Source organism: Ottowia flava, from assembly GCF_008017535.1.
Taxonomy (GTDB): Bacteria; Pseudomonadota; Gammaproteobacteria; order Burkholderiales; family Burkholderiaceae_C; genus Ottowia; species Ottowia flava.
In genome coordinates this window covers 113,575-168,048 of record NZ_VRUA01000001.1, presented here as the reverse complement: position 1 = coordinate 168,048, position 54,474 = coordinate 113,575, and the positions used below count along the sequence as shown (strand labels likewise).

Annotated in this window: 57 protein-coding genes (2 of these 57 cut by a window edge); 31 read left to right on the top strand and 26 right to left on the bottom strand. The window is 66.4% G+C overall.

The genetic code is table 11. From position 1 onward, the window contains the following. The 3 genes from FVQ98_RS00745 to FVQ98_RS00735 form a co-directional block, all read right to left on the bottom strand. Window positions 1–421: the 5' portion of a DUF4194 domain-containing protein gene (locus FVQ98_RS00745; protein ID WP_147911504.1), read on the bottom strand. Its footprint begins 269 nt before the window's first position; 421 of the gene's 690 nt are visible here — the first part of the coding sequence; it begins with the start codon at window positions 419–421; its stop codon lies off the left edge, out of view. Between the two features lie 7 nt (window positions 422–428). Beyond that, the gene (locus tag FVQ98_RS00740) at window positions 429–1,889 is read right to left on the bottom strand and encodes a Wadjet anti-phage system protein JetA family protein (RefSeq protein WP_147911503.1); all 1,461 of its coding nucleotides are present in this window, start codon (window positions 1,887–1,889) and stop codon (window positions 429–431) included. Between the two features lie 186 nt (window positions 1,890–2,075). Beyond that, window positions 2,076–2,996 carry a YicC/YloC family endoribonuclease gene (locus FVQ98_RS00735; RefSeq protein WP_147911502.1) on the bottom strand — a complete coding sequence of 307 codons (921 nt, stop codon included), beginning with the start codon at window positions 2,994–2,996 and terminating at the stop codon, window positions 2,076–2,078. Between the two features lie 101 nt (window positions 2,997–3,097). On the opposite strand from FVQ98_RS00735, the gene FVQ98_RS00730 reads away from it, so the two are divergent. From FVQ98_RS00730 to FVQ98_RS00705, 6 genes are all read left to right on the top strand, one after another. Further along, complete coding sequence (locus FVQ98_RS00730) at window positions 3,098–4,105, top strand: serine/threonine protein kinase (RefSeq protein WP_147911501.1); 1,008 nt, start codon at window positions 3,098–3,100, stop codon at window positions 4,103–4,105. 16 nt (window positions 4,106–4,121) lie between these two features. Further along, complete coding sequence (locus FVQ98_RS00725; RefSeq protein ID WP_147911500.1) at window positions 4,122–5,030, top strand: PP2C family protein-serine/threonine phosphatase; 909 nt, start codon at window positions 4,122–4,124, stop codon at window positions 5,028–5,030. A gap of 72 nt (window positions 5,031–5,102) precedes the next feature. Further along, complete coding sequence (rph, locus tag FVQ98_RS00720; RefSeq protein ID WP_147911499.1) at window positions 5,103–5,837, top strand: ribonuclease PH; 735 nt, start codon at window positions 5,103–5,105, stop codon at window positions 5,835–5,837. 43 nt (window positions 5,838–5,880) lie between these two features. Further along, window positions 5,881–6,483 (top strand): RdgB/HAM1 family non-canonical purine NTP pyrophosphatase, encoded by a 603-nt coding sequence (rdgB, locus tag FVQ98_RS00715; protein WP_147911498.1) that lies wholly within the window; start codon window positions 5,881–5,883, stop codon window positions 6,481–6,483. Window positions 6,484–6,560: 77 nt separating this feature from the next. Beyond that, entirely contained in the window at window positions 6,561–7,790 is a 1,230-nt protein-coding gene (hemW, locus tag FVQ98_RS00710; protein ID WP_147911497.1) for a radical SAM family heme chaperone HemW, read from the top strand. Between the two features lie 134 nt (window positions 7,791–7,924). After that, complete coding sequence (locus FVQ98_RS00705; RefSeq protein WP_147911496.1) at window positions 7,925–8,137, top strand: CsbD family protein; 213 nt, start codon at window positions 7,925–7,927, stop codon at window positions 8,135–8,137. 131 nt (window positions 8,138–8,268) lie between these two features. Here the strand turns inward: FVQ98_RS00705 and FVQ98_RS00700 are convergent, their stop codons facing one another. From FVQ98_RS00700 to FVQ98_RS00675, 6 genes are all read right to left on the bottom strand, one after another. Continuing rightward, entirely contained in the window at window positions 8,269–8,856 is a 588-nt protein-coding gene (locus tag FVQ98_RS00700) for an LOG family protein (RefSeq protein ID WP_147911770.1), read from the bottom strand. Between the two features lie 14 nt (window positions 8,857–8,870). Then, window positions 8,871–9,275, bottom strand: coding sequence for a diacylglycerol kinase (locus FVQ98_RS00695; RefSeq protein ID WP_147911495.1), 405 nt, complete (start codon window positions 9,273–9,275; stop codon window positions 8,871–8,873). A 33-nt stretch (window positions 9,276–9,308) separates the two neighbouring features. After that, complete coding sequence (locus FVQ98_RS00690; protein WP_147911494.1) at window positions 9,309–9,857, bottom strand: RDD family protein; 549 nt, start codon at window positions 9,855–9,857, stop codon at window positions 9,309–9,311. Window positions 9,858–9,932: 75 nt separating this feature from the next. After that, the gene (locus tag FVQ98_RS00685) at window positions 9,933–10,541 is read right to left on the bottom strand and encodes a DUF3106 domain-containing protein (protein ID WP_147911493.1); all 609 of its coding nucleotides are present in this window, start codon (window positions 10,539–10,541) and stop codon (window positions 9,933–9,935) included. Between the two features lie 20 nt (window positions 10,542–10,561). Continuing rightward, window positions 10,562–11,026 carry a DUF3619 family protein gene (locus FVQ98_RS00680; protein WP_147911492.1) on the bottom strand — a complete coding sequence of 155 codons (465 nt, stop codon included), beginning with the start codon at window positions 11,024–11,026 and terminating at the stop codon, window positions 10,562–10,564. Further along, window positions 11,023–11,589 (bottom strand): RNA polymerase sigma factor, encoded by a 567-nt coding sequence (locus tag FVQ98_RS00675; protein ID WP_147911491.1) that lies wholly within the window; start codon window positions 11,587–11,589, stop codon window positions 11,023–11,025. The genes FVQ98_RS00680 and FVQ98_RS00675 overlap by 4 nt, the downstream gene beginning before the upstream one ends. 310 nt (window positions 11,590–11,899) lie before the next feature. Here FVQ98_RS00675 and FVQ98_RS00670 point away from each other — a divergent pair, with 310 nt between their 5' ends. From FVQ98_RS00670 to FVQ98_RS00640, 7 genes are all read left to right on the top strand, one after another. Beyond that, window positions 11,900–13,678, top strand: coding sequence for an acetolactate synthase 3 catalytic subunit (locus FVQ98_RS00670; protein ID WP_147911490.1), 1,779 nt, complete (start codon window positions 11,900–11,902; stop codon window positions 13,676–13,678). Window positions 13,679–13,810: 132 nt separating this feature from the next. Further along, window positions 13,811–14,302, top strand: a complete 492-nt coding sequence (gene ilvN, locus FVQ98_RS00665) for an acetolactate synthase small subunit (protein ID WP_147911489.1) — start codon at window positions 13,811–13,813, stop codon at window positions 14,300–14,302. Window positions 14,303–14,414: 112 nt separating this feature from the next. Then, window positions 14,415–15,428, top strand: a complete 1,014-nt coding sequence (ilvC, locus tag FVQ98_RS00660; protein WP_147911488.1) for a ketol-acid reductoisomerase — start codon at window positions 14,415–14,417, stop codon at window positions 15,426–15,428. A gap of 383 nt (window positions 15,429–15,811) precedes the next feature. After that, the gene (gene pssA / locus FVQ98_RS00655) at window positions 15,812–16,645 is read left to right on the top strand and encodes a CDP-diacylglycerol--serine O-phosphatidyltransferase (RefSeq protein WP_147911769.1); all 834 of its coding nucleotides are present in this window, start codon (window positions 15,812–15,814) and stop codon (window positions 16,643–16,645) included. 195 nt (window positions 16,646–16,840) lie between these two features. Next, window positions 16,841–18,556, top strand: coding sequence for a 2-isopropylmalate synthase (gene leuA, locus FVQ98_RS00650; RefSeq protein ID WP_147911487.1), 1,716 nt, complete (start codon window positions 16,841–16,843; stop codon window positions 18,554–18,556). A 59-nt stretch (window positions 18,557–18,615) separates the two neighbouring features. Next, window positions 18,616–20,154, top strand: a complete 1,539-nt coding sequence (locus tag FVQ98_RS00645) for a 2-isopropylmalate synthase (RefSeq protein ID WP_147911486.1) — start codon at window positions 18,616–18,618, stop codon at window positions 20,152–20,154. Between the two features lie 155 nt (window positions 20,155–20,309). Beyond that, the gene (locus FVQ98_RS00640; protein WP_147911768.1) at window positions 20,310–21,572 is read left to right on the top strand and encodes a serine hydrolase; all 1,263 of its coding nucleotides are present in this window, start codon (window positions 20,310–20,312) and stop codon (window positions 21,570–21,572) included. 155 nt (window positions 21,573–21,727) lie between these two features. Here FVQ98_RS00640 and FVQ98_RS00635 read toward each other — a convergent pair whose 3' ends face one another. Genes FVQ98_RS00635 through FVQ98_RS00620 form a run of 4 tightly spaced genes read right to left on the bottom strand, consistent with a single transcriptional unit; the run spans window position 21,728 to window position 24,604 of the window. Next, the gene (locus FVQ98_RS00635) at window positions 21,728–22,513 is read right to left on the bottom strand and encodes an IclR family transcriptional regulator (protein ID WP_147911485.1); all 786 of its coding nucleotides are present in this window, start codon (window positions 22,511–22,513) and stop codon (window positions 21,728–21,730) included. 8 nt (window positions 22,514–22,521) lie between these two features. Then, window positions 22,522–23,292 carry an arginyltransferase gene (locus FVQ98_RS00630; RefSeq protein ID WP_147911767.1) on the bottom strand — a complete coding sequence of 257 codons (771 nt, stop codon included), beginning with the start codon at window positions 23,290–23,292 and terminating at the stop codon, window positions 22,522–22,524. Beyond that, the gene (aat, locus tag FVQ98_RS00625) at window positions 23,289–24,041 is read right to left on the bottom strand and encodes a leucyl/phenylalanyl-tRNA--protein transferase (RefSeq protein WP_147911484.1); all 753 of its coding nucleotides are present in this window, start codon (window positions 24,039–24,041) and stop codon (window positions 23,289–23,291) included. The genes FVQ98_RS00630 and aat overlap by 4 nt, the downstream gene beginning before the upstream one ends. A 5-nt stretch (window positions 24,042–24,046) precedes the next feature. Further along, window positions 24,047–24,604: an NUDIX hydrolase gene (locus FVQ98_RS00620; protein WP_147911483.1), complete on the bottom strand. Its 558-nt coding sequence runs from the start codon at window positions 24,602–24,604 to the stop codon at window positions 24,047–24,049. 68 nt (window positions 24,605–24,672) lie between these two features. Between FVQ98_RS00620 and FVQ98_RS00615 the strand changes: the two genes are divergently transcribed. The 8 genes from FVQ98_RS00615 to phbB all read left to right on the top strand — a co-directional run bounded on the left by FVQ98_RS00615 (window position 24,673) and on the right by phbB (window position 32,022). Continuing rightward, window positions 24,673–25,128, top strand: coding sequence for a MarR family winged helix-turn-helix transcriptional regulator (locus FVQ98_RS00615; RefSeq protein ID WP_147911482.1), 456 nt, complete (start codon window positions 24,673–24,675; stop codon window positions 25,126–25,128). Between the two features lie 151 nt (window positions 25,129–25,279). Beyond that, window positions 25,280–25,978 carry an OmpA family protein gene (locus FVQ98_RS00610; RefSeq protein ID WP_187265579.1) on the top strand — a complete coding sequence of 233 codons (699 nt, stop codon included), beginning with the start codon at window positions 25,280–25,282 and terminating at the stop codon, window positions 25,976–25,978. 175 nt (window positions 25,979–26,153) lie between these two features. Beyond that, window positions 26,154–26,792, top strand: coding sequence for a maleylacetoacetate isomerase (gene maiA, locus FVQ98_RS00605; RefSeq protein WP_147911481.1), 639 nt, complete (start codon window positions 26,154–26,156; stop codon window positions 26,790–26,792). Window positions 26,793–26,797: 5 nt separating this feature from the next. Continuing rightward, a complete protein-coding gene (gene pgeF, locus FVQ98_RS00600; protein WP_147911765.1) occupies window positions 26,798–27,643 on the top strand; it encodes a peptidoglycan editing factor PgeF in 846 nt (281 codons plus the stop codon). A gap of 220 nt (window positions 27,644–27,863) precedes the next feature. After that, complete coding sequence (locus FVQ98_RS00595; protein WP_370512905.1) at window positions 27,864–29,585, top strand: PHA/PHB synthase family protein; 1,722 nt, start codon at window positions 27,864–27,866, stop codon at window positions 29,583–29,585. A gap of 76 nt (window positions 29,586–29,661) precedes the next feature. Then, window positions 29,662–30,843, top strand: a complete 1,182-nt coding sequence (locus FVQ98_RS00590) for an acetyl-CoA C-acetyltransferase (protein WP_147911480.1) — start codon at window positions 29,662–29,664, stop codon at window positions 30,841–30,843. Continuing rightward, window positions 30,843–31,208 (top strand): cupin domain-containing protein, encoded by a 366-nt coding sequence (locus FVQ98_RS00585; RefSeq protein WP_147911479.1) that lies wholly within the window; start codon window positions 30,843–30,845, stop codon window positions 31,206–31,208. Before FVQ98_RS00590 ends, FVQ98_RS00585 begins: the two co-directional genes overlap by 1 nt. Before the next feature lie 76 nt (window positions 31,209–31,284). Beyond that, a complete protein-coding gene (phbB, locus tag FVQ98_RS00580) occupies window positions 31,285–32,022 on the top strand; it encodes an acetoacetyl-CoA reductase (protein WP_147911478.1) in 738 nt (245 codons plus the stop codon). A 119-nt stretch (window positions 32,023–32,141) separates the two neighbouring features. Here phbB and FVQ98_RS00575 read toward each other — a convergent pair whose 3' ends face one another. The 5 genes from FVQ98_RS00575 to FVQ98_RS00555 form a co-directional block, all read right to left on the bottom strand. Next, complete coding sequence (locus FVQ98_RS00575; RefSeq protein WP_255507558.1) at window positions 32,142–32,381, bottom strand: Ada metal-binding domain-containing protein; 240 nt, start codon at window positions 32,379–32,381, stop codon at window positions 32,142–32,144. Between the two features lie 49 nt (window positions 32,382–32,430). Next, window positions 32,431–33,126, bottom strand: coding sequence for a 2OG-Fe(II) oxygenase (locus FVQ98_RS00570; protein ID WP_147911476.1), 696 nt, complete (start codon window positions 33,124–33,126; stop codon window positions 32,431–32,433). Continuing rightward, window positions 33,123–34,196 carry a bifunctional DNA-binding transcriptional regulator/O6-methylguanine-DNA methyltransferase Ada gene (gene ada, locus FVQ98_RS00565; RefSeq protein ID WP_147911475.1) on the bottom strand — a complete coding sequence of 358 codons (1,074 nt, stop codon included), beginning with the start codon at window positions 34,194–34,196 and terminating at the stop codon, window positions 33,123–33,125. Before ada ends, FVQ98_RS00570 begins: the two co-directional genes overlap by 4 nt. 145 nt (window positions 34,197–34,341) lie before the next feature. Beyond that, entirely contained in the window at window positions 34,342–34,863 is a 522-nt protein-coding gene (locus FVQ98_RS00560; protein WP_255507557.1) for a methylated-DNA--[protein]-cysteine S-methyltransferase, read from the bottom strand. A 34-nt stretch (window positions 34,864–34,897) separates the two neighbouring features. Then, window positions 34,898–35,617, bottom strand: coding sequence for a 2OG-Fe(II) oxygenase (locus tag FVQ98_RS00555; RefSeq protein ID WP_147911474.1), 720 nt, complete (start codon window positions 35,615–35,617; stop codon window positions 34,898–34,900). 162 nt (window positions 35,618–35,779) lie between these two features. Between FVQ98_RS00555 and dusA the strand changes: the two genes are divergently transcribed. The 3 genes from dusA (at window position 35,780) to FVQ98_RS00540 (ending at window position 38,062) form a co-directional block, all read left to right on the top strand. Continuing rightward, window positions 35,780–36,805 carry a tRNA dihydrouridine(20/20a) synthase DusA gene (gene dusA, locus FVQ98_RS00550; RefSeq protein ID WP_147911473.1) on the top strand — a complete coding sequence of 342 codons (1,026 nt, stop codon included), beginning with the start codon at window positions 35,780–35,782 and terminating at the stop codon, window positions 36,803–36,805. 193 nt (window positions 36,806–36,998) lie between these two features. After that, window positions 36,999–37,421 carry a hypothetical protein gene (locus FVQ98_RS00545; protein ID WP_147911472.1) on the top strand — a complete coding sequence of 141 codons (423 nt, stop codon included), beginning with the start codon at window positions 36,999–37,001 and terminating at the stop codon, window positions 37,419–37,421. Between the two features lie 203 nt (window positions 37,422–37,624). Beyond that, window positions 37,625–38,062: a hypothetical protein gene (locus tag FVQ98_RS00540; protein ID WP_147911471.1), complete on the top strand. Its 438-nt coding sequence runs from the start codon at window positions 37,625–37,627 to the stop codon at window positions 38,060–38,062. Window positions 38,063–38,270: 208 nt separating this feature from the next. On the opposite strand, the gene FVQ98_RS00535 is transcribed toward FVQ98_RS00540, so the two are convergent. Then, window positions 38,271–39,164: an EamA family transporter gene (locus tag FVQ98_RS00535; RefSeq protein ID WP_222707540.1), complete on the bottom strand. Its 894-nt coding sequence runs from the start codon at window positions 39,162–39,164 to the stop codon at window positions 38,271–38,273. A gap of 370 nt (window positions 39,165–39,534) precedes the next feature. Here FVQ98_RS00535 and FVQ98_RS00530 point away from each other — a divergent pair, with 370 nt between their 5' ends. After that, a complete protein-coding gene (locus FVQ98_RS00530) occupies window positions 39,535–40,467 on the top strand; it encodes a glutaminase (protein WP_147911469.1) in 933 nt (310 codons plus the stop codon). A gap of 74 nt (window positions 40,468–40,541) precedes the next feature. On the opposite strand, the gene FVQ98_RS00525 is transcribed toward FVQ98_RS00530, so the two are convergent. Further along, window positions 40,542–40,931 (bottom strand): hypothetical protein, encoded by a 390-nt coding sequence (locus tag FVQ98_RS00525; protein ID WP_147911468.1) that lies wholly within the window; start codon window positions 40,929–40,931, stop codon window positions 40,542–40,544. A gap of 235 nt (window positions 40,932–41,166) precedes the next feature. On the opposite strand from FVQ98_RS00525, the gene FVQ98_RS00520 reads away from it, so the two are divergent. Both FVQ98_RS00520 and FVQ98_RS19540 read left to right on the top strand, forming a co-directional pair. Then, window positions 41,167–42,084: a hypothetical protein gene (locus FVQ98_RS00520; protein ID WP_147911467.1), complete on the top strand. Its 918-nt coding sequence runs from the start codon at window positions 41,167–41,169 to the stop codon at window positions 42,082–42,084. Window positions 42,085–42,356: 272 nt separating this feature from the next. Further along, window positions 42,357–42,881, top strand: coding sequence for a hypothetical protein (locus tag FVQ98_RS19540; protein WP_255507556.1), 525 nt, complete (start codon window positions 42,357–42,359; stop codon window positions 42,879–42,881). Between the two features lie 41 nt (window positions 42,882–42,922). On the opposite strand, the gene FVQ98_RS00510 is transcribed toward FVQ98_RS19540, so the two are convergent. Together FVQ98_RS00510 and FVQ98_RS00505 are read right to left on the bottom strand one after the other, a co-directional pair. Beyond that, entirely contained in the window at window positions 42,923–43,543 is a 621-nt protein-coding gene (locus FVQ98_RS00510; RefSeq protein WP_147911466.1) for a LysE family translocator, read from the bottom strand. Between the two features lie 91 nt (window positions 43,544–43,634). Further along, window positions 43,635–44,846 carry a hypothetical protein gene (locus FVQ98_RS00505; protein ID WP_147911465.1) on the bottom strand — a complete coding sequence of 404 codons (1,212 nt, stop codon included), beginning with the start codon at window positions 44,844–44,846 and terminating at the stop codon, window positions 43,635–43,637. A 208-nt stretch (window positions 44,847–45,054) separates the two neighbouring features. On the opposite strand from FVQ98_RS00505, the gene pdxY reads away from it, so the two are divergent. Then, the gene (pdxY, locus tag FVQ98_RS00500; protein ID WP_147911464.1) at window positions 45,055–45,906 is read left to right on the top strand and encodes a pyridoxal kinase PdxY; all 852 of its coding nucleotides are present in this window, start codon (window positions 45,055–45,057) and stop codon (window positions 45,904–45,906) included. A 94-nt stretch (window positions 45,907–46,000) separates the two neighbouring features. On the opposite strand, the gene FVQ98_RS00495 is transcribed toward pdxY, so the two are convergent. Beyond that, a complete protein-coding gene (locus tag FVQ98_RS00495; protein ID WP_147911463.1) occupies window positions 46,001–46,489 on the bottom strand; it encodes a DUF2846 domain-containing protein in 489 nt (162 codons plus the stop codon). 142 nt (window positions 46,490–46,631) lie between these two features. After that, window positions 46,632–47,381: a uracil-DNA glycosylase family protein gene (locus FVQ98_RS00490; RefSeq protein ID WP_147911462.1), complete on the bottom strand. Its 750-nt coding sequence runs from the start codon at window positions 47,379–47,381 to the stop codon at window positions 46,632–46,634. 299 nt (window positions 47,382–47,680) lie between these two features. Between FVQ98_RS00490 and FVQ98_RS00485 the strand changes: the two genes are divergently transcribed. Both FVQ98_RS00485 and FVQ98_RS00480 read left to right on the top strand, forming a co-directional pair. Beyond that, window positions 47,681–49,546 carry a DUF4209 domain-containing protein gene (locus FVQ98_RS00485; protein ID WP_147911461.1) on the top strand — a complete coding sequence of 622 codons (1,866 nt, stop codon included), beginning with the start codon at window positions 47,681–47,683 and terminating at the stop codon, window positions 49,544–49,546. 230 nt (window positions 49,547–49,776) lie between these two features. Then, window positions 49,777–52,014 carry an ABC transporter permease/substrate-binding protein gene (locus tag FVQ98_RS00480; protein WP_187265578.1) on the top strand — a complete coding sequence of 746 codons (2,238 nt, stop codon included), beginning with the start codon at window positions 49,777–49,779 and terminating at the stop codon, window positions 52,012–52,014. A gap of 240 nt (window positions 52,015–52,254) precedes the next feature. On the opposite strand, the gene FVQ98_RS00475 is transcribed toward FVQ98_RS00480, so the two are convergent. Both FVQ98_RS00475 and FVQ98_RS00470 read right to left on the bottom strand, forming a co-directional pair. Further along, window positions 52,255–52,887: a restriction endonuclease gene (locus FVQ98_RS00475; protein ID WP_255507555.1), complete on the bottom strand. Its 633-nt coding sequence runs from the start codon at window positions 52,885–52,887 to the stop codon at window positions 52,255–52,257. 668 nt (window positions 52,888–53,555) lie between these two features. Further along, a complete protein-coding gene (locus FVQ98_RS00470) occupies window positions 53,556–53,969 on the bottom strand; it encodes an energy transducer TonB (protein ID WP_147911460.1) in 414 nt (137 codons plus the stop codon). Window positions 53,970–54,400: 431 nt separating this feature from the next. Here FVQ98_RS00470 and FVQ98_RS00465 point away from each other — a divergent pair, with 431 nt between their 5' ends. After that, a protein-coding gene (locus FVQ98_RS00465; protein WP_147911459.1) for a chorismate transformation enzyme, FkbO/Hyg5 family crosses the window boundary here: on the top strand, window positions 54,401–54,474 show its beginning. Its footprint extends 1,012 nt past the window's final position; the window shows 74 of its 1,086 coding nt (coding positions 1–74); the start codon lies at window positions 54,401–54,403; its stop codon lies off the right edge, out of view.

Genomic DNA, 54,474 nt, shown 5'->3' with positions numbered 1-54,474 from the left:
CTTCCAGGCTGATAGCCAGGCGTTCGTCCACCAGTGAGCGACGTCCGGTGAGCGCCTCCGTGTAGAGAAAACGCAGGGCGATCACGGCAGCCACGAAATCACGCGACAGTCGGGCGCGCAGGCGGCGCACTCCGTCTTCCTCGTCGTCGCCACCGCCTTCGCCGGGTGGGTATAGCCGCAGCAGGCGGGCATCGCTGTCGTGAGCCAGCACGAAGCCGATGCAGGCGAACCATTCGCGCAGCAACTGCTCGCATTGGATGGCGTCGTCGTACAGCGCAGCCTCCGGGCGGGAATGCTCGCGCCACACCACACCGCTCGCCAGCAGCCGCCCGGCTAATTCGGCGAAGCGTGCAGGTTTGACGTTGGCGGCGCCTTCGGTCGCCAGCCTCTGTTCGATGTACTGAGCCACGGATTGCAGCATGGTGTGTTCAATGCCTCCTATCGGCGCCACCGGCCCTGCTGGACGTCACGTCCATCCCATCCTGCAGTTCGACGCGCAACTCGTAGTCGTCGGCTTGGAAGTAGGTATTGCTTACCTGTCCTGTCATCTTGCGCGCCTGTATCAGGCGACGCCCTTCGGCAGTACGCGCCGCTCCCACGGCATGCAGCACGCGCACTGCGTCCTCAGCGGAGTCCACCGGCAATGCCGCCAGCGTGATGGGGCCGCCCTGCAGGTGGGGTAAGAGGCCTTGCAGAACCTGCTGATCGCTGAAGGCGAAAGCCTCTGCTTCAGCTCGGCGCAGCAGGGCATTCAAGCGGCTGGTTTCGTCCACGACCAACGGTGCCTGCGCTACAGCTTCAGATTCGCGATCGCGCACCGTCCAACGCAGCACACCGCCGGGAAGACGGATCTCGGCGGTGGCCAGGCGCCGGGCCAAAGCGTCGAGCAGTCCTTCGCGGGCGTGCTCTGGCTGCTCCTTCAGCCAGGCCATGGTGCGGCCTAGCGGGGACTCGGCACCATAGTCCAGGGACAGCGCCTGCCGCAGCAGGCTGGTGAATCGGCGCACATAGTTGTTCATCTCCGAGCGCAGCATGGGCAGCTTTAGGCTGCAGGCAGCATCGACCATGCTCCCGATGCGATCAGCGAGCCACAGCATGGGGCTGCGGCCTTGCGCCGTCTGCTCCAGCCACGGTGCGCGCTGCAGCAGGTGGGCGTCTAAGCCGGCGCGTTGATCGCCGTCGAGCGCGCGCACATCTTCCAATACTTCGTTGATCTGGCCGCGATGGCGCTCGGCCGAGTCCGCCACCAGGCGCACCGCGTACTCGCGTGCGAAGCGCTTCTCAATAAAATCATTGAACTCATTCCAGGCCACCTGCTGCGCCAGGGCCTCGCGCGTCAGACTCTGGATCAAGTGGCGGAAGTATTCGATGTCGTCCTGCAGGTCCTGCACGACGCGGCTGGCGAATTCGTGGGCGTCCAGCAGTTCGTCGGCATCCCGGGTGGCGATGAAGGCCACCAGCGCCTTGCGGGCCGAGCGCATATTGCGCTGGCGGGTCTTGGCGCGGGAGTCGTCGAGGTTGGCGAAGGTTTCGCTGAAGGCCTTGCCTGCGCGACTGAGCTTGAGGGTGGGCCGCAGGTCAATGGGGTCGCGGTAGTCCTCCAGCCAGCCATGGTCCTTGAGCTTGCGCAGCAGGTCGCTGGCGTAGGTACGCTCTTCCTCGGCGCGCACAGTCTGCCCGGCCTCAAAGGCCAAGCCGCGCAGCTCGGGGCTGGCTAGTACTTGCTGGATCGCCTCCATTACCAACTCGCGAGTCAGAACCTCGGCATAGTCAGCGTTGGCTCCGTGCACTCGTTCGTGCAATGCGCGGAGTACGGCGGCACACAGCTCTCGATTGTCATGCGTAAGGGGGCGGAAGAAGTGCTCACGCGGTGGGGCAAAGAACGTCATGTCGCCGAATAAATAGAGGCAGTCACTGATGACTGGAGTGCATCAGACGAATCGTTGCGCTCGATGCTCTTTGCGCCGCGAATCAGCCTCGGGAGAGGTTGTGTGTGTCAGTAGCCTCGTAGGTCGTGATGCTTCAGAGCTGCGTTGAACGTGGCGCCCTTGTAGAGGGTGCGCTGTCGAGAAATCTCACTCGATGTTCTGCACCTGCTCGCGCATCTGCTCGATCAACACCTTCATGTCGACCGAGATGCGCCTCATCTCCAGCGCGGCGGATTTGGAGCCGAGCGTGTTCGCCTCGCGGTGCAGTTCTTGAATCAAAAAGTCCAGCCGCTTGCCGATGTCGCCGCCTTTTTTCAGCACGCTTTCGATCTCGTCCAGGTGCGCGGCCAGGCGGCCGAGCTCTTCGGCCACGTCGATGCGGATGGCGAAGGCCGTGGCTTCAGCCAGGGCGCGTTCCTGCCCGGCTTCAGGGGTGACTTTGGCGTCGGCACCGGCCAGGGCTTCGTTCCAGCGCGTCAGAAAGCGCTCTTTCTGCGCCTGCACGACCTGGGGCACCAGCGGCTGGGCCTCGGCCGCCAGGCGGCGCAGCTCGGTCAGGCGCGCCAGCAGCAGCTCGGTCAGGCGGACGCCTTCGCGGGCGCGGGCGGCCATGAAGTCGGTCAGCACCTGCTGGGCCAGCGCCAGCAGGGTGTCACCCAGGCCTTCGGCGGTGTTGGACTGGCCGCCGCCGGACAGGCGCAGCACGTCGGCCACGCTCAAGGGACGGACGTCGGGCAGCCAGGCCATGACCTGGTCCTGCAGCGAGGCCATGCGTTGCAGAACACGCGGTGGTGGGTCGGCCAGAGCGCCTTCGTCACGGCCTTCGACGTAGGCGCGCAACTCGACCTTGCCACGCTTGAGCTGACGCGTCAGCAGCTCGCGCAAGGCCGGTTCGTGCGCGCGCAACTCGTCGGGCAGGCGAAAGGAGAGGTCCAGAAAGCGGCTGTTGACCGAGCGCAACTCGACCGCGATCCGGGGCGCTGCGCCCTTCCAGGGCGCGCCTTCGGTAGGGGCGGTGGCCACAGCCTGCTGACCGCTGGCAAAGCCCGTCATACTGTAAACTGACATTGTGTAACTTACCGGTGCTACGCGGCGTGGGTGAGCAGTTCGGCCTTCGCGCCGTGCGCGTTCCCGCAGGCCAGTCATAGACCGGGGCCGCGCCGCAAATTATGTCAAAGCTCAAACCCGCCCCCCTGCCACCCGATACGGTGATCGGTGGGTACCGCGTGGTGCGCCGCCTGTCGGCCGGGGGCTTCGGCGTGGTTTACCTGGCGGTGGACAAGGAAGGTCAGCAGGTCGCGGTCAAGGAATACCTGCCGTCGGCGCTGACCATGCGCGAACCTGGTGAACTGGTGCCACACGTCGCGCCCGAGAAGCTCTCGCTGTACCGATTGGGCCTGAAGAGTTTCTTCGAGGAAGGGCGCTCGCTCGCGCAGATTTCGCACCCCTCGGTGGTGAGCGTGCTCAACTTCTTCCGCCAGAACGAGACCGTGTACATGGTGATGAATTACCTGGAGGGCGCCAGCCTGCAGGATTTCATCGTGACCGCGCGCGACCTGAAGAAGCAGAAGGTGTTCCGCGAGTCGACCATCCGCTCGTTGTACGACGAGATTCTGCGTGGCCTGCGCATCGTGCACCAGCACAAGATGCTGCACCTGGACCTGAAGCCCGCCAACATCATGATCACCGACGACAACCGGGCGGTGATGCTGGATTTTGGCGCGGCGCGCGAGGTGCTGAACAAGGAAGGCAACTTCACCCGCCCGATGTACACGCCCGGTTTTGCCGCCCCCGAGATGTACCGGCGCGACTCCACGATGGGGCCGTGGACCGACATCTACGCCATCGGCGCCTGCATCTATTCGTGCATGCAGGGCTACCCGCCCAATGATGCGCCGCAGCGTCTGGAAAAGGATCGCCTGGCGCTGTCGCTGACTCGCCTGCGCGGCGTGTATTCGGACAACCTGATCGAGGTGGTCGAGTGGTGCATGTCGCTTGATCCGCTGTCGCGCCCCCAGTCGGTGTTTGCGCTGCAAAAAGAGCTCAGCCGCGAGGGCGAGCGCCAGTACACCAAGCTCACTGTGGGTGAGAAGGTGCGTCTGCAGTTCGACAACATGCTGAACGACACCAAGAAGAACCTGAAGCGCGCGACCCGCATGGGCACGCACCAGAAGTAGGCCAACGATCCGTTCGATGAAATTCTCGGTGTTTCAGCTGAGCCGCCGCGGCGGCCGTGAGAAGAACGAAGACCGCATGGGCTACAGCTACACGCGCGACGCGGTACTGTTCCTGCTGGCCGATGGCATGGGGGGCCACCCCGAGGGCGAGATGGCGGCGCAGATCGCACTGCAGACGCTCTCCAGCCTGTTCCAGCGCGACGCCAAGCCGGATTTGCCATCGGCGCAGAGCTTTCTGGCCAGCGGCGTGATGGCCGCGCACCACCAGATCATCCGCTACGCCAGCGAACGCGCCATGATGGACACGCCACGCACCACGCTGGTGGCCGGTCTGATCCAGGAAGGCGAGCTGCACTGGGCGCACTGCGGCGATTCGCGCCTGTACGTGGTGCGCGATGGCGAGTTGCTGTCGCGCACGCGCGACCATTCCTACATCGAGGCGCAAGCCAAAGCCGGCGCCGACATTGAAGGCGTCAACCGCAACGTGCTGTTTACCTGCCTGGGCTCCACTGTGCGGCCGATGTTCGACGTGGCGGGGCCGCTGAAGCTGCGCGAAGGCGACAAGCTGCTGCTGTGCTCCGACGGCCTGTGGGGCAGCGTGGAGGACGAGGACATCGTCAACACCTTGTCGTCGGTGCCGGTGGCGGACGCCGTGCCCGCGCTGGTCGAGCAGGCTTTGCTCACGGCGGGCGACCACTCCGACAACGTCACCGTCATCGCGCTGGAATGGGAAACGCCCGCCGAGTCGCAGTTCCAGCCCAGCGGCTTCACCGAAACCCAGATGATGGGCGACGAGGTGTTTGCGTCCACCATCCAGTCCGGTGGGCTCGACCCGCTGCTGGACGAGCTGGACGACGACGCCATCGAGCGCTCCATCGCCGAGATTAACGACGCCATCCAGCGCTCGGCTTCACGCAAGCGCTGACCGGTGGCCGCCGCCGCGCGCCCGGCCCAGCCGGGTCGCGGCGCTTTCTTTTTTTGCGAGCAGAATTTGCCTATGACCACCCACACCATTCCGTCCATCGCTACCCGCGCGCCCGACCAGCTGCGCACCGTGCGCATTCAGCGCGGCTTCACCATGCACGCCGAAGGCTCGGTGCTGATCTCGGTCGGCAACACCCAGGTGCTGTGCACCGCGTCCGTCGAAGAAAAGGTGCCGCCACACAAAAAGGGCAGCGGTGAAGGCTGGGTGACGGCCGAGTACGGCATGCTGCCGCGCGCCACCAACACCCGCGGCAGCCGCGAGGCGGCGCGCGGCAAGCAGACGGGGCGCACGCAGGAAATCCAGCGCCTGATCGGCCGCAGCCTGCGTGCCGTGTTCGATTTGAAGAAGCTGGGCGAGCGCACCATCCACCTCGACTGCGACGTGATCCAGGCCGACGGCGGCACGCGCTGCGCCAGCATTACGGGCGCCTACGTGGCGGCGCAGGACGCCGTCAGCTGGCTGCTGGCGCGCGGGCTGATCGCCGAATCGCCGGTGCTGCACCCGGTGGCGGCGGTGTCGGTCGGCATCGTGCAGGGTCTGCCGGTGCTGGACCTCGACTACGCGCAGGATTCGGCCTGCGACACCGACATGAACGTGGTGATGACCGGCGCGGGCCACTACGTCGAAGTGCAGGGCACGGCCGAGGGCGCGGCGTTTTCCCGCGCCGAGATGGACCGCCTGCTGGAACTGGCCGAAAAAGGTATTGGCGAGTTGATTGCCATGCAGAAACAATCGCTACTGATTTGATAGCTAGCTGCGCAGGTTGCTGTAGGGCTGGAGCCATATTTATATGAAAATCGTACTGGCGTCCAACAACGCGGGCAAGCTTGCCGAATTGCAGACGCTGTTGGCCCCTTTGGGCATGCAACTCGTGCGCCAGGGCGACCTGGCCATCGGCGAAGCGCCTGAGCCGTACCGCACCTTTGTCGAAAACGCGTTGACCAAGGCGCGCCACGCCGCGCGCGAAAGCGGCCTGCCCGCCATCGCCGACGACGCCGGCCTGTGCGTCGACGCGTTTGGTGGCTTGCCGGGCGTGGACACGGCGTACTACGCCACGCAGTTCGGCTACGACAAGGGCGACGCCAACAACGTGCGCGCGCTTCTGGAGCAGATGCAGGGCGTCGACCACCGCCGCGCCGCCATGGTCAGCACCCTGGTCGCGCTGCGCAGCGCCGACGACCCCGAGCCGCTGATCGCCGTCGGCCGTGTGGTGGGCGAAATCGCCCGCGCGCCAACGGGCGAAGGCGGCTTTGGCTTCGACCCCATCATGTTTCTGCCCGAACTCGGCAAGACCTTTGCCGAGCTGCCCCCGGACGTCAAACATGCCCACAGCCACCGCGGCCACGCCAGCCGCGCCATGATCACGCTGATGCGCGAGCGCTGGCTGGGCTGACTCCACCGGGCTGTGCGGCGCAGGGCTTTGCCTGCGGGCACGCGACCTCCGCGCGCCAAGCCACCGACAATCGCGCCATGCCCCACGATATTCAGCACTACATGCGGCCCGGCACGCTGCAGTTGCCGGCGCTGCCGCCGCTGTCGCTGTACGTGCACCTGCCCTGGTGCCTGCGCAAATGCCCGTACTGCGATTTCAATTCGCATGAGCGGCGGGAAGGCACGGACGCGAGGGCGCAGGAGCAACGCTACATCGCCGCCGTGCTGGCCGACTTGGAGGCCAGCCTGCCGCTGATTTGGGGCCGGCCGGTGCACAGCATCTTCATCGGCGGCGGCACGCCCAGCCTGTTTTCTCCCGATGCCATCGACCAGCTGATCGCCGGCCTGCGTGCGCGCCTGCCACTGACGCCCATCTGCGAGATCACGCTGGAGGCCAACCCCGGCACCTTCGAGCGCGAGCGCTTCGCCGCCTTCCGCGCTGCGGGCGTCACGCGCCTGTCGATTGGGGTGCAGAGCTTCAACGACGCGCATTTGAAGGCCCTCGGCCGCGTGCACGACGGCGCGCAGGCGCGCGCTGCCGTGGAAGAAGCGGCGCGCAGCTTCGACACCTTCAACCTCGACCTGATGTACGCGCTGCCCGGCCAGACGCTGGATGAGCTGAAGGCCGATGTCGACACCGCGCTGGCCTTTGCGCCGCCACACCTGTCGCTCTACCACCTGACGATCGAGCCGAACACGGTGTTCGCCAAGTTCCCACCCAAGGTGCCCGACGACGACACGGCCTGGGACATGCTGGACCACCTGATCGCGCGCACCGCCGACGCGGGCATGGAGCGCTACGAAGTGTCGGCCTACGCGCGCGCCGGCCACCGCTGCGTGCACAACCTGAATTACTGGCAGTTCGGCGACTATCTGGGCATTGGCGCCGGCGCGCACGGCAAGATCAGCTTTGCCCACCGCGTGGTGCGCCAGGTGCGCCACCGCCAGCCCGATCTGTACATGGACAAGGCTTTGACGGGCGACGCGGTGGCGCAGGAACACGAGGTGACACGGCGCGACCTGCCGTTTGAATACATGGTCAACGCGCTGCGCCTGCGCGACGGCTTCACGGTGCAGGATTTCACTGAAAAGACCGGTTTGCCCCCGAGCAGCGTGCGCAGTCAGCTATCAGAAGCAGAGCAAAACGGCTGGCTGGAGCAGGACGGCGCCTGGTGGCGGCCGACCGCGCGCGGCTTCGATTTCCTGAGCGACGTGCAGCAATTGTTCCTGCCCGACAACGCAAATTCACAAACTCCCATGGGTAGGTAATCGCTGACATTCTGCAGGCGCCTGGGCTGACGTCGTGGACGCAAAGCGGCCCCTAAAGTCATGCCATCGCAGGCAGCGCTGGCTTTCGCGAATGGGTCGCGAAGGGGTGCTTGCAGGCGTCAGGAGACCACCGCATGAACGAGAACACCGTCAAAGGCAACTGGATGCAATTCAAGGGCAAGGTCAAGGAGCAGTGGGGCAAGCTGACCGATGACGATCTGGACGTGATCGCGGGCAAGCGCGACCAGATGGTCGGCAAGCTGCAGGAGCGCATGGGCATCGCCCAGGAAGAGGCCGAAAAGCAGGTCAAGGACTGGGAAACCCGCGAAAGCTACCGCTGGGATTGAGCCTTTTGGGCTGAGGGCCGCGCGATGAGCGCACGGCCCTGATATAAAATACGCCGCCTTGGCTGTCGCCAGGCGGCGTATTTTATGGGCCCGCGCGTGCGGCGTATCCGCGCGTCCGGCCTCGCCGAGCCTCAGATTTCGTCCAGGCTCGTTGGCGCTGGAAAGCCCGCCGCCGTGACCAGACGCTGCAGCAGGGGCAGGGCATCGCGGTCGGTGTCGATCAGCCGCCACTGGTGCTCGTCCATCAGCCCTGAGGCGATGCTGTGACGCACGAAGGTGAGCAGGTGGTCGTAATAGCCGCCCTGGTTCAGCAGGCCGAGCGGCTTGTCGTGGTAGCCGAGCTGGTGCCAGGTCCAGGTTTCGAACAGCTCCTCGAAGGTGCCGATGCCGCCGGGCAGCGCCAGAAAGGCGTCGGCGTGCTCGGCCATCAGGCGTTTGCGCTCGTGCATGGTTTCCACGATGTGCAACTCGGTGCAGCCTCGGTGGGCGTGTTCGCGCTCGACCAGCGTGCGGGGAATCACGCCGATCACGCGTCCGCCCGCAGCCAGCGTGGCGTCGGCCACTTCGCCCATCAGGCCAGCGCGGCCGCCGCCATAGACCAGTTGCCCGCCCTGCGCGCCGATCCAGCGGCCGACCGCCCGGGCGGTTTCCGCAAACTCAGGAGAACGGCCCGGTCGCGAGCCGCAATACACGCAGACAGAGAAGGCCGGTTCGGCCACGGAAGCAGCGTTGGTCATGGCGGTGCGAAATGGGTGTACAGCGCCGCGAGCCAGACGCCGCCGGCCAGCAATAGGCTGAGCAGGACGGCTGCCGACCCCATGTCTTTGGCGCGCTTGGACAGCGCATGCCACTCGGGGCCAATGCGGTCAACCACAGTCTCGATGCCGGTGTTGAGCAACTCGACGATCATGACCAGGAGAAGCGAACCGGAGAGCATCGCCACTTCCACCCAGGTGCGGCCCAGCCAGAACGATAGAGGGATCAGCACGATGGCCAGAATGGCTTCCTGCCGGAAGGCAGGTTCACGCCAGCCGGCGCGCAGCCCGGCCAGCGAGTAAAGGCCAGCGTGCCAGACGCGCGACAGACCAGTTCGCGCTTTCTGCGGGTTGACGAGGTCAGCGGAAGACTCAGGCGGCATGACGACAGGCGGATAGGGCTGCTGGAGTTTGAATCACGTGCGTCGTCGGGCCAGATCGGGCTGAATATCGATCAGGCGGGTGCCGGCCAAAATGTCGTGCCAGAACTGCTGTTCGCGGTTGAACCGGCTGAGCAGCGCCCAGACCGCCACCCAGCCCAACAACAGCACGGATACCTCCAGTGCACTCAACTGCCAGGGACCCATCGCGGCCAAGGGCGGCAGGAACCAGACCCAGCTGAGCACATAGCGCAGCAGCGCGCGGCCACCACCAAGGCGCTGACCGTGCTTGTCGACGACCTGGATGTGCCATGTTTTCATGGCCAGGGTCTGGCCGCGTGTCCAGAACCAGACGAAGTAGAGCGCGGAGACGGCGAACAGGAAGGCCTGGAGAGCGTGCCGGTTGTCCAGCGCATGGCGGGTTTGGGTGCTGGCGCTGAACACGTAGCCGGCCACGAACACCACGCCGAACATCAGCATGCCTTCGTACATCCAGCAGGCCATACGTCGGCGCAGCGAGGGGGCGCGCCGCACGCTCGGTCCCGATGGTGACGGGGGCAGGGTGCCAGCATCGGGCAAAGTCATGTCCGGTAGGGGCGCTTGCGCCGCGCTAGAAGAGATCAAGGGGTGAGGGTGGAGGCGCCGCCCCGCCCAAGCGGATCAGCGCGACGACTTAACCGCCGAAGCTGGCGGCTGAGGCAGGAGTGTATTGCGATTCACATTCGCCGGTGCACGCAGCGTCGCGGGCGACTTGGCCGGGCCTTGTGCCGTAGCTTCGCCAGGACGCAGGATACGGTTGCGCGGCGCAGGCCGCAGCGCCGGTGCAACTCCGGCAGGAGGCTTGGGTCGGTCGCCGGCCAGGCGTTCGCGCTCTTCCGGCGGCAGGGCCTGATATTCCTCCCATTTGGCACGCTTTTCGTCGGCCGGCACCCGGCGCACTTCGTAGAAATTCATGCGCGCCTGCGTGCGCTGCGCGGGCGTGAGTTGTGCCCACTCGCTCATGCGACCCTGAAGCGTCTCTTGTTCCTCACCCGTCATGCGGTTGAAGTTGTGGGTAACGGCGATCCATTTGCGCTGGTGGTCAGCGCCCAGCGAGCGCCACTGGCTCGCGAGCGGCTTGAGTGCGCTTTTCTGTTCGGCAGAGAGGCTGCTCCATGGCAGGCTGCCGGCAACAGGAAGCGCGCCGGAATCTGGCTGCGTCGATTGGGCCAGCACCGGCGGAGAGGCCAAAAGAGTGAGCAGCAGGAAAAACGGCAGCGCAAGGCGCATCGGGATCGGAAAACCTGGGGTCAACGGCCAGAGGCCGAGGAACGGTTGGCGCTGGTCTTCAGATACTGCACGAATCCAGGGTCGGAATAAGCTTCGGGTGGCAAGTCGTCCGTCAGGAGCGTGGCATCCAAATCGGCGACTTCCATGGTGCGATCATCGTCCTGAACGACGTTGACGGCAACCAAGCCGACCACCAACGCGCAAACAAGCGCCAGGGAAGTCAGGCGACCCCAGAACCCGAGCACGTCGTCGCCCAAGCCCAGCGCCGCAGCGCGGCCATTGCTCAGAATGCTGGGCGCCGTACGCAGACGGGTTTCAACCGCTGGCTGCTTGCGACGCGCCAGCGCCTGCTCGCGCGCGGCGCGCAAGCGTTCCTGCAAATCGTGCGGCATCGCGTCGGCGCCGGCCGATAGGCGCGCGGCAACGCGCAGACCGAACCGGTTCTGCGCGACTTCTGCATGATGCGGGGGGTAAGGTCTGGTCATGGCGTAATTCCCTTGGCGCGCAGGGCTTTGGCGAGCGCCTGGACCGCACGCGAACAGTGTGTCTTGACACTGCCTTCAGAGCAACCCATGGCGGCCGCGGTCTCCGCAACGTCCATCTCCTCCCAGTAACGCATCAAAAACGCCTCTCGTTGACGCGTGGGCAGGGCTTGAATTTGTAACTCGATCGCGGCCAGGATTTCGTGACGGCGTGTGGAGTCCTCTGCGCTTTCGATCTGCTCGGTGTTGGACGCGCCCGCAAACGCCTCCAGCAGGTCGAAATCGCCATCACCATCGGGCGATTCGAAATCGCTCATGTTCGAAAACACGGCACGGCGCGTCTTCTGGCGCCGAAACCAGTCCAGCGTGCTGTTCGACAGGATGCGCTGGAACAGCATGGGCAATTCGCCCGGCGGCTTGTCGCCATAGTGCTCGGCCAGCTTCATCATGCTGTCCTGCACGATGTCGAGCGCCGCATCCTCGTCCCGCACGTGGTACATCGAGCGCTTGAAGGCCCGTTTTTCCACGCTTTTGAGAAAGTCGGAGAGTTCTTGTTCGGTGGCCAAGACGGTCGATCAGCGAAGGGCGCTGGGCACGGCGAAAGAGGGCGTTGGAGCGGATGGACACCGGCCCGAGTCGGGCCGGCGCCGGATTATGGCACCCCTTCGCCGGAACAAATTCCCCGGCGATGTGCGACACGGCTGCTGCAGTGCGATAATGTGCAATTGCAGTCAAAAAGGCAAACGGGTTACCGTCCGGCGACCGAAATAGGTCGTCAATGGCGTGTGGCCTCAAGTCCTGAAGCGGCCTCACAAGGGCTGGCAAGGGGCACCCAAGGTTTTTCGTCAGAGAAATTCTCGAAAGGTTCATCTCATCATGGAAATCTCCAAAGCCGAAATCAAGTCGGCCGCTGCTGCTGCAGCGCGCAGCGACTCCGAAGAACTCCGCGGCGCCGAAATTCTCGTCAAGGCCTTGCAGGCCGAAGATGTCAAATACGTCTGGGGCTACCCGGGCGGCGCGGTGTTGCACATCTACGACGCGTTCTACAAGCAGGACACCATCCAGCACGTGCTGGTGCGCCACGAACAGGCCGCCGTGCACGCCGCCGATGGCTATGCCCGTGCCACGGGTGACGTCGGCGTGGCGCTGGTCACCTCCGGCCCCGGGCTGACCAACGCCGTCACGGGCATAGCCACGGCCTACATGGATTCGATCCCGATGGTGATCATCTCCGGCCAGGTGCCCACCGCCGCCATCGGCCTGGACGCCTTCCAGGAATGCGACACCGTCGGCATCACCCGCCCCATCGTCAAGCACAACTTCCTGGTCAAGGATGCGCGCGACATGGCCGACGTGATGAAAAAGGCCTTCCACATCGCGCGCACCGGCCGCCCCGGCCCGGTGGTGGTGGACGTGCCCAAGGACGTGTCCTTCAACAAGGCCGCCTACAAGGGTTACCCCGAGAGCGTCGAGATGCGCTCGTACAACCCGGTCAAGAAGGGCCACGGCGGCCAGATCCGCAAGGCGCTGCAGCTGCTGCTGAACGCCAAGCGCCCCTACATCTACACCGGCGGTGGTGTGCTGTTGTCCAACGCCAGTCCCGAGCTGCGCCAGCTCGTGGACATGCTGAACTACCCGGTCACCAACACGCTGATGGGGCTGGGCGCCTTTCCGGCCAGCGACCGGCGCTTTTTGGGCATGCTCGGCATGCACGGCACCTGGGAAGCCAACAACGCCATGCAGAACTGCGACGTGCTGCTGGCCGTCGGTGCGCGTTTTGACGACCGCGTCATCGGCAACCCCAAGCACTTCGCGTCGGTTGACCGCAAGATCATCCACATCGACATCGACCCGTCGTCGATTTCCAAGCGCGTCAAGGTCGACGTGCCGATCGTCGGCGACGTCAAGGACGTGCTGACCGAGCTGATCGCCATGGTCCGCGAGGCCAACCAGAAGCCCGACCAGGCGGCGCTGGACGCCTGGTGGCAGCAGATCGAAGGCTGGCGCGCGCGCGACTGTATGAAGTACGACCGCGACAACACCGAAGTCATCAAGCCGCAGAAGGTCATCGAGACCCTGTGGGGCATGACCAAGGACGCGGACGCCTACATCACCTCCGACGTGGGCCAACACCAGATGTGGGCCGCGCAGTACTACCACTTTGACGAGCCGCGCCGCTGGATCAACTCCGGCGGCCTGGGCACCATGGGCGTGGGCATCCCCTACGCCATGGGCATCAAGCTGGCCAAGCCCGAATCGGAAGTGTTCTGCGTCACCGGTGAAGGTTCGGTGCAGATGTGCATCCAGGAGCTGTCGACCTGCCTGCAGTACAACACGCCGATCAAGATCCTGTCGCTCAACAACCGTTACCTGGGCATGGTGCGTCAGTGGCAGGAGATCGAATACTCTGGCCGCTACAGCCACAGCTACATGGACGCGCTGCCCAACTTCGTGAAGCTGGCCGAGGCCTATGGCCACGTCGGCATGCTGATTGAGCGGCCGCAGGACGTCGAGCCCGCACTGCGCGAGGCGCGCAAGCTCAAGGACCGCACGGTCTTCATGGACTTCCGCACCGACCCGACGGAGAACGTGTTCCCGATGGTCCAGGCCGGCAAGGGCATCACCGAGATGCTGCTGGGTTCTGAAGACCTTTAAGCCAAATCGGCTGCTAGCCATAGAGCAATCTGCGCGGGCAGCTACTTTTTAGATAGCAAGACGATTCTATCGTGCGCCAAGCCTGCCACTTACCGGTGGCGGGGGAGGGCGGCGAAAAGAGGGCTCTGACACATGAAACACATCATCGCTGTTCTGATTGAAAACGAAGCGGGCGCCCTGTCCCGCGTGGTGGGCCTGTTCTCGGCCCGTGGCTACAACATCGAATCGCTGATCGTCGCGCCGACCGAGGACGAAAGCCTCTCGCGCATGACCATCCAGACGCGCGGCTCGGAAGACACCATCGAGCAGATCACCAAGCACCTGAACCGCCTGATCGAGGTGGTGAAGGTGGTCGACCTGACCGAAGGCAGCTACATCGAGCGCGAGCACATGATGGTCAAGGTGCGCGCCGTCGGCAAGGAGCGCGAGGAGATCAAGCGCACCTGCGACATCTTCCGCGGCCGCATCATCGACGTCACCGACAAGAGCTACACGGTCGAGCTGACGGGCGACCAAAGCAAGCACGACGCCTTCCTCAATTCGATCGACAAGTCCGCCATTCTCGAGACCGTGCGCACCGGCGCCAGCGGCATCGGGCGGGGCGAACGTCTGTTGCGCGTTTAAGCATCCAATCGGGCGCTGGCGCTACAGCCATCTGCGCAGCCAGCTCCTGTTTGAATAGCATCCGTTTTCTGGTTTTCTTCTCATCCCTAGCCTTCATCCAAGGAGATACGACGTGAAAGTGTTCTACGACAAAGACTGCGACCTGAGCCTGATCAAGGGCAAGACCGTCGCCATCATCGGCTACGGCTCGCAGGGCCATGCGCACGCGCAGAACCTGAACGACAGCGGCGTGAAGGTCGTGGTCGGCCTGCGCAAGGGCGGCGCTTCGTGGGACAAGGTCGGCAAGGCCGGCCTGAAAGTGGCCGAGGTGAACGACGCCGTCGCTTCCGCCGACGTGGTCATGATCCTGCTGCCCGACGAGAACATCGCCGCCGTCTACAAAGAGATCGAGCCGCACATGAAGAAGGGCGCTTCCCTGGCTTTCGCCCACGGCTTCAACGTGCACTACAACCAGGTTGTGCCGCGTGACGACCTGGACGTGTGGATGGTGGCCCCCAAGGCGCCCGGCCACACGGTGCGCAACACGTACACCCAAGGTGGCGGCGTGCCCCACCTGGTCGCAGTGCACCAGGACAAGAGCGGCAAGGCGCGTGATCTGGCGCTGTCCTACGCCATGGCCAACGGTGGCGGCAAGGCCGGCATCATCGAGACCAACTTCAAGGAAGAGACCGAGACCGACCTGTTCGGCGAGCAGGCCGTGCTGTGCGGTGGCGCGGTCGAGCTGGTGAAGATGGGCTACGAGACGCTGGTGGAAGCCGGCTACGCGCCCGAGATGGCGTACTTCGAGTGCCTGCACGAGCTGAAGCTGATCGTCGACCTGATGTACGAAGGCGGCATCGCCAACATGAACTACTCGATCTCCAACAACGCGGAGTACGGCGAGTACGTGACCGGCCCCGAGGTGATCAACGAAGAGTCGCGCGTGGCCATGCGCAACGCCCTGAAGCGGATCCAGAACGGCGACTACGCCAAGATGTTCATCCAGGAAGGCCGCCTGAACTACCCGAGCATGACGGCCCGCCGTCGCAACACGGCCGAGCACAGCATCGAAGTGGTGGGCAGCAAGCTGCGCGCCATGATGCCGTGGATCGCCAAGAACAAGCTGGTCGACCAGACCCGCAACTGATCGGCGCGACCCAGCGACAGGCGCTGGCCTGTCGCCTCAAGCGACAAGGGCCACCGGCAGGTGGCCCTTTTGCATTTCACATGGCTCTCCAGCCCTGTGACAGGCGGAATGCAGAGTGCGTGCCTGCGCCTTCGCGCGGGTCCTGGGCGGAGCCGGCAGCCGCTCATGGATTTCCCGAGCGCGTGCGAATGATCGCGCCGCAGCGGCGGCGCCCCGTACACTTCAGGGCGTGTCGGTCGGCACATTGCGACCTGCCATGCGCGCCGATGCGCTTTGATTTTGATAGCTGCTTGCGCAGATGGTTGTAGCGCTGGCGACCCGTTTGACCTATGAACCCACCCGATCCGCATTCCGAGCCGCGCCACCCCGCCTGGGGCCACGACATGTCGCAGCGCGTGCGTCGCAAGGGCATCTACGTGCTGCCCAACCTGTTCACGCTGGCGGCGCTGTTCGGCGGGTTCTACGGCATCGTCATGGCGATGAACGGTCGGTTTGACCTGGCCACCACCGGCATTTTCGCGGCGATGGTGCTCGACAGCCTGGACGGTCGAGTGGCGCGCATGACGGGCACGCAAAGCGCGTTCGGCGAACAGATGGATTCGCTGTCCGACATGGTCAGCTTTGGCGCCGCGCCTGCGCTGCTGGCGTACGAATGGGCGCTGCGCCCGCTGGGTCGCTGGGGCTGGATTGCCGCGTTCGTGTACTGCGCCTGCGCGGCACTGCGCCTGGCGCGCTTCAACGTCAACACCGCCGTGGTGGACAAGCGCTACTTCCAGGGCCTGCCTTCGCCCGCGGCCGCGGCGCTGGTGGCGGGGCTGATCTGGCTGACCAGCGCCATGCTGACGTCGCACCGCGAAGTGCCGATCTTCCGTGCGGTGATCTCGCTGTTCGGCGGCGAGCCGATCGTGCGGGCCGACCTGGCCTGGATCACCTTCGCCGTGACGCTGTTCGCGGGTCTGACCATGGTCACCAACGTGCCGTACTACAGCTTCAAGGACTTTGGTGGGCGCCGCAGCGTGCCCTTCATCGTGCTGGTGCTGATCGCGCTCTTGATCGCCATCGTCAGCATCGAGCCGGCGACCATCCTTTTCATTTTCTTTGTCGCCTATGCGCTGTCGGGCTACGTGATCTACGTCTGGCGGCGCGCGCGTGGCGAGCACGCGAGCATCGTCAGCACCTCGACGGACGAGCCCGACGAGCGCGGCTTGCATGACTGACGGGTTGTCTTATGCTAGAGTGCGCTTTCTCATGGCACGCTTTGCTCTCAACCTACTAGCCATCCCCTTCGGGCGGAGACGGTAGCGCGCGCACTCAAAAAGCAAAGCACCCATCACGGCCCGTTCGCACCAGCAACGGGCCGTTGTGTTTTTGGGAGGTTGCTGGTCGATTCCACATTTTACCGAAAGATCGACATGCTCAAGCAACCGCAGACCAAGTACCGTCCCTTCGCCCCGATCGGCCTCGCCGACCGCCGCTGGCCCGACACGCAACTGACCAAGGCGCCGGTGTGGCTGTCGACCGACCTGCGCGACGGCAACCAGGCCTTGATCGAGCCCATGGACGCGGCGCGCAAGCTGCGCATGTTCGACCTGCTGGTGCAGGTGGGCTTCAAGGAGATCGAGGTCGGCTTTCCGGCTGCGTCGCAGACCGACTTCGACTTCGTGCGCCAGCTGATCGAGGAAGACCGTGTGCCCGACGACGTGACCATCCAGGTCATGACGCCCGCACGCGAAGAGCTGATCGAACGCACCGTCGAATCGCTGGCCGGCGCACGCCGCGCCATCGTTCACGTCTACAACGCCGTCGCACCGGTGTGGCGCCGCGTCGTGTTCGGCCTGGAAGTGCCGCAGGTGATGGAACTGGTGCGCCACCACGTCGACATGGTGCGCCGCTTGACCGATGCGCAGCCCGAGACGGAGTGGGTGCTGCAGTACTCGCCCGAAACCTTCTCGCTGGCCGAATTGTCGGTGTCGCTGGAAGCGTGCGAAACGGCTGTCCACGCTTGGGGTGCCGGTCGGCCGATCATCCTCAACCTGCCGACCACCGTGGAAAACGCCACGCCCAACATCTTTGCCGACCAGATCGAATGGATGGTGCGGCGCTTTGCTGACCGGCCCGAAGTGGTGGTATCCCTGCACCCGCACAACGACCGCGGCACCGGCGTCGCGGCAGCAGAGCTGGCCTTGATGGCGGGCGCGCACCGCGTTGAGGGCTGTTTGTTCGGCAACGGCGAGCGCACGGGCAACCTCGACATCGTCAACGTCGCGCTCAACCTCTACACGCAGGGCGTCGACCCTGAGCTGGACTTCTCCGACATTGATGCGGTGCGCCGCACGGTCGAGCACTGCAACCAGCTGCCGGTGCACCCGCGCCACCCGTACGCGGGCGAGTTGGTCTACACCTCGTTTTCGGGCTCACACCAGGACGCGATCAAGAAGGCCTTCGCCGCGCGTCAGGACGGCGATGTCTGGGAGATCCCGTATTTGCCGATCGACCCGAAGGACCTGGGCCGCAGCTACGAAGCCGTGATCCGCGTCAACAGCCAGTCGGGCAAGGGCGGCATGAGCTACCTGCTGGAAAGCGAATACGGCGTGACGATGCCGCGCCGTCTGCAAATCGAGTTCAGCCAGGTGGTGCAGCGCGTCATGGACCGTGACGGCAAGGAGCTGACGGCGGCGGACCTCTGGCAGTTGTTCCGCGCCGAATACGGTCTGGGCGAATCCGCCGCGGTGGAGCATCGGGTCTGGGAAGCCACGCAGGCCGACGGCGCCCGCCATGTCCGGCTGAGCGCAAAGGTGCAGTGGGCCGGCCAATCGCACACGGTGCAAGGGCAGGGCAATGGCCCCATCGACGCCTTCGCGGCAGCCGTGGGCGCGCTGGTTGGGCAACCGGTGCGCGTGGTCGACTACCACCAGCACGCCATCGACGAAGGGGCCGACGCGCGCGCCATGGCCTACGTGGAGCTGCGCCTGCGCGATTCGCCGGCTTTCTTCGGCGTCGGCATGGACAGCGATACCTCTGCAGCGGCCATGCAGGCCTTGCTTTCGGGGCTGAATCGCGCCCGGGCGGCGGGCTGGGCGTCAGAATCGGCGCCCCAGGCCGCACAATCGGCGGTTGCCATCGCCTGACGCCATAAGCTCGGCGCGCACCAGAACAACACCCACGCTATTCAGGAGCATTTTTTTCTATGACCGACAAGCTGATCATTTTCGACACGACCCTGCGCGACGGCGAGCAATCGCCCGGCGCCAGCATGACCAAGGACGAGAAGCTGCGCATTGCGCGCCAGTTGGAGCGCCTGAAGGTCGACGTGATCGAGGCCGGCTTTGCCGCCAGCTCCAACGGCGACTTCGAGTGCGTGCAGGCGATCGCCAACGCGATCAAGGAGTCGACCGTGTGCTCGCTCTCGCGCGCCAACGACCGCGATATTGCACGCGCGGCCGAGGCGCTCAAGGGGGCGGCGCGCGGGCGCATCCACACCTTCATCGCCACCAGCCCGCTGCACATGGAAAAAAAGCTGCGCATGACGCCCGACGAGGTGTTCGAGCAGTCCAAGCTGGCCGTGCGTTTCGCACGCAACCTGATGGACGACATCGAATACAGCGCCGAAGACGGCTACCGCAGCGACATCGACTTCCTGGCCCGCGTGTGCGAGGCGGTCATCAAGGAAGGCGCGCGCACCATCAACATCCCCGACACGGTGGGCTACGCGATTCCCGAGCTGTACGGCAACTTCATCAAGACGCTGCGCGAGAAGGTGCCCAACAGCGACCAGGCCGTCTGGTCCGTGCATTGTCACAACGACCTCGGCATGGCGGTGGCCAACAGCCTCGCCGGTGTGCAGTTGGGCGGCGCGCGCCAGATCGAATGCACCATCAACGGCCTGGGCGAGCGCGCGGGCAACTGCTCGCTGGAAGAGGTGGTCATGGCCGTGAAAACGCGGCGCGACTACTTTGGCCTGGACGTGGGCATCGACGCCTCGCAGATCGTGCAGGCCAGCCGCATGGTCAGCCAGACCACCGGCTTTGTGGTGCAGCCCAACAAGGCGGTCGTGGGCGCCAACGCGTTCGCGCACGCCAGCGGCATCCACCAGGACGGCGTGCTGAAGGCGCGCGACACCTACGAGATCATGCGCGCCGAAGACGTGGGCTGGTCGGCCAACAAGATCGTGCTGGGCAAGCTGTCGGGCCGCAACGCGTTCAAGCAGCGCCTGCAGGAGTTGGGCGTGGTGCTCGAATCGGAAAGCGAAATCATGGCCGCGTTTGCCAAGTTCAAGGAATTGGCCGACCGCAAGAGCGAGATCTTCGACGAGGACATCCTGGCGCTGGTGAGTGACGAAAGCGTCACCGCCGAAAAGGAGCAGTACGGCTTCATCTCGCTTTCACAGCACAGCGAAACCGGTGAAATGCCTCATGCCGACATCGTCTTCACCGTTGACGGAGCGGAAGTGCACGGGTCGTCCGCCGGCAACGGGCCGGTGGACGCGTCGCTCAAGGCGATCGAATCGCATGTAAAAAGTGGCGCAGAAATGGTGCTGTATTCGGTCAATGCCATCAGCGGATCGACCGAAAGCCAGGGCGAAGTCACCGTTCGGCTGCAAAATTCGGGTCGTGTCGTCAACGGCGTGGGCGCCGACCCCGATATCGTGGTCGCGTCGGCCAAGGCTTATCTGAGTGCCCTCAACAAGTTACACAGCAAAGCTGATCGGGTGGCGGCACAAGGCTAGGGTTAACCCGTATAACTCTGGAAACAAATGAGGAAAGGGGCGCAAGTCTTTGTTATTGCGCCCCTTTTTCTGTTTTAGTACACTTGCGCCCTATTCGTGGTACGGGCTGGGGTGAAGAAATGGCAATGGCTGCATGGGGAAACCGGTGGACTCGGATGTGGCGTGGTGGTCTGGGTGCTGTTTCAATCGGTATTGCACTGACCGCATTGCCTTGGGCGCACGCCCAGGCGGGCCCCAAGAAACCCGCCAAGGCGGCGGCTGCCAGCAAGGCTGCAGCGCCCAAGGCCGCTGCCAAGTCCGGTAGCGCCAAGACCTCCAGCGCCAAGGCTGGCAAGGCCGGCTCGGCCACCAAAGCCGATGTGCGCCGGGAACCGCCTCGCGGCAAGCGCGCGATCGCGGAGAACAAGCGTGACGCCAAGGTCGCCAGCGCCAAAGACAGCAAGAAGGGCGGCAAGGCGGACCGCGTGAGGGCCACCGTCGTCGCCAAGGGCGCCAAAGGCAAGAGCCGTGCGCAGGAGCGCGCTGAACGCCTGGCCGCACGCGAGACCCGCGTCACCCTGCGCCACGCCGTTCACACGCCGCGGGAAGCGCCGGCGCCGCGCCTGTCCATCGCGCAGGCCGCTGGCTTGCACCACGCGGGCGACGCGCTGGACCTGAAGTCCAGCGTGGCCCTGGTGCTCGACCAAGATACGCATGAGGTGCTGTTCAGCAAGAACGACCACGCCGTGCTGCCGATCGCGTCGCTGACCAAGCTGATGACCGGCCTGCTGGTGTCGGAAGCGCGTCTGCCGCTGGACGAGTTGATCACCATCACCGACGAGGACGTCGATTACGAGAAGGGCAGCAGCTCGCGCCTGGCTGTGGGCACCACGCTGACGCGCGGCGAGCTGATGCACCTGGCCCTGATGTCCAGCGAAAACCGCGCCGCGCACGCGTTGGGCCGCACCTACCCGGGCGGCCTGCAGCGCTTTGTCGGCCTGATGAACAACCGCGCCGCGGCGCTGGGCATGAAGGACACGCGCTACGTCGAGCCGACGGGCCTGTCCAGCTCCAACCGCGCCAGCGCGATCGACCTGGCCACACTGGTGGGCTTTGCCTCGCAAGACCCGCTGCTGCGCCAGCTGACCACATCGCAAGGCTACGAGGTGGCGGTGGGCAGCCGCGTGCTGACCTACAACAACACCAACCGTCTGGTGCACAAGCCGGATTGGCAGATCGGTCTGCAGAAGACCGGTTACATCTCCGAAGCCGGGCAGTGCCTGGTGATGCAGGCGCGCGTGGCGGGCCGCAAGGTGATCATGGTCTTCCTGGATTCGAACGGCAAGTACAGCCGCCTGGCCGACGCCGAGCGCGTGCGCCGCTGGGTCGAGAACGAGCGCCCGTCGTCCACCTTTGCGGGCAACGGCTACGCGGGCTGACCGGCCGCAGCAGGCTGTTTCTTGCGGCTTGTAGTTGCTATGGTTTAAATAGCTGCTTGCGCAGATGGTTGTAGGGCTACAAGCCAGTTTCACTCGAAAATTAAAAAGGCGCCAATCGGCGCCTTTTTTGCATCTGCCCCAGGCGTCCCCGGCCGTCAGCGGGCCGAACCGGTGTGGCCCAGCGCGGCCGAGATTTCCTGCGCCGTGTGCTGCAGCTTGGGCAGCCAGCTGTCGTCCAGTCGGTCGGCAGGGGCCGAGATCGACAGGCCCGCCACCAGCTTGCCCTGGTCGTCGTAGATGCCGGCGGCCATGCAGCGCACGCCCATCTCCAGCTCTTCGTTGTCGTGCGCCACGCCGGACTGGCGCGCGCGGATCAACTCGCGCTCCAGCGTGGGCAGTTGCGTGATGCTGTTGCGCGTGTGGCCGGCCAGGCCCGTGCGCGTGGCGTAGGCGCGCACGCGCGGCAGTTCGTCGTAGGCCAGAAACAGCTTGCCGGTGGACGTCAGATGCAGTGGCGCCCGTCCGCCGATGGCGCGCACCACCTGCATCCCGGACCGTTCGCTGTAGGTGCGCTCGATGTAGACGATTTCGTCGCCCTGGCGCACGCTCAGGTTGACCGGCTGCTGGATCAGGCGGTGCAGGTCGCGCATCGGCGCCAGCGCCGCATCGCGCACGTCGAGCCGGCCCTTGACCAGGTTGCCCAACTCCAGCAGGCGCATGCCCAGCCGGTAGCTGCCGGGCTCCGGTCGGTCGACGAAGCGGCCCACGGTCAGGTCATTCAGGATGCGGTGGGTGGTGGAGGGGTGCAAGCCGGTCTGCTCGCTGATCTCCTTGAGCGAGATCGGCTCGTCGCGCGAGGCCAGCACGTCGATCAGCGAAAACATGCGCTCGATCACCTGGATGGTCGGCGTCTGGTGGGCGTCGGGTTTGGGGCGTCGCATGGCAGTGTTCAGGTGAGGGCGCTGTTCAGCGCCGAGGCGTTGTCGTCTCGCAGCCATTGGCCGCCGATGCGCCGCTCGGACGGGCGAAACCGTGCCTTGTACGCCATCTTGGCGCTGCCGTCGATCCAGTAGCCGAGGTAGACATACGGCAAACCCAGCGCTCGGGCCTGCTCGATCTGCCAGAGGATGCTGTAAGTGCCCAGGCTGGCGCGGGCGTCGCCCGGGTCGTAGAAGGTGTAGACCGCCGACAGCCCGTCGTTCAGCACGTCGACGATGGACACGATGCGCAGGGCGCCAGCGCCGCCGTCCGGCGCTGGCTCGCGGAATTCAACCAGGCGCGAATTCACGTTGCTCTGCAGCAGGAACTGGGTGTACTGGTCCACGCTGTCCTGGTCCATGCCGCCGCCGGTGTGACGGCCGGCCTGGTAGCGCAGGTAGAGCTGGTAGTGTTCCGGCACGTAGCACAGCTTCATCACCCGCACCTGCAGGCCGCCGTGGCGTGCCTGTGCGCGGCGCTGGCTGCGGTCAGGCTTGAAGCGCTCGACACACACGCGCATCGGCACGCACGCGTGGCAGCCGTCGCAATACGGCCGGTACGTGAACATCCCGCTGCGGCGAAAGCCGCTTTGCACCAGTTCGGAATAGGCTTCGTTGTTGACCAGGTGGCTCGGCGTGGCGACCTGCGAGCGCGCCTGCCGCCCCGGCAGGTAGCTGCATGGGTAGGGCGCTGTCGCGTAGAACTGCAGCGCCTGAAAAGGAAGGTCCTTGAGGTGGGTCAACGAGCAGCCGAACGTGGAGGCAACAACACATTCCAGTATACGGGGTCGAATTTCCATGGCGGTGATGGTCGGCCCGCGAGTTCCGACACCGCTGCGGCGAATTCAGCGCGCGGCACCTCCCCCGCGCCCATGAAGGCGAGGTGCGGGGTGTTCTGCTGGCAATCGATCTGCGGCACCCCGTGGTGGATGCACCACGCCACCAGGGCAGCCAGCGCGATCTTCGACCCGTCAGGGACGCGCGTGAACATCGACTCGCCAAACACCGCGTGCCCGATGCCAACGCCATACAGGCCAGCCACCAACTCGCCGCCCACCCAGGCTTCCACGCTGTGTGCGTAGCCGGCGCGGTGCAACTCGCCGTAGGCGCGCCGCATGTCCGGCCCGATCCAGGTTCCTTCCTGGCCCGGCCGTGCGGCTGCAGAGCAGGCGCCGACCACCGCATCGAATGCGGTGTCGAAGCGGATCTCGCACGCCGGATCGGCACGAAACCTCTCGATGGCCTTGCGCAGAGAGCGGTGCAGCCGGAAAGCGTTCACGCGCAGCACCATGCGCGGATCGGGGCTCCACCAGAGGATGGGTTCGCCTTCGCTGAACCACGGGAAGACGGTGGCCGAATAGGCGGCGCGCAACGTGGCCACATCCAGTTCGCCGCCTGCGGCAACGAGCCCCGGTGCGCTCGTCTCAGGGCCCCAAGCCTGCGCTACGGGCGGAAAGGCGTCGCCCGCGCGCAGCACGGTCAACGCCGGCATGGGCCTCATCGCGGTGGCCAGGGAATATCGATGTCGTGCACGCCGTAGCTGCCGCGCCGGTGGTCGTCGAAGAAGCGCTTCAGCGTTTCGCGCACCGTCATGAAAGCCAATTCGTCCCAGGGAATCTCGGCTTCGGTGAAAAGCCGCGCTTCCAGCGTTTCCTGACCCGGGTGAAAGACATCGCTTTGCAGTTGAGCAAGGTAGAACACGTGCACCTGGCCAACGCGGGGAATGCTCAGCGTGCTGAACAGCCTACCCATGGAGATCTGCGCGCCGGCTTCCTCATCGGTCTCGCGGGCGGCGCCTTCGGCCATGGTCTCGTCCATCTCCATGAACCCTGCGGGCAAGGTCCACTTGCCCCAGCGCGGTTCAATGGCACGTTTGCACAGCAGCACGCTCTCGCCCAGATAGGGTACGGTGCCCACCACCAGGAGCGGATTGACGTAATGGACAGTGCCGCAGGACGGACACACGGCGCGCTCGCGCGTGTCTCCGTCGTCGGGAATGCGGTAGTCCACGGCGGTTCCGCACTCGCGGCAGTGCTGGATAGTTCGACGCTGCATAGACGCCACAGTGTACGTGCGGTGCCGAGCCCGCTTCGCGCCGACCGGCGCCGCCTACACTTGGCGGTATGCCAGCAGACTCCGATGTCTTTTCGTTCGAACAAGCGCCCGGCCATTTGATTCGCCGTGCGCACCAGATCTCCGTCGCCGTGTTCAGCGAGGAGACGGCTGCTTTCGGCGTCACGCCCGTGCAGTTCGCGATCCTCAGCGTGTTGGCCCAGGCGCCCGACATTGACCAGATCACGCTGGCGCAACGGGTGGCGTTCGACCAGGCGACAATCGGCTCGGTGGTCGCGCGTCTCATCGGCAAGGGCTGGCTGCACCGCGAGCCGGCCGAGCAGGATCGCCGGCGCAAGCTGCTGCGCCTGACCCCTGAAGGTCTTGCCGCCTTGCATGGCATGACGGCCCACATGCCCTCAGTGCAGACCCGGATCGTTGATGGCCTGAGCCTGTCAGAACGCACCCAATTCATGGGGCTGCTTGCCAAATTGGTCGCACATCACGAGCGCGAAACGCCGGCCTGACGGCCCCATGCGCGCGTGTCCTACAGCGTCGCGCGCGGGCCGAGCGTTAGATTCGCAGGCGCCGCGGGACTCCCGCCCGCCCTTGTGAACTGCCACCGGTACACGCCGGTCTCGCAGTTGCTGCGATAACTCAATGAAAGGAAACATCCCGATGCAAACACGTGAAATTGGCCGTGGCCTGCTGGTGGCCACCACGGCGGCAGCCGTCTTCATGACCGGCTGCGCCAACATGACGGAAACTCAGCGCAATACTGCTATTGGTGCAGGTGTGGGCGCAGCTGCCGGTGGCCTGATCGGTGACGGCAAGGGGGCGGCCATCGGCGCCGGTGTGGGCGCTCTGGGCGGGTACGCCTGGTCGCGCTACATGGAGAACAAGAAGCAGCAGATGCAGGCGGCCACGGCGGGCACCGGCGTGCAGGTCACCCAGACGCCAGACAACCAGCTCAAGCTGAACATTCCCGAGGACATTTCCTTCGCCACCGGCCGTGCCGACATCCAGCCGCGCCTGCGCCCCATCCTCGACCAGTTCGGTCAAGGTCTGGGCCAGCAGCCGAGCCTGGAGGTGACCATCATCGGCCACACCGATTCGACCGGCACCGATGCGATCAACAACCCGCTGTCCGTGGCACGCGCCAACAGCGTGCGCGACTACCTGGCCACGCGCGGCGTGGACACGCGCCGCATCCGTACCGATGGCCGCGGTTCGCGCGAGCCTATCGCCGACAACCGCACCGACGCGGGCCGCGCTCAGAACCGCCGCGTGGAGATCTTCCTGGCCGACCGCGCACCGGTCGCCGCTGCGCCTGCACCCACGTACAACACGCCGATTGGTGGTCAGCCGGTACGCTGATGGATGGATTGGCATGAGGCGAGCGCCTGAATCACGGCCGCGGCCTCGGCCCCCTGAAACCCTCGCGCCACCGGACACGGTGGCGTTTTTTTTGTGCGTGCAGCGCCAGCTATTGGCGTCCGCCCGGCATGTCTGCACACAGCGCGAGCCCACGCAGCCGGGCTACACTTTTCGCATGAAGCTCTACAACTACTTCCGATCCTCGGCGTCGTTTCGTGTGCGCATCGCACTCAACCTCAAGGGACTCTCCTACGAGTACCTGCCGGTACATCTGGCCAAGGGTGAACATCGGCGCGCCGAGTTCACATCGCTCAGTTCGGAAGGTCTGGTGCCGCTGCTGGAGCTGGACAACGGCCAGCGCATCACGCAGTCCATGGCCATCATCGAGTACCTGGAAGAGACCCATCCGCAGTCCGCGCTGCTGCCCGCCGACGCCATCGGCCGTGCACGCGTTCGCGCGCTCGCGCAGCTGATCGCGTGCGAGGTGCATCCGCTCAACAACCTGCGGGTGCTCAAGTACCTGACGCACGAACTCGCGCAGAACGAAGCGGCCAAGAACAGCTGGTACCGGCATTGGGTGGCGCTGGGCCTGCAGGCCTTCGAAGCCCGCCTGGCCGAGGCGCCCGCCACCTTCAGTCATGGCGAAACACCGACACTGGCCGACTGCTGTCTGGTGCCGCAAATCTTCAATGCACAGCGTTTCGATTGCGACCTGTCTGCGTACCCGCGCACCATGGCCGTGTTCGAGGCATGCATGAAGCTCGACGCCTTCCAGAAGGCACAGCCTTCCGCCTGCCCCGACGCTGAAAAGTGAACCGCATGGTCGACGCGCGCTGGTTTGTACCCGACTGGCCGGCACCCACGCGGGTGCGGGCGCTGTTCACCACGCGCGGTTCGTCGCCTGCCGATGGCGCTTCACCCGCGCCTTATCAGTATTTCAACCTAGGCGATCACGTGGGCGATGCCGCTGATGCCGTGGCTGCCAACCGCGCGTTGCTGGCGCAGGCGCTGGGGGCTGCGCGGCCCGTGTTTCTGCATCAGGTGCATGGCACGGGCGTGTGCGCGCTCTCACCGGATCTTGCCGATGGCACCACGGCGGATGCGGCGTTCAGCACTCGAAGCGACGTCGCCTGCACGGTGATGGTGGCCGACTGCCTTCCCGTGTTGCTGACCACCGCCAGCGGCAGCGCCGTGGCCGCTGCGCATGCGGGCTGGCGCGGGCTCGCATCGGGTGTGCTCCAGGCGACTTTGGAGCAGTTTCGGCCTGCAGGGCAGGCGGGACGGGCGCAGCCAGCTATCGATAATGAAGCGAATCAAGGCGCTGATCCGATCATCGCCTGGCTGGGCCCCTGCATTGGACCACGTGCCTTCGAGGTGGGCGCTGAGGTGCGGGAGGCGTTCCTCGCGCAGGACGCTGGCGCAGACCCGGCCTTTGCGCCGCACACGCCCGGCAAGTTCCTGGCGGATCTGCCCGCGCTTGCGCGGCGCGTGCTGCTCACGAACGGCGTCACGGCGGTGTACGGTAACGACGGCAGCGACGCTTGGTGCACCGTGGCGCGGCCGGATCGCTACTTCTCGTTCCGGCGCGACCAGTCGGCGCTGGGCGGCACCGGCCGCATGGCCGCCTGCATCTGGATCGACGAGGTTGGCGCGCCCTCCGCGTAAGCCCTGACAGGGATTGACCGGGGAGGCGCCCGCCCGGAAGCCCGCAGAAGTCGGCGTATATTGGCAGCGTGTCAGTGTGCCGTTACCGAGCTCGGGGATACTGGGCTCAGCAGCGGTCAAGGCGCGGCGACGGCTCCTCCCACCGCTGCGCGGACCCGTCAACACAACGATTTCAGGAGACACCATGACGCCGAACCAGGCTTCCTCGCTTTGGCAGGACATGATGAGCAAGTTGCCCCAGGGCATGGGTTTTCCCATGGATCAGGGGCTCATCGAAGGCTGGAAGAACGCGTTCGCGCAGTTCCAGAACATGGATCTCGGCGGCATGAGCCCGCTCGGGCGCGGCCCCACCCCGGTCGATCTTCCCAGCCTGACGTTCCCGCCCGAGAAGATGCTCGAGCTGCAGCAGAACTACGTGCGCGAAGCCAGCGAGCTGTGGAACCAGACGCTGCAGGCCAACCCGACACTCAAGGACCGGCGTTTCAAGGGCGAGGCCTGGACCAGCAATCCGCTGTCGTCCTTCACCGCCGCGGTCTACCTGCTCAACGCCCGCACGCTGATGGCCATGGCCGAAGCGGCCGAGGGCGACGAAAAGAGCCGCCAGCGCGTGCGCTTTGCCGTCGAGCAGTGGGTGGCCGCGGCGTCGCCCAGCAACTTCCTGGCGCTGAACGCCGACGCGCAGCAAAAAGCCATCGAGACGCAGGGCGAAAGCCTGGCCAAGGGCCTGGCCAACATCCTGCACGACATGCGCCTGGGGCACGTGTCGATGACCGACGAAAGCGTGTTCGAGGTCGGCAAGAACGTTGCCACCACCGAGGGCGCCGTGGTGTTCGAGAACGAGCTGTTCCAGCTGATCGAATACAAGCCGCTGACCGCCAAGGTGTACGAAAAACCTTTTCTGCTGGTGCCGCCCTGCATCAACAAGTTCTACATCCTCGACCTGCAGCCTGAAAACTCCTTCATTCGCTACGCCGTCAGCCAGGGCCACCGCACCTTCGTGGTGAGCTGGCGCAACCCCGACGCGTCAATGGAGAAGTACTCCTGGGACGACTACATCCAGAACGCTGCCATCAAGGCCATCGAAACGGTGCAGGACGTCACCGGCGCCAAGCAGATCAACGCCCTGGGCTTCTGCGTGGGCGGCACCATCCTGACCACGGCGCTGGCCGTGCTGGCTGCACGCGGTGAAAAGCCCGTGTCGGCGCTGACCCTGCTGACCACGCTGATCGACTTCCGCGACACCGGCATCCTGGATGTCTTCATCGACGAGAACATGGTGCGTTTTCGCGAGATGCAGATGGGCGCGGGCGGCATGCTCAAGGGCAACGACCTGGCCAGCACCTTCAGCTTTCTGCGGCCCAACGACCTGGTGTGGAACTACGTGGTGGGCAACTACCTCAAGGGCGAAACGCCGCCCGCGTTTGACCTGCTGTACTGGAACAGCGACTCCACCAACCTGCCGGGCCCGTTCTACGCTTGGTACCTGCGCAACACCTACCTTGAAAACAACCTCGTCAAGCCCGGCAAGGCCACGGTTTGCGGCGAGAAGATCGACCTGCGCAAGCTCGATATCCCGGTCTACATCTACGGCTCGCGCGAAGACCACATCGTGCCGATCGGCGGCGCCTACGCCTCCACGCAGGTGCTGCCGGGCAAGAAGCGCTTCATGATGGGCGCGTCCGGCCACATCGCCGGCGTGATCAACCCGCCCGCCGCCAAGAAGCGCAGCCACTGGGTGCGCGACGACGGCAAGTTTCCGGCCGATGTGAACGAATGGATCGCCGGCGCCACCGAAACGCCCGGCAGCTGGTGGCCCGACTGGTCCGACTGGCTGGGCGACCACGGCGGCAAGCAGGTGGCCGCGCCCAAGCGCTACGGCCGCGGCACCGCGTACGAGGCGATCGAGCCCGCACCCGGCAGCTACGTCAAGGCCAAGGCCTGATTTTCAGATTCAGCATCAAAACAGCGGCTAGCGCTACAGGGACAAGCGCGAGCAGCTATCGAAAGGAGAGCGTTCCATGGAAGACATCGTCATCGTTTCCGCCGCACGCACGGGCGTGGGCAAGTTCGGCGGCGCGCTGGCCAAGGTGCCGGCGACCGAGCTGGGCAGCATCGTGATCAAGGCCGCACTGGAGCGCGCCAAGGTCGGGATGGACCAGGTCGGTGAAGTGATCATGGGCCAGGTGCTGACCGCCGGCAGCGGACAGAACCCGGCGCGCCAGGCCCTGATGAAGGCCGGTGTGGCCAAGGAAACGCCGGGCCTGACGATCAACGCCGTGTGCGGCTCGGGCCTGAAGGCCGTGATGCTGGCGCACCAGGCGGTGGTCACCGGCGACAGCGAGATCGTCGTCGCCGGCGGCCAGGAAAACATGAGCGCCAGCCCGCACGTGCTGCTGGGCAGCCGCGACGGCCAGCGCATGGGCGACTGGAAGATGACCGACACCATGATCGTCGATGGCCTGTGGGACGTCTACAACCAGTACCACATGGGCATCACCGCCGAGAACGTGGCCAAGCAGGAAGGCATCACGCGCGAAATGCAGGACGAGCTGGCGCTGGCCAGCCAGAAAAAGGCCGCCGCAGCCCAGGCCGCAGGCAAGTTCAAGGACGAGATCGTCCCGGTCAGCATCCCGCAGCGCAAGGGCGACCCGGTGGTGTTCGACACCGACGAGTACATCAACACCAAGACCAACGCCGAGGCGCTGGCTGGCCTGCGCCCGGCGTTCGACAAGTCGGGCACGGTGACGGCTGGCAACGCCAGCGGCATCAACGACGGCGCCGCCGCCGTGGTGGTGATGACCGCCACCAAAGCCGCCGCCCTCGGCCTGAAGCCGCTGGCGCGCATCGTCAGCTACGCCACCAGCGGGCTGGACCCCGCCACCATGGGCCTGGGCCCGGTGCCGGCGTCGCAAAAGGCCCTCAAGCGCGCCGGCTGGAGCGTGGGCGATGTCGACGTGTTCGAGCTGAACGAAGCCTTCGCCGCGCAGGCCTGCGCCGTCAACAAGCTGCTGGGCGCCGACCCGGCCAAGGTCAACGTCAACGGCGGCGCCATCGCCATCGGCCACCCGATCGGGGCGTCCGGCTGCCGCATCCTGGTGTCGCTGCTGTACGAAATGCAGCGCAGCGGTGCCAACAAGGGCCTGGCCGGCCTGTGCATTGGCGGTGGCATGGGCGTGGCGATGGCGCTGGAGCGCTTCTGATGGCTGCGGCAGCGATCAACCTGCAGGACAAGCTCGGCCGCTTTGCCGAGCACTGGTCGCCGCGGGTGATCGCCGAGATGAACGACTACCAGTTCAAGCTCGTCAAGATCCAAGGCGAATTCGTGTGGCACAGCCACGCGGACACCGACGAGGTGTTCATCGTCGTCGACGGCGCGCTGGAACTGCAGTTTCGCGACCGGACCGTTCCGCTCGCGCAGGGCGAGCTGTGCGTGGTGCCCAAGGGCGTTGAGCACCGGCCCGTGGCGGCGCAGGAATGCGCGGTGATGCTGGTCGAGCCGCGTGGCGTGGTGAACACCGGGGCCGCTGGCGGCGCCTACACCGCGCCGAACGACGTCTGGGTTTGAGCAGGGGTTTGCACGGGAGGGTCGGCGTGCCTAAATTTCCGACAGTTTTTTTCGCAGTCCATTGAGGAGACAGTAAATGAGTCAGAAAGTAGCGTACGTGACCGGCGGCATGGGTGGCATCGGCACCGCGATCTGCCAGCGCCTGCACAAGGAAGGTTTCAAAGTCATCGCTGGCTGCGGCCCGACGCGCGACTTCCAGAAGTGGCTGGACGAGCAGAAGGCGCTGGGCTACACGTTCTACGCAAGCGTGGGCAACGTGAGCGACTGGCAGTCCACCGCCGACGCCTTCGCCAAGGCCAAGGCCGACCACGGCCCGATCGACGTGCTGGTCAACAACGCCGGCATCACGCGCGACCGCATGTTCCTGAAGATGACCCGCGAAGACTGGGACGCGGTGATCGACACCAACCTGACCAGCATGTTCAACGTGACCAAGCAGGTCGTGCCCGATATGGCCGAGCGCGGTTTTGGCCGCATCATCCAGATCAGTTCGGTCAACGGTGAAAAAGGCCAGGCCGGGCAGACCAACTACTCGGCCGCCAAGGCCGGCATGCACGGTTTTGCCATGGCGCTGGCGCAGGAGCTGGCCGGCAAGGGCGTTACCGTGAACACGGTCAGCCCCGGCTACATCGGCACCGACATGGTCAAGGCCATCCGTCCCGACGTGCTGGAAAAGATCGTCGGCACCATCCCGGTCAAGCGCCTGGGCACCCCAGACGAAATCGGCTCTATCGTCGCCTGGCTGGCCGGCGACGACGCGGGTTTCACCACCGGCGCCAACTTCTCCTGCAACGGCGGCCTGCACATGGGCTGATCGCGCCGGAGTCGGACGCACCAAACCCCGCTTCGGCGGGGTTTTTTTGTGGGTGGGCCCTGGTGATTTGCTCCCGATTTGCGGCGGCTTCGGATGGTGGGCAGTGCACGCCAGCGGATTCACGGGTGCTTTGCCTGCCAATTCGCATAGGCCTGCGGCATGCACACGGCGCAAGGCCGGTACCCCGCCGCAATGGCCGTGGCCTCATCGGCAAAGAACACACGCTGCGGGACGTAGCCGCCGCGCACGATCGCCTGCAAGGCCGATCGGCAGTTGAGCTGCCCGTAGATGCGCCCACGCCGGTGGCCGCCCAGGGCGCCGGGCGTCGCACTGGCGTACGACTGCCCGTCGGGGCCCATCAGGGTCCAAGTGCGCGTGCCAAAAAGGGTCGGCCCTGACGGATCTGCACTACACGGCGCCATGAAACGACAGCGAGAGCCCCACACGCTGCCCGCTGCGCACGCGCGCGATCGCGTGGCGGACGTTCACGCGGTAGATGCCCTGGCGGCCGCGCACGGGGCGCGGGCCGGTGCAGATGATGGCGGCGTCGCCAAACTGCAGCGGCACCACGCTCGGGCGCGACTGCATCCGCGGTCGTTGCTCCACCAGAACGAAAGCGCCGCCGGTGAAGTCCGCATCGGGTGCCGACAGGAGGCCGACGACCTGCAGCGGAAACACGAGCGTGCCCGCTGTGTCCTGGCGCAGCGCAACCTCGGCCCCGGCGTTCAGCCGACTGACCAGGCTGAGCGGGGTGTTCTGACCCGCCGCCCGATTGAGCGTGTCGAAGTCGGTCAGCTCTGGCGGGAAATGCGCCGGCTCGCCCAAGGCCTGGGCCCACCGGTTGGCAATGGGCGCCAGGCGGCGGTACAAGGCGTGGCGCCACATGGCGAAGGCCGGTGGCAGCGGGCCGTTGGGTAGATCGTTCGATTCGTGGGCGGCTTGCCAAGGGGCCACAGCCGACCCGAACAGACCTGGCAACAGCGCGTACCCGTTCTGGCTCAACTGAGCATCGATGGCCGCCGCATCCCAGGCGCCCGGCGCCGCGCGGTGCGAGGCCACGGTGTTGGCGTCGATTCGGGTCGAGGTATCCCCAGCCGCGCTCATGCCGTCGCCTCGCGCCGCAGCAGTTCGCGCTTGCGCGCCACGCCCCAGCGATAGCCCGAGATGTCGCCGTCGCGCCGCACCACGCGGTGACAGGGGATGGCGACCGCCAGCGCGTTGGCGCCGCAAGCCTGCGCCACCGCGCGCACCGCCTTGGGCGCGCCGATGCGCTCAGCGATCTCGGCGTAGCTGGCGGTGCTGCCGGGCGGGATGCTGCCCAGCGCCTGCCACACGCGCTGCTGGAAGGCCGTGCCGCGCACGTCCAGCGGCAGGTTGAGCCCCAGGTGCGGCGCTTCGATGAAACCGACCACCTGCGCCACCAGCTTCTCGAACTCGGCGTTGCCGCCGACCAGCTCGGCTTTGGGGAACTGGTCCTGCAGATCGCGCAGCAGCTGGTCCGGCTCGTCGCCCAGCAGGATGGCGCACAGGCCCAGCTGGCTTTGCGCCACCAGGATCGCGCCCAGCGCACAATCGCCCAGCGCGAACCGGATCACCGCGCCCGCACCGCCGGCTTGGTAAGCGCGCGGCAGCATGCCCAGCATCTGGTCGGCACCGGCGTAAAAGCGGCTGTTGGAGCCAAAGCCCGCACCGTAGATCGCGTCCGTCACCGTGCCTGCGCACTGTTGCAAAGCGTCGCGCAGGCGCTGCGCGCGCTGCGCTGCGGCGTAGGCCTTGGGGGTCATCCCCGTCTCGGCCTTGAACACGCGGTGAAAGTGGTGGGGGCTCATGCCGGCGTGGGTGGCGAGGGCGTCCAACGTGGGCGCCGTCTCCGCGCTGTTGATCTGGCGGCAAGCCTCGGCCACCAGGGCGGCGCGCTCGCTGGCCGCGGCGGTGCGGTCGGCGCAGGCGCGGCGGCTGGCGCGGTAGCCCGCGGCTTCGGCGGCGGCCGGCGTGTCAAAAAACTCGACGTTGTCGCGCCTTGGCAAACGGCCGTTGGCGCTGGGGCGGCAGTACACGCCGGTGGTGCGCACGGCGTAGACAAAGGCGCCGTCGGCGGCGGCATCGCGCGTGGCGATGGCCTGCCAGCGGGCGTCGTCGCTGCGGTAAGGCGTTGAGGTGGTGGACGAGGTCATGGTGAGGCTCGCAAGCGGAGAAGAATCGAATGAGGTGTTCAGCGTAAGACGAAATTCAATCGCAAGCATTCCGTTTCTTGCGATTGAATCAAATTGGCGCCCGCGCGGGCGGGATCGGTCGGTCAAAACCCCGGCAGCGTGGCGGTCAGCGGCGCCTCCGCCAAAGCGTGTTCGTGCGCCAGCAACCAGCGTTTGCGCACCAGGCTCCAGGCGTAGCCGCGCAGGCTGCCGTCGCTGCAACCACCCGATGGCAGGGGATGATCAGCGCGATCGGGTTGGCCGCGTTGGCGGCGCCCACGTCGATGGCGGCGCGCGGATCTTGCAGGCCGAGCGAGCGCGCCAGTTGCCCGTACGACACCGTGCGCCCAGCGGGGATGCGCCGCAGCGCCGCCCAGACCTGCTCCTGCAGCGCGTCGCCTTGGGTGCGCACCGGTAGGGCGTCCAGCGCAGCCCAGTCGCCGTCAAAGTAGCGGGCGAGCGCGTCGGACACCGATGCGGGCGCAGGCCCCGCACGCAGGCCGCCTTGCGCCGCGCCAAAACCCATGCGCCGGCGCGCGGGCGACAGACCTTCGGTGAAGTCCAGTGCGTGCACGCGGCCTTGGGCGTCGATCACCAGGCGCAGCGGGCCCTGGGGCGAATCCAATTGGCTGAGGATGAGGGTGTTCATGGTTGGCTCCTTGAAGCAAAGCTGGGGCGCGCCATCAGCGCGCGTCGTGAAAGATCACGCCGACGGTGTGGCGCTGCCCTTGTCGCACCGCGCTGACGCCGTGGCGCATCTGCGCCCGCCGCCAGCCACCGCGCCGGCTGGGCACGGGCCGTTCGTTGACGGTGAAGACCACGCCGTCGCCTTGGCGCAGCGGCACCACGTCGGCGCGTTGGCCGTCGCTGGTGCGTTCGGTCATGACGAATTCGCCACCGCTGAAGTCGCGCCCGGGCGCCGACAGCAGGATGGCCAGTTGCAGCGGAAAGACGTGTTCGCCATACAAGTCCTGGTGCAGGCAGTTGTGGTCGCCCGCGCTGTAGCGCAGCAGCAGCGGCGTCGGCCGCGTTTGCCCGGCCCCATGGCAGCGCGCCAGGAATTCGGGCAACTCGGCCGGGTAGCGCGTGGGTGAGCCCAGGCGCGCCTGCCACGCGTTGGCGATGCGCGCCAACGGCGGGTACAGCGCGTGGCGCAGCCCTTCGATCAACGGCGGCAGCGGGTAGGCGAAGTACTGGTATTCGCCGCGCCCGAAGCCGTGCCGCGCCATCACGATGCGGCTGCGAAAGTGACGTGGCGCGTCGTACAGGCCGGCCAGGGTGGCGCAGTCGCAGGGCGGCAGCAGGCCGGGCAGGGTGGCCCAGCCTTCGGCGTCCAGGGTTTCAGCCAGGCGACATTCGTCCCAGACGGGGGCGGTTTTCTCAAGTGGGGGTGCGGTCGGCATGGGAGGTCAGCGGTGGGTTGAAGGCCATGACCGCACTCTAGGCACCGATCCCCGCCGGCGCATCCTCATCCTTGCGATTGAATTCGACCCACGCGATCACCAGCGCCAAGGCTTCCGGCTGCACGTCAGGCGCCTGTCGGACCCCCGCGGGATAATCGCGCCATGTCCCCCACGCCCGGTTCGACCGCCACCGCGTCCGATGTCAGCCCCTGGCGCCTGTCTGTCGCGCCGATGCTCGACTGGACCGATCGCCACTGCCGTTACTTCCACCGCCTGTTGACGCGCCGCACGCTGCTGTACACCGAGATGGTGAACGCCGGCGGCATCTTGTACGGTGGGACCGAGCGGCACCTGCGCTTCAACGCCGAAGAGCACCCGGTTGCGCTGCAGCTGGGCGGCAGCGAGCCCGATCGGCTGGCCGCGGCCGCGCGCCTGGCCGAAGAGTGGGGATACGACGAGGTCAACCTGAACTGCGGCTGTCCCAGCGAGCGGGTGCAGCGCGGCGCATTCGGCGCCTGCCTGATGGCCGAGCCGCAGCTGGTGGCCGATGGCGTCAAGGCCATGCTGGACGTGGTCAGCGTGCCCGTCACCGTCAAGCACCGCATCGGCATCGACAAGGAAGAAAGCTACGGCTTCGTGCGCGACTTCGTTGGCGCCGTGGCCGACGCGGGCTGCCAAGTCTTCATCGTCCACGCCCGCAACGCCTGGCTGAAAGGCCTGAGCCCCAAGGAAAACCGCGAGATCCCGCCGCTGCGCTACCCGCTGGTGCACCGCCTGAAACAGGACTTTCCGCAGCTGACCATCGCCATCAACGGCGGCGTGACCACCGATGAGCAGATCGCCGAACAGCTGCAGCATGTCGACGGCGTGATGCTGGGGCGCGAGGCCTACCACCGCCCCTGGTTGATGACCGGCTGGGACGCGCGCTTTTTTGGCGACGCGCCGCGCGCGCTCGACCCTGACGAGGTGGAAGCGGCGATGGTCGATTACATGGCGCGCGAAGCGGCGCTGCACGGCACCGGCTGGTACGCCATCGCGCGCCACATGCTGGGCCTGCACCACGGGCGGCGCGGCGCCCGCCTGTGGCGCCAGGTCTGGAGCGACCACAAGCTCAAGGACCTGCCCGCGCGCGACGTGTGGGCGCGCGCCAGGGCGCACCTGACGGAAGCCGCCCCGGAACCGGCCTGAGGCAGCGAGAAGTCACACCCCTGACGCCCGCCGCCAGCCTGCCGAGGCACCTGGCCTCAGGGCGGTAGGGCTGTCGTGGGCACCGGATGCCGTGGGTCTGGACTGCGGCGCGCAGCCGGTCATCTCCTACACCGCACGGTGAAGGCTTTGTTAACAATCGATTGCATCTGTACAAAGTCCACCGGAAACCGCCATGTCGCCCGCTGCTCGTCCCACTGGTCTGTCGCCACGGTTGGTGCAGGTGTTGGCGATGTTCGTCGACATCGCCGCGGCCCAGGCAGCGGCGCTGGAGGCTGAGGCGGCACCCGGCGTGTGCTGGGTCAGGGTGGTGAAGCCACAGGCAATCCTGCGTTCGGTGGATGCGCGCGCGACGCACTCGGCCATTGCACCCATTCGCACGCAGGAGCCGGCGTATGTCAAGCGCGTGGCCGACCTGGCGCGCGCACAGCGTGCCGGCCTGCTGGTCGACTGTAACGGCGCCGACAGCGCCGCCGTGGTCACTGCGCTGGGCCATAGCGGCGCCCTGGTTGCGTTTGTCGCGGGCGCGCAGGGCGTGCGCGAGCTCACCTTGGCGCAGTCGGCGCCTGGGGTGACCGAATGGCGGCGTGCGGCCTGAAAGATTGGGTGTCAGATCGGGCTGCAGAGCTTGACCACAATGCGCTGGCAGCTTCGGTTTGTGTAGCGTCCGGTACGGCTGACTTGGCACCACCGCGCGCTGATTTCGCCCCGCTTGCTGAGGCAGGAAATTGCATTTGCATACCTGACCGGCAAGGGGATCTGCCAACAATGAACCATTGTCAACTCGCAAGGAGTCCTGTCATGTCCACCTTCACCGCAGACCCGAGCCACTTCTCGATGTCCGGCGCCTACTATCCCAAGGGCCACGTCTTCGCCATGTTCAACAGCGCGGCCGACGCACAGGCGGCAGTCGAGCGTCTGGCCGCTGTGCACAAGGTCGGCGAAGTGCGCCTGCTGCCGCCTGAGGCCATCGTCCAGGCCTTTGCCGAGCGCACCGAATCCGTCGGCGGCATGCCGTCGGTAGGGCGCGAAGACCAGTTCATGCTGCGCTACGTCGAGTTGGCCAAGGAGGGCAAGCCCGGCGTGCTGGTTGACGTGGCCGACGCGTCGACCGAGGACTTGGGCGCCGCTTTTGCCGCCACCCGCGCGGTGCTGGCGTATTACTACCGTGCGTTGGTGATCGAGGAGCTGGTGCAGACCTCGACCCACGCCGAAGAGGCCGCGTCGGGCAAGCTGTGACGGGCGTGCCCCGCGGCGCGCAGGCCCAGGCGGAAAAGTAGAGAAATAGGCTGCGAGCCCTACAGCTATCTGCGCGGGCAGCTCCCAAAAGCAGAGCGAAAAACGCGTCTGACCACCTGGGCGCTGGCGGCGCGCAATCGGGTGCGCAAGTCAGGCGCTTGCCCGGTCGGGTTGGCCCACGCGGCCAATGGGTGCCGCGCGGCGGTGTTCAGACGCGCGCTGCGCGCCAGCGCGCCTGCAGCCGCGGCCACAGCACGTTGATCGTCAGGCCGCCGATCACCAGCAGCGCGGCCAGCATCTTCCAGCCGGGCAGTGATTCGCCCAGCCACAGCGCCGACGAGCCCATGCCGAACACCGGGACCAGGAGCGCCATCGGCGTCACGCTCGCCGCGGGGTAGCGCACCAGCAGCCAGGCCCAGGCGGCGTAGCCGAACAGGGTGTTGCCGACGGCCTGCCACAGCACGGCGGCCCAGGTGCCCCAGTCGGCCGCGGCGATGCCGTCGCGGATCGCGGGCCAGCCTTCCAGCCACAGCGACAGCAGCAGCAGGGGCGGCACCGCGAACAGGCTGGACCACACCATGTAGCCCACCGCGTCCACGCGCCCGGCGGCGCGGCTGACGATGTTGCCGCCCGCCCAGGCCATCGCCGCCAGCAGGATCATCACCAGCCCCAGCGGCGTGATGGATGCGCCATCCGTCACCGCGTGCCAGCCGATCAGCACGATGCCCGCCACCGCCAGCAGCATGGCCAGCACCTGAAAGCCGCGCACGCGCTCGCCCGTCATCGCCATCGCCATGCCGATGGTGAAGAACACCTGCACCTGGATCACCAGCGAGGCCAGGCCGGGCGAGATGAAGTGCGTCATCGAAATGAACAGCAGCCCGAACTGCCCCACGCCGATCAGGATGCCGAACGCCGCCAGGTTGCGCCAACTGGCCTTGGGCCGCGGGATCAGCCACAGCGCCGGCAGCGCCGCCAACGCAAAGCGCAACGTGGCCATCAGCAGCGGCGGCAGGTGCGCCAGCGCCACCTTGATGATCGGGAAGTTGGTGCCCCACACCGCCACCACGGCCACCGCCAGCAGCAGGTGGCGCACCGGCAGGGTAGGGCCGAAGGTGTGCGCGGCAGCCGGCGCGGGCGCCGGGGGGATGGCAGGGGCGGTATCGGGCTTCATCGTGGGCGGATTGTGGGGCCAGCGGCGCGGCAGCGTCGGCCACAGGCCATTCGCACGCCGGGCGGAGAGGGGCAGAAAGCGGTTTGGGCATGAAATCAGCCGCCAGCGCTACAGCGGTCAGCGCTGACAGCTATTTAATCCATAGCGAAACAAGCGGTGTGCCCGGCGGCACGCTGCGGCAGGCGCTTGGCAGGCGCGCCGCCGCCACGGCGTGTCCGGGGCCATCGGCCGCGCGCCAGCACCGCGCAGCGCCAGCCGCCACAATCGGTCATCGACCGCACCGTCCGCCGCCAGCCCCATGGATTTTCAAGCCATCCTCGAAGAGATCACCGCCACCTTGCAGGCCGAGCTGCGCGCGCACGGGCCGCGCGGTGAAGTGGCCCAGTACATTCCGGCGCTGGCGCGGGTGCCGGCCGGGCACATCGGCATGGCGCTGCGCACCTGCGACGGCCAGGAGGCGGTGGCGGGCGACGGCGCGCTGCCGTTCTCGATCCAGAGCATCTCCAAGGTCTTCACGCTGACGCTGGCGATGCAGCACTTGAGCGAGGAGCAGCTGTGGTCGCGCATCGGGCGCGAGCCCTCGGGCACGGCCTTCAACTCGCTGGTGCAGCTGGAGTTCGAGCACGGCACGCCGCGCAACCCGTTCATCAACGCCGGCGCGATCGCGGTGGCGGACCGGCTGGTGGGGCTGTACGGCGACGCCGCCTGCGCGCAGCTCAGCGCGTTCCTCAGCGACCTGAGCGGCGAGCCCATCGGCTACGACGAGGAAGTGGCCGCCTCCGAGGCCGCCACCGGCTTTCGCAACCAGGCGCTGGCCAACTTCATGAAGAGCTTTGGCCGCGTTGACCACGCGGTCGACACCGTGCTGGACCTGTACTTTCACCAGTGCGCGCTGTCGATGAGCTGCCTGCAACTGGCGCGCGCGGCGGCCTATCTGAGCCGCGACGGCGCCCACCCGGTGCGCCCGGGCGCGCACATCATGACCGAGCGGCAGACGCGGCGCATCAATTCGCTGATGCTGACCTGCGGCACCTACGACGCGGCGGGCGAATTCGCCTACCGCATCGGCCTGCCGTGCAAGAGCGGCGTGGGCGGCGGCATTCTGGCCGTGGTGCCCGACCACCTGACGCTGGTGGTGTGGTCGCCCGCGCTGGACGAGACCGGCAACTCGGTGCTGGGGCAGAAGGCGCTGGAGCTGTTCACCCGGCGCACCGGGTTGTCGATCTTCTGATGCTCTTCTGAGCGTGGGGCGTGGGGCAGGGCGCACCGCGCCCGCCTCGGCGCGCGCCCAGGCGCTGCGTTAACTCAGTCCAGGATCGGCGTGGCCGGGCCCAGCTCGCGCACGCGGTGGTCGACGTAGTAGCCGCCGTACTCGGTGTAGCGCAGCAGCAGGCGTTGGCACGCGTTGCAGCGCCACAGCTCGCAGCGGTTGTAGGGGAAGAAGGCGATCGCCACCGGCGCGTCGGCTGCGTCGTAGCGCGTGCCGTTCGGGTGCTGCTCTTCGTACGTCGGCTCGGCCACGTCGAGGTCGCGCAAGCTGCCGACGTGCACCATCTGCGCGGTGGGCCAGCGCTCTTCGGTCAGGCTGGTCCAGCCGTCGCAGCGGCCGACGCCGCAGGCGCACCCGGTCGCGGCGCCGCGCTGGGCGACCAGGGCGCGCAGTTCGTCGGCGGTGGTGATGCGGTGGGCGGACATGGCGGCATTGTGCCGCTGCGGGGCGTGCGGCTGGCCTGGGCATGGCTGCGCGCTGTGCCGGAGGGTTGTGGCGTTGCGCCGATTTCAAGAGAAAACGGCCTCCAGCGCTAGACCCACCTGCGCTGGCAGCTACGGTTTTGATAGTTTTATGCCAAGCCCGCAGCACTGCCCTGGCGCCGCACCGGCCCGCGGAACCGCTCCCGCGCGATCCGCGCCCGCGCGCTACAGTGCGCCCATGTGGTTTCTTACCCGCCGCATTCAGCGCGACCTGCGCGACGCCGGTTTTTCTGACGCCGAGCGCCAGGCTGTTCTCCACACGCCCGCCATGTGGGCGCAGCTGACGCGGTTCTACGAAAGCGGTGGTCGCATCGAGCGCGTGGACGCCGATTTCTCCGGCGCCACCGGCGCGCCGGACGCCATCCGCTTCTTCTGCCCGCCGCCGCCGGCCGCCTGCGCGCACAGCACGTTCGGCGCGCTGGCGCACGAGCTGGGCCATGCGCTGCAGTGCCCCGAGCAATGGCTGCCCGTGGCCAGCTTCGACAGCGCTCAGGCCTACGCCCGTGCGCGCGAGTTGGGCGAGGCGCACGCCTGGCTCAACCAGGCGCGCCTGTGCCGCGCCAAGCAGGGCGGCGCGCCAGAAGCGTCGCAGGTGCTGCAGATCGAAAACGACGCCGACTTCGGCACCGCACCCGTTGACATCTTCGCCCGCGTGGCCGAGCGCGAAGCCGCGGGCTGGAGCGACGCGCAGATCCTGGACGAGCTGGCCATGTTGAACGCCAACATGTTCCCTTGCGGCATGGGCGAGGGCAACTTCAAGACCTACGGCCAGTGCAACCGCTGGGACTGGCTGCAGGCCACGCGCGCGCAGCACCCGGCCTTCAACGATTTTCTGCAGCGCCTGCCGCGCCCGCCCCACGCGGGCGACCAGAAGCTGTTGATGAAGTTCAACCTGTTCACCGGCGTCGACGGCGTGCCGTCTGAAAGGACGGGCGTCCTGCAGACACTGGCCGACGGCCTGACGCCCACGCGGCTGGGCGATGACCTGGACGCGCTGTACGCCATCGCGCGCCAGGCCTTGCCGGACGCGGTGCCCGGTGTCGCGGCGTGCGGGCGAGACGCGCCGGCCTGGCTGGGTGAGTCGCCCAACGGGTGAGCCCGCCGGAAGGTCGTTCGTCCACAAGCGGAGATGGGGTCGCGCAGCGATGGCCCCGCCCGACAGGCTTCTCCTACGCCTGCGGAAGCCAAGGGCCGACAGGCGTGTCCGGTCCGGGACCGTCGCGGTGCCGCGTCTTCCGGGCCACAGTGAAGCTATGGCCCCTACGGTGGCCGATCAGCGGGCCGGTAGGGCGGCAAGGCGCCCGGATCCCCACCGACACCCGCCGTGAACCGCATGGCAGGCCGCATGCCTGCCGCAAGGAGATTCAAATGACCGACAAGAAACCCCCTGTTGAACCCGACACCCCGGCGCCACTGCAGCAGCCTTCGCAAGACCCACGGCTGGTGGCGCAGGAGCCGATCGACGCCGAAACCGCTGCGCGCGAAGTCAAAAGCGTGGGCGCTGGCGGCGGCATGGTGGCCGGCGCCGCGGCTGGCGCGGCCGTCGGCATGGTCGGCGGGCCGGTCGGCGTGTTCGTGGGCGGCACCGTGGGCGCCATCCTGGGCGCGCTGGGCGGCTACGCCGCGGTCGACGCGACCGACCCCGACTACAGCTACTGGCGCGACAACTTCCGCGATCAGCCCGGCTTCGTCGGCGACTACAACTTCGAGGACGACTATTCGCCCGCTTACCGCCTGGGCTACCAGGGCCGCACGCGTTACGTCGGCAAGACCTGGCAGGAGGCCGAGGCCGACCTGGCGCGCGACTGGGACGCGCTCAAGGGCAAGTCCCGCCTGACCTGGGATGAAGCCAGGGCCGCCGGCCATGCGGCCTGGCACCGCGAGAGCGGCTGAAGGCCCGAACGCGTCGCGGCTCCCGGCGCGGCGCGCCGGCCTCAGCGGTTGGACAGCGCCAGGTTCACGCCCAGCCCGGCGAACGAGACGGCGAAACCGCGCCGCAGCCAGGCCTGCACGCTCGGCGATTCGACCACCGCACGGCGGAAGGCGTGGGCCATGAAGCCGTAGACCACGAACACGCCGAAGGTCATGGCCATGAACACGGCGCTGAGCACCAGCATCTGCGCCATCGGCGGCAGCGCTTGACCGGGGTGCACAAACTGCGGCAGGAAGGCCAGGAAGAAGATCGTCAGCTTGGGGTTGAGGATGTTCATCAGAAAGGCCCGCAGCACGATGCGCGCAGTTGATGTTTCGGGTGCGCTGCTGGGGTCGATCGCAAAGCCCGAACGGTCCCGCCAGGTCATCACCGCCAGGTACAGCAGGTACAGCACGCCGGCGAACTTCAGCACCTCGAACGCCAGCGCGCTGGCGTGCATCACCGCCGCCAGGCCCAGCACCGTGGCCAGCAGGTGCGGCACGATCCCCAACGTGCAGCCCACAGACGCCCACACCGCCGCGCGGCGCCCGCGCGTGATGCCGGTGGCCACGGTGAACACCACCCCCGTGCCCGGGATCAGCACGACGATGAGGGAGGTGATCAGAAATTGCAGGGTGATCATGGGGGCTCCTGGACAACGGTGGCGCACAAGCAGGGTGCAGTATGCACGTGGACCGGTGCCGGGGAGGCTGCACGCCCAGCGGCCCCGGGCGTCAGCCGGGCCGATCGGCCCGGTCGTCCCACCAGTCGGGGGAGGGGAACAGCGCGTTCGACGCCGTATCGATCACCTCCAGCAGCGGGCCGCCGTGCGCGCCCAAACGCGCGCCCAGTCCTGCGCGCGACGCGGTCCGCTGACCCGGTAACCAGAACAGCTTGCGCGCCCAGCTGCCGGGGCGCGGCGGCCGGCGGTTGGCGGCCGCCAACCGCGTCTGGATGCGCGCCAGGCCGCCCGCCAGGCGCCACGGCGCCAGTTGGGTCAGGGCGTCGTGCAAGGCGTCGGCCCAGTCCGGCCGGGGTGCGGCAAAGCGCGACAGCGGCAGGCCGGCCGCCAGGCGCAGCACGCCATCGGCCAACACCACGTCGCACAGCGCGCACGCTTCGCTGATGCGCCCTTCGGCGATCAGGGCGCGCACCTCGTCCGCATGGCGCGGCGCGGCGGGCGCGTGGGCCTGGTCGGACCACAGCCAGGGCGCCGCGTCCCACTGGTGGCGTTGGTTTTCACGGAATTCCATGCTCAGCCGCAACTGCCACTGCGGCATGTCGCGCACGCCGCCCGACGTGATCAGCAGGCAGGGCTGGCGCTGGTTCACCGTGACCGGCGGGCCGTAGACGCCGAGCAGCGCCGTGGTCTTGGCCGCCAGCCGCCCGCGCGCGTCGCGCGGCCAGTGGCCGGCCAGCCGCGCCACGTCCAGGCGTTCCAGATTGGCTTGCAGCTGCGCCTGCGCGGCGGCCCGGTCGCTGTCCGCCAGGTTGTCCAGCGCCGCCGTGTCCGTGGGGTGAGGCGGTGCCGGCCACGGACCGGGTGGCTGGGGGGCGGCCGAGCGCGCTGCGGCAGGTGCTACGCGGCACGTTTTGGGCGTCGGTGCCATCGGCAGGCGCCACTGTTGCAGCAGCGCGTGCAGCCTGGCCGTGTCGCACAGCACTTCGCTGTGCGTGTGCTCGCCGTCGTCGTCGCGCACGGTGACCCACAGGTGCTGGCGCTCGCAGGCCGGCAACTGGGCCAGGTCTTCGCCTGCAGCGGGGCGGCGCGCCGACAGGCCGCCGCTTCCCAAGTCGTGGATCCACAGCTGCAACGCCAGCTGGCCGGCGGTCCTGGACGAAGTCAGCACCCAGGTGTGGTTGTCGCTGCTTTTCAGCGTCAGGTCGGGGCAGGCGCGCAGGAACTGGGCCGGTCCGTCGTTCCAGTCAAAGGGAGAGGGTGCCATCGTCATCGAAATGCGTCAGTACGTGGGGGCGTCGCACAGCGTGCGCCGGCTGCGGGGGCATCAGCCCATCATGGCGATTGTCAACGGTGCTAGGCCACCGTCGGCGAAAGCATGAAAACTGCGTTGGCGCTGCAAAAAGGGTGCGTCGCGCCAGCCACGCGGCGCCCGCCGTCCAATGGAGCCCCCGCCGCAGGCGCACAATCGGCGGGTGAACATCCTCTCCATCCAATCCCACGTTTCCTACGGCCATGTCGGCAATTCGGCGGCCGTTTTTCCCCTGCAGCGCCTGGGGCACGAGGTCTGGCCGGTCTACACCGTCAACTTTTCCAACCACACCGGCTATGGCCAGTGGGGCGGCTCGGCCATTCCGGCCAGCGAGGTGGCGGCCATCATCGATGCCATGGACGCGCGCGGCGCGCTGGCCAAGGTCGACGCGGTGCTGAGCGGCTACCAGGGCGGGGCGGACATTGCGGACGTGATCCTTGCCACCGTGGCGCGCGTCAAGGCGCTGAACCCGAAAGCCGTCTACGCCTGCGACCCGGTGATGGGCAACGCCAAGTCGGGCTGCTTCGTGCACCCCGACATCCCGGTGCTGCTGCGCGACCGCGTGGTGCCCGCCGCCGACATCGTCACGCCCAACCAGTTCGAGCTGGGCTTTCTGACCCAGCGCGAGGTGCAGACGATCGAGCAGACCCTGCGGGCCGTTGACGCCGTGTTCGCCATGGGCCCGCGCACCGTGCTGGTCACCAGCGTCGAATGCCCGGGCCGCCCTGAAGGCACCATCGAAATGCTGGCCGCCGACGCCCGCGGCGCGTGGATCGTCACCACGCCGCACCTGCCGTTCAAGGCCAATGGCTCGGGCGACGTGACGGCGGCGCTGTTCACCGCGCACTACCTCAGCACCGGCTCGGCCGCCGAGGCGCTGGCGACGACCACCGCCAGCGTGTTCGAGCTGCTGGAGCGCACCCACCAGTCGGGCGAGCGCGAGCTGCAACTGGTGCAGGCGCAGGAGGCTTACGTCCACCCGAAGCACCGCTTTGCGGTGCGGCAGCTGCGCTGATCGGCGCTTGCCCATTTCAGAGGAAATCGGCCTGTAGCGCTACAGCCACCTGCGCGACCAGCTATTCAAGTAATAGCAATCAGGTGGTGCCTGCTTACTTGGCCGCCGGCGTGCTCGGCGTGGCCAGGGCGCAGGTGCCGGGCTGCGCCAGTTCCAGGCCAGCGATGGCGGTCTTGCCCTGGTCCTCGGGCACCAGTTCGAGGTTGGCGCCGCCCACAAAAACGCCCAGCTTGATGTACTGGCGCACGAAGTAGTTGCGGCCCGACTGCACCGGCACCTCCAGCGCGTTGGGCGAGAACTCGGAAGCGGTCTCGATCTTGTGGCGGGTATTGCCTGCGACTTCGGTGAAGAAGAAGGTGCGGGGCGCGGATTCACCCAGGCAGCGGCCGTTGACCCACACGTCCTTCTTCAGTGCGTGGCCGAAGCTGCTGTCGCGAAACACGTACAGCCCGGCTTTGCCGGCCGCCGGTCGAGCGAATTGCTTGGCCTGCGTGCTGGCCTCGGGCGTCGCCAGATTGACGGTGGCGGCGCAGCCGGACAAAACCGCCACGCTGATCAAGGCCAAACCGATGCGGGTTTTCATGGTGTTCTCTCCCTCGTTGAAAACACCAGCGTAGCGGATGCATCGGGCGGTTTTGCTGACACCAAGCACCGCTTGAAAACGGAGGTATTCAAACAGCCAGCGCCACCGTCCCCAGGTGTCGCGGCGGGCCGACAGCGGCCGCTCAGGCCGCCGGCCAGATCCCCAGATCCACCAGCTGCTGCGTCGCCGCCGGCGCCCAGCCACGGTTGGCCAGCGGGCTGGCCGGGCTGGGGTGCAGGATGCGGCCAAAGCGCAGGCCGGGCTGGTCGCCCAGCGCGGTGTGGGCACGCTTTTCGGCCCAGGCGCCCACGCCGATCACCCATTCAGGCTGCAGGATCTGCACCAGCTGGCGCAGGTGCTCGTCGCACGCGGCCAGCAGCGGCTTTTGCTCGGCCGCCGGCAGTTTGTCGGGCGTCAGGTTGCGCCCGCCTTCAAAGAACACCAACGGGCAGTAGTTGGCGACGAAGTGCTCGGCAAAGAACGCGTCCGGCGTGCCATAGCGCGCGCGGAACAACCCCCACAGCCGCTGGCCGCTGACCTCGGCGCGCGTACAGGCAAAGCCTTCCACCGGGCGCTTGGGGTTGGTTTCTTTGGGCTGACCGACCGGGCCCTCCAATCCCAGCCAGTCGCGCACGCTGGCCACTTCGCCAAAGGGCACGCCCGTCTGCGCCATGCCGAACGGCCCCGGGTTCATGCCCAGAAACACCACGCGCTTGGTGCCGCTGGCGTAGCGTGCCAGGTAGCGCCGTTGCACCTCACCCGCGTAGTCCAGCGGGTTGTAGACCTGCGTCACCGGCGGGGCAAAGCGCAGCGCGTCGACCTGGTCGGACAGGGTTTGGGCGGCGGCGATCATTTGGGTGGCGGTGGCGGTGGGGGAGAGGGGAAGGGGCATGATGAGGCGGGCGAACAGCAGAGAACCCGCGACTGTAGCGGGTTGGGGTCGCGGCGCTCCTGAGGTAGGAGGCCCTGGCGACGGTTGTCCAATCAGCCCAAACCACTTCCGAATTGACGTCATATAGCGTCACCCACCTCGCATCGGAAGCGAGGTTTCGCGTACGCTCGCTTTGTTTGTTGTCATTGCCGGTCAGTATTCGAACGGAACGTAGTGTTGCGGAGTCGACTGATCGCCCCTTGTTTGCCCTCAAGACGAGATGCACTGAGCGCAGCGTCCACCTTTGGAGAGAAAGTGGAATGAGTACTGAACGTTACCCTAATGGTTTGGTTATTTCGCTCGATGACTTCCTTACTTCGGGTTGGAAGGAGGCGCTAGACCAAGCTCCTCGCGAGGGCTATTCGGCAATGTGGCAGGCTTTTTCGGCAGCTGCGCGCAATGCGATAGATCAGGGGCGCAACGAGCACGGCAAGGTGCTCTGGCTACTCGCAGATGCCTGTTCGATGATGCTCTCACCGTCCAGCCCAAACGAGCCGTTCAGGCCCTTTGCAGTGTTCCATGATCGGCGCTCAGTCATCCCGGACGATCTTTCCGACACGGACATTCTGTTCTTCGCAGAAATCGTTGATGCGGTAGACGACAGTCGGCTGAAGGCACGGGTCTGCGATCTCGTTTGGCTCAAGGGTAAGCCTCGCAATACAGAATTCGCGTTGAAGGCGATCGACGCATATCGATCCCTTTCACTCGACGCGGACACTTGGGTGCGCGGTGGAGACGACTGCTGGTCTCGTGCCATTGGCGTAGCCCGGATGCTCAAGGCGGGCGCCGGCGACCGATTGGTACAAATGGAGGCGACGATATTCGCCGCGTTGAATGCAGCCAACTACTCTGACGGGTTCCTAGGAGTTTGGTTAGCCGATGTCTTGAAACAAAATGGACTGGGTCGGGACCACAGTGTCGATGTTGCAAGAAAATTGGAAAGTTTAGCCCAAGGGTTTGAACTCCAAGGCGACCTACATAGAGCGCGTGAATTTTATTCCTCGGCTGCCGAATGGTACAAAGCGGCTTCCGATGAGGTCAAAGTTGCTGAAATGACCGTAGCATTCGCTGAGGGTTGGGTGAAAGAAGCTATTGCACGAAGTGCGTCGGAGAGTCCAAGCTACATGGTCGCTTCAAGCTTTTACGAAAACGCCATCCAGGTTTACCGAACGATTCCTAAGGTTGAGCGATCCACACACCGGGTGGATGAGAGAATTGCTGAGCTGCGGGCTAGGCTGAATGATTCCGGTGAAAGAGCGTTGGGTGAAATGGGCCTTATTAAAACGCCGGGCATTGATATTACAAGAATCGTCGAAAAATCGCGAAAGGCGGTAACGGGAAAGTCAGTACAAGATGCACTTGTCGCATTTGCCAATCTGCATCGTGGTGCAAATGCTGAGGAGCTGCGCGACAGATCCATGGAGAATATACGGGCACATCCGCTCCAGTCGCTTTTTGCCGCAACCGTGATGAGCCGTGACGGCAGAGTTATTGCCAAGAGGCCGGCGATAAGTATGCGTGGGGAGTTGACTGAGGGCGACGAAATAGTTGTTCGTTCTGAGATGATTCGGGACCACGGTATCCAGGTCAGCATAGTGGTGCATGGTTACATTTGGCCAGCCCTGGAGAGCCTTCTGCTGGAGCATCGGTTGCGAGAAGCAGATTTTGTCGAATTGGCGCGCAATTCACCGATCGTGCCTAAAGAGCGCGCTGGTCTTTTTGGCAAGGCGCTGTTCGCGGGGTATGAGCGTGACTTCATCACCGCTTTGCATATTTTGATTCCGCAAATCGAGCATCTAGTGCGTGTGCATCTCAAGATGGCCGGCGCAAAAACCACAAATTTGGACAAGGATGGCATACAGAATGAAAATGGAATGAGCACGCTGTTGAGTTTGCCGGAAGCCGAAAAAGTGTTTGGAAAGGATTTAATTTTTGAGTTCACATCTCTATTTTGCGATGCATTCGGACCAAACTTGCGCAACGAACTGGCTCACGGGTTGCTCGAAGAGGATGCATGCCATTCGCCGTCTGGAATTTATGCGTGGTGGCTGGTTTTGCGAATGACAACTAATGCGTGGTATAACGCTGCGCATGATAATGAAGTATCGGAAGATGGCGTCGAATAAATATCAAAAATATGAAAATTGGCCGAAGCAATTTTAACGTCAAGAGTTGAATAAGGTTGTGTGACGGTATGTGGTTTTAAATTTCGGCCTGCTGGTGGGTAGATGAGTGGAAAATGTTTGATGATTAGTTTGATCTGTCGGAATGCGTAGGCACCTGGGTCGTCAACCCCGTTGCTCCCCACCCACACCCGCCTCGTCCCCCCGGCCCCGTCCCCCGTATAGTCCCCCGCATGAAAGCAAGCACTTCCTGGCTGGCCCGCGCCGTGGCGCGTTGCGGGCTGCTGATCGGCCTTTTGTGCGTGGCTGGCGTGGTGTGGGGGCAGGGCGCGGCGGCGGGTGGCGGCAATGGCGAGCTGCGCATCGGCTCCAAGCGCTTCACCGAGTCGTACATCCTGGCCGAGATCCTGTCGCAGACGGCGCAGCACGCGGGTGTCAAGACGCAGGTGCGCCAGGGGCTGGGCAACACGGCCATCGTGTACGAGGCGCTGCGCTCCGGCCAGATCGACGTGTACGCGGAATACACGGGCACGATCACGCAGGAGATCGTCAAGGACCCGAGCAAGACCGCCATTGGCGCGCTGGACCGCGCGCTGGCACCGCTGGGGCTGGGCGTGGGCGTGCCGCTGGGCTTCAACAACGGGTACGCGCTGGCGATGCGCGCCGAGCAGGCCGCTTCGCTGGGCATCACCAGCCTGAGCGATCTGGCCAAGCACCCCGATTTGAAACTGGGCCTGTCGAACGAGTTCATGGGCCGCGCCGACGGCTGGCGCGGGCTGGCCGAGCGCTACGGCTACCGGCAGACCCCGCGTGGGCTGGACCACGGCCTGGCGTACGAGGCGCTGGCGCAGCGCCAGATCGACGTGATGGACATCTACACCACCGACGCGCAGATCAGCAAGCTGGGCCTGGTGGTGCTGGCGGACGACAAGGGCTACTTCCCGCGCTACGACGCGGTGCTGCTGTACCGGCGCGACCTGCCTGAAAGGCTGCCGGAAGCGTGGCGCGCGCTGCAGCAGTTGGAAGGCAGCCTGAGCGAAGAAACCATGGTCACCCTGAACGGGCAGGCCACGCTGCAGTCGCAGCCGTTCGCGCAGATCGCCCAGGGCTTCCTGCGCTTCTGGCTGGGCAGCGCGGCCGTGGGCGGCGCCGCGTTAGCGCCCGCGCCGGGCGGGTCGGATTCGGTCGACGCGGCGGCGGCGGGCACCTTCCCGATCGGCGACGCCAACCGCCCGGTGCCCATGGTCATCCCGCCGACGGACGCGCCCGCGTCAGCGGCGTCGGCCCCGGGCGCCGGTCAGGCCATGCCCGCGCCTGTGGCGGGCGAGGCCGATGGCGCGTTGGCCCGGTTCTGGAAGCGCCTGTGGGCGCCCGACCTGTGGCCGCTCGTCGGGCAGCACCTGCTGCTGGTGGTCGTGTCGGTCGGGCTGGCCACGCTGGTCGCTGTGCCGCTGGGCATCGCGCTGCTGGCGCACCCGCGCGCGCGCGCCATCGCGCTCGGTGTGGCGGGCGTGCTGCAAACCATCCCGTCGCTGGCACTGCTGGCGGTGCTGATCGCGCTGCTGGGCGTGATCGGCAAGCTGCCGGCGCTGATCGCGCTGACGGCCTACAGCGTCCTGCCGATCCTCAGCAACACCTGCGCCGGCCTGGCCGAAGTGCCGCGCGGCCTGCGCAACGCCGCCGCCGCTTTGGGCATGACCGGGCCGCAGCGCATGGCGTACGTCGAATTCCCGCTGGCCCTGCCCACGGTGCTGGCCGGCATCCGCACCGCCACGGCGATTGCCATCGGCACGGCGACGATTGCCGCTTTCATCGGCGCGGGCGGGCTGGGCGAGCGCATCGTCACCGGCCTGGCGTTGAACGACAGCGCGCTGATGCTGGCGGGCGCGCTGCCGGCTGCCGCGCTGGCGCTGCTCGGCGAAGCGCTGTTCGAATGGCTGACCCGCCGCGTGATGGCGCGCCGGCAAGCGCCGCGTAGCCTGGTTGCCGAAGCGGCGACAGCGCGACCGCGCAAGAGCCGGTCGGCGTCGCGGTCAGGGGGCACTGCGGCAACGCATGTCGGCAGCAGTGATAGCGCCAAGCCAGCGACCGAGCGCGGCAGCCGCTCCCCCAGCGGCAGGGGCACCACCGACTCCAGCGCTAGCAGTGCCAGCGGCCGTGAAAGCCGCCGCAGCGACCGCCCGCGCTCCTCCTCCGCGCCAGCGCCCGCGGCGCCATCGGGCCCGTCCGCCCTGCAAAGCGCCCGCCCGCGTTTCGGTCAAACCGTCCCGCAGGAAGCGCCCATGTGGCTGAGCGAGCCCGACGCCGACGCGTACGACGCCGCGCGCGCGCAGGTGGACCGGGCCCGGGCCGAGCGCCAGCGCACGTCGTCGTCGAGCGACCGCACGCCGAGCGACCGCTCGAACCCCGACCGCGCGCCCCGCCGCGACCGTCGCCCCGAGGACGACGGGCCATCGCGCGGCGGGCGTTGATCTGGGTTAGCGCGTGCGCGCGGTGACTGGCGTGCGGCAGATGATTTCCGTGCGATTTCAGAAAACTGAATTTCGCATGGAAATTTCAGAAAAATCAAACACTTAGGTAATTTTTAGGCGAATGGCGGCGCCTCGCCTCCGGGCGACACGCTTAAGTACCCATTCGCCCTCTGTCCCTACAACCATCTGCGCGGCCAGCTAGCGAAAACGTAGCAAGTGGCGCTGTGCCACCGCCATGTGTCAAGACGCCAAGCGCGCCTGCGTCGCCTGCGTCATCGACTGCGTGCCTCGGCATTTCGGGTAGCCGCTGCAACCCCAGAAACGCTCGCCGCTCGCCTTGCCCGTCCGTTCGACCATCTTCACCCCGCAGCTGGCGCAAGTCGGGCGCCAGTACTCGCCATCCAGCGCCACGGCCAGCAGCGCGGCCTGCTGCTGGGGCGTGCGCTGGGCGATCAAGCGCAGCAGCCCGGCGCCGTCCTGCGCGTTGATGCCGTTGGCCTGCGCAAACGCCAGCGCTTCGCGCGTGAAGGTGGAACTGGTGGCATAGGTGCCGCGCTGCAGCTTGTGCGACGCCATCACGCCTAAAAACTCCCGTACCGCGCTGACCGGTACTTGCCGTCCTTGCCAGTGCTTGCACTGCACGATGACCGGCTGGCCGGGTGCGTGGCGCGACTGCAGCCAGATGTCCACGCCACCGTCGGCCCCGTGCGACTGCGCGCGGGTGTCAAAGCCTGCCTGGGCAAACAGCGCTTCGCACAAGGCTTCAAAGCGACGCCATTCGATGGCGGCGAAAACGGCGGGGGACCAAGTCGTTGGTTTTGTACCGGGGGAAGGCCCCAGCGGGTTGGCGTCGGGGCCAGCGCTGGTGGGCATCTCCGCGGCCAGCGAGCTGGCCACAGCGGGTGCCGCTGGTGTCAAAGGAGGTTCTCGCCAGACTGAATCTGCATGTGCCTCCGCGTCCTTACGTGCCCTCTGTTGGCCACGCGGCCCTGGATGGTCGCCCGCTCGCAGGGGCGGTAGCTTGCCCTCAGCCTGCGCTCGCGAGCTGCGCCACCAACGCACGACCAAGTCCAGGCCGACCAGCAATGTCCCCAAGACGAGGAACAACTTGCCCGGCGAGCGCAGACCCTCACTTGCTGTCGCGAACACCGACCCATGGGGCAGCAGCTTACGCCCCCATAGCAGCAAAGCGCCAAAAAACAGCATGCCCACGCCAGCGGACAGCAGGGTTTCACGGCGTTGGCGGCGACGGGCCATGGCGGGGTGGACTCTTAGAAGAACTATCGGTCATGCCATTGTGGCGGCTGAGATCAGCGAGTCGAGGTTACAGGCCACAGGCAGGCGCGGGAGGGCACGCAATAGCGGGTTGGCGTGAGATCCGTGGCGGGCCAACAACCGTATTGCTTGATGGGGCTGTGCCGAGCCCGCGCGGGGCACTATGTGCAGTGGGGCTCACGCGGATAGGCAGGCACTAGGAAATTCAAATCCGACCCCGATTCTCTGACGCCGTTTCTCCAAATCAACGGTCCCTGGCTCGCCCCTCACTCCAACGCGAACCGGATCGGCACCATCATCACCCCGGCTTCAGGCACGCCGTAGCGCGTGCCGGGTTGCACGCGCATGGCTTGGGTGGCGCGCAGGGCTTCGGCGTCGAGCGCTTGGTCGCCGGAGCTTTCGACGATGCGCACTTCCTGCACGGCGCCGGCGGCGTCGTAGCCCACGCGCAGGCGCACCGTGCCGGTCACTTCGCGGTACTGGGCTTTCGCCGGGTAGTTGACCAGCAGATGCAGATTGAGCGGACTGGGCTTCGTCACGACGTCGGCGGCCGGCGGGGTGGCGCAGCCGGCCATGAGAGCGGCGGTCAGCAGCGCAGCGCCGGTCGCGGCGGTGAGCAGCCGAGCGCGCCCGGTTGGCGTTGGCGCGTTGGACTCGGCGGGGGAGGTGGCTTTTATCAATGTTTTTGCCTTATGGCCCTAGAGCAGATTGCGCGGGCAGCTATAAAAAAGAAAGCGAGATGGCGTGGGGCGCAATCTGGAATGCCGCCGATTTTGACCTGACCGGCGCGCGTGGGGCGCCGGGCGCGATCGCGGGTCGCGCAGGACGGACGCGCGGAGGGCGCGGCGGGCGCAGAAATGTGTCTCTGACCCCGATTTCCCGATTTCGACCCAGATTTCCTGCGCCCGGCTGGCGTCAGCGTGTTGACGAGGTCGTCAACGGCCAGCAAACCCTGCATTGGCAGGCCAAGTAGCCCTCTGGCCATGCGCGATACTGCCTCGCACAGGCTGTCTGCGGCACTTCTGCCGAGGGCGGCCAGTTTTGGGCGGGCGCGTTCCGGCGTCTCCTTTTTCTGTCGATCCTGCCAAGTTCGCACATGCAGATTTTCCCCATGCTTCGCCCGCACGATCTTGACCAATCGCTGGCACCGGCAGCGCCGTTGGATGCACGGGCGCGCACGCTGTG

Excerpts from the sequence above, each read along its gene's own strand:
- FVQ98_RS00740 (WP_147911503.1), bottom strand. The coding sequence starts at position 1,889 with ATGACGTTCTTTGCCCCACCGCGTGAGCACTTCTTCCGCCCCCTTACG.
- FVQ98_RS00735 (WP_147911502.1), bottom strand. The coding sequence starts at position 2,996 with ATGTCAGTTTACAGTATGACGGGCTTTGCCAGCGGTCAGCAGGCTGTG.
- FVQ98_RS00730 (WP_147911501.1), top strand. The coding sequence starts at position 3,098 with ATGTCAAAGCTCAAACCCGCCCCCCTGCCACCCGATACGGTGATCGGT.
- FVQ98_RS00725 (WP_147911500.1), top strand. The coding sequence starts at position 4,122 with ATGAAATTCTCGGTGTTTCAGCTGAGCCGCCGCGGCGGCCGTGAGAAG.
- rph (WP_147911499.1), top strand. The coding sequence starts at position 5,103 with ATGACCACCCACACCATTCCGTCCATCGCTACCCGCGCGCCCGACCAG.
- rdgB (WP_147911498.1), top strand. The coding sequence starts at position 5,881 with ATGAAAATCGTACTGGCGTCCAACAACGCGGGCAAGCTTGCCGAATTG.
- hemW (WP_147911497.1), top strand. The coding sequence starts at position 6,561 with ATGCCCCACGATATTCAGCACTACATGCGGCCCGGCACGCTGCAGTTG.
- FVQ98_RS00705 (WP_147911496.1), top strand. The coding sequence starts at position 7,925 with ATGAACGAGAACACCGTCAAAGGCAACTGGATGCAATTCAAGGGCAAG.
- FVQ98_RS00695 (WP_147911495.1), bottom strand. The coding sequence starts at position 9,275 with ATGCCGCCTGAGTCTTCCGCTGACCTCGTCAACCCGCAGAAAGCGCGA.
- FVQ98_RS00690 (WP_147911494.1), bottom strand. The coding sequence starts at position 9,857 with ATGACTTTGCCCGATGCTGGCACCCTGCCCCCGTCACCATCGGGACCG.
- FVQ98_RS00685 (WP_147911493.1), bottom strand. The coding sequence starts at position 10,541 with ATGCGCCTTGCGCTGCCGTTTTTCCTGCTGCTCACTCTTTTGGCCTCT.
- FVQ98_RS00680 (WP_147911492.1), bottom strand. The coding sequence starts at position 11,026 with ATGACCAGACCTTACCCCCCGCATCATGCAGAAGTCGCGCAGAACCGG.
- FVQ98_RS00670 (WP_147911490.1), top strand. The coding sequence starts at position 11,900 with ATGGAAATCTCCAAAGCCGAAATCAAGTCGGCCGCTGCTGCTGCAGCG.
- ilvN (WP_147911489.1), top strand. The coding sequence starts at position 13,811 with ATGAAACACATCATCGCTGTTCTGATTGAAAACGAAGCGGGCGCCCTG.
- pssA (WP_147911769.1), top strand. The coding sequence starts at position 15,812 with ATGTCGCAGCGCGTGCGTCGCAAGGGCATCTACGTGCTGCCCAACCTG.
- leuA (WP_147911487.1), top strand. The coding sequence starts at position 16,841 with ATGCTCAAGCAACCGCAGACCAAGTACCGTCCCTTCGCCCCGATCGGC.
- FVQ98_RS00645 (WP_147911486.1), top strand. The coding sequence starts at position 18,616 with ATGACCGACAAGCTGATCATTTTCGACACGACCCTGCGCGACGGCGAG.
- FVQ98_RS00640 (WP_147911768.1), top strand. The coding sequence starts at position 20,310 with ATGTGGCGTGGTGGTCTGGGTGCTGTTTCAATCGGTATTGCACTGACC.
- FVQ98_RS00635 (WP_147911485.1), bottom strand. The coding sequence starts at position 22,513 with ATGCGACGCCCCAAACCCGACGCCCACCAGACGCCGACCATCCAGGTG.
- aat (WP_147911484.1), bottom strand. The coding sequence starts at position 24,041 with ATGCCGGCGTTGACCGTGCTGCGCGCGGGCGACGCCTTTCCGCCCGTA.
- FVQ98_RS00620 (WP_147911483.1), bottom strand. The coding sequence starts at position 24,604 with ATGCAGCGTCGAACTATCCAGCACTGCCGCGAGTGCGGAACCGCCGTG.
- FVQ98_RS00615 (WP_147911482.1), top strand. The coding sequence starts at position 24,673 with ATGCCAGCAGACTCCGATGTCTTTTCGTTCGAACAAGCGCCCGGCCAT.
- FVQ98_RS00610 (WP_187265579.1), top strand. The coding sequence starts at position 25,280 with ATGCAAACACGTGAAATTGGCCGTGGCCTGCTGGTGGCCACCACGGCG.
- maiA (WP_147911481.1), top strand. The coding sequence starts at position 26,154 with ATGAAGCTCTACAACTACTTCCGATCCTCGGCGTCGTTTCGTGTGCGC.
- pgeF (WP_147911765.1), top strand. The coding sequence starts at position 26,798 with ATGGTCGACGCGCGCTGGTTTGTACCCGACTGGCCGGCACCCACGCGG.
- FVQ98_RS00595 (WP_370512905.1), top strand. The coding sequence starts at position 27,864 with ATGATGAGCAAGTTGCCCCAGGGCATGGGTTTTCCCATGGATCAGGGG.
- FVQ98_RS00590 (WP_147911480.1), top strand. The coding sequence starts at position 29,662 with ATGGAAGACATCGTCATCGTTTCCGCCGCACGCACGGGCGTGGGCAAG.
- FVQ98_RS00585 (WP_147911479.1), top strand. The coding sequence starts at position 30,843 with ATGGCTGCGGCAGCGATCAACCTGCAGGACAAGCTCGGCCGCTTTGCC.
- phbB (WP_147911478.1), top strand. The coding sequence starts at position 31,285 with ATGAGTCAGAAAGTAGCGTACGTGACCGGCGGCATGGGTGGCATCGGC.
- FVQ98_RS00575 (WP_255507558.1), bottom strand. The coding sequence starts at position 32,381 with ATGGGCCCCGACGGGCAGTCGTACGCCAGTGCGACGCCCGGCGCCCTG.
- FVQ98_RS00570 (WP_147911476.1), bottom strand. The coding sequence starts at position 33,126 with ATGAGCGCGGCTGGGGATACCTCGACCCGAATCGACGCCAACACCGTG.
- ada (WP_147911475.1), bottom strand. The coding sequence starts at position 34,196 with ATGACCTCGTCCACCACCTCAACGCCTTACCGCAGCGACGACGCCCGC.
- FVQ98_RS00560 (WP_255507557.1), bottom strand. The coding sequence starts at position 34,863 with ATGAACACCCTCATCCTCAGCCAATTGGATTCGCCCCAGGGCCCGCTG.
- FVQ98_RS00555 (WP_147911474.1), bottom strand. The coding sequence starts at position 35,617 with ATGCCGACCGCACCCCCACTTGAGAAAACCGCCCCCGTCTGGGACGAA.
- dusA (WP_147911473.1), top strand. The coding sequence starts at position 35,780 with ATGTCCCCCACGCCCGGTTCGACCGCCACCGCGTCCGATGTCAGCCCC.
- FVQ98_RS00545 (WP_147911472.1), top strand. The coding sequence starts at position 36,999 with ATGTCGCCCGCTGCTCGTCCCACTGGTCTGTCGCCACGGTTGGTGCAG.
- FVQ98_RS00540 (WP_147911471.1), top strand. The coding sequence starts at position 37,625 with ATGTCCACCTTCACCGCAGACCCGAGCCACTTCTCGATGTCCGGCGCC.
- FVQ98_RS00530 (WP_147911469.1), top strand. The coding sequence starts at position 39,535 with ATGGATTTTCAAGCCATCCTCGAAGAGATCACCGCCACCTTGCAGGCC.
- FVQ98_RS00525 (WP_147911468.1), bottom strand. The coding sequence starts at position 40,931 with ATGTCCGCCCACCGCATCACCACCGCCGACGAACTGCGCGCCCTGGTC.
- FVQ98_RS00520 (WP_147911467.1), top strand. The coding sequence starts at position 41,167 with ATGTGGTTTCTTACCCGCCGCATTCAGCGCGACCTGCGCGACGCCGGT.
- FVQ98_RS19540 (WP_255507556.1), top strand. The coding sequence starts at position 42,357 with ATGACCGACAAGAAACCCCCTGTTGAACCCGACACCCCGGCGCCACTG.
- FVQ98_RS00510 (WP_147911466.1), bottom strand. The coding sequence starts at position 43,543 with ATGATCACCCTGCAATTTCTGATCACCTCCCTCATCGTCGTGCTGATC.
- FVQ98_RS00505 (WP_147911465.1), bottom strand. The coding sequence starts at position 44,846 with ATGGCACCCTCTCCCTTTGACTGGAACGACGGACCGGCCCAGTTCCTG.
- FVQ98_RS00495 (WP_147911463.1), bottom strand. The coding sequence starts at position 46,489 with ATGAAAACCCGCATCGGTTTGGCCTTGATCAGCGTGGCGGTTTTGTCC.
- FVQ98_RS00490 (WP_147911462.1), bottom strand. The coding sequence starts at position 47,381 with ATGCCCCTTCCCCTCTCCCCCACCGCCACCGCCACCCAAATGATCGCC.
- FVQ98_RS00485 (WP_147911461.1), top strand. The coding sequence starts at position 47,681 with ATGAGTACTGAACGTTACCCTAATGGTTTGGTTATTTCGCTCGATGAC.
- FVQ98_RS00480 (WP_187265578.1), top strand. The coding sequence starts at position 49,777 with ATGAAAGCAAGCACTTCCTGGCTGGCCCGCGCCGTGGCGCGTTGCGGG.
- FVQ98_RS00475 (WP_255507555.1), bottom strand. The coding sequence starts at position 52,887 with ATGCCCACCAGCGCTGGCCCCGACGCCAACCCGCTGGGGCCTTCCCCC.